Annotated in this window: 49 protein-coding genes, 2 tRNA genes and 1 pseudogene; 13 read left to right on the forward strand and 39 right to left on the reverse strand. The window is 62.4% G+C overall.

The genetic code is table 11. The features are described from left to right. Nucleotides 1–97: 97 nt before the first annotated feature. The gene (locus BKY27_RS15465; protein ID WP_199559114.1) at nucleotides 98–640 is read right to left on the reverse strand and encodes a hypothetical protein; all 543 of its coding nucleotides are present in this window, start codon (nucleotides 638–640) and stop codon (nucleotides 98–100) included. Nucleotides 641–678: 38 nt separating this feature from the next. After that, complete coding sequence (locus tag BKY27_RS15470; protein WP_071675394.1) at nucleotides 679–2895, reverse strand: DNA methyltransferase; 2217 nt, start codon at nucleotides 2893–2895, stop codon at nucleotides 679–681. 812 nt (nucleotides 2896–3707) lie between these two features. Here BKY27_RS15470 and BKY27_RS15475 point away from each other — a divergent pair. From BKY27_RS15475 to BKY27_RS15495, 5 genes and pseudogenes are all read left to right on the forward strand, one after another. Beyond that, nucleotides 3708–5312, forward strand: a complete 1605-nt coding sequence (locus tag BKY27_RS15475; RefSeq protein ID WP_158514988.1) for a type IV secretory system conjugative DNA transfer family protein — start codon at nucleotides 3708–3710, stop codon at nucleotides 5310–5312. Next, nucleotides 5305–5694, forward strand: coding sequence for a hypothetical protein (locus BKY27_RS15480; RefSeq protein ID WP_071675396.1), 390 nt, complete (start codon nucleotides 5305–5307; stop codon nucleotides 5692–5694). Before BKY27_RS15475 ends, BKY27_RS15480 begins: the two co-directional genes overlap by 8 nt. Before the next feature lie 23 nt (nucleotides 5695–5717). After that, a complete protein-coding gene (locus BKY27_RS15485; RefSeq protein ID WP_071675397.1) occupies nucleotides 5718–6377 on the forward strand; it encodes a hypothetical protein in 660 nt (219 codons plus the stop codon). 396 nt (nucleotides 6378–6773) lie between these two features. Further along, nucleotides 6774–7121 carry a hypothetical protein gene (locus BKY27_RS15490; RefSeq protein WP_071675398.1) on the forward strand — a complete coding sequence of 116 codons (348 nt, stop codon included), beginning with the start codon at nucleotides 6774–6776 and terminating at the stop codon, nucleotides 7119–7121. After that, nucleotides 7118–8158 (forward strand): annotated as a pseudogene (locus BKY27_RS15495) (recombinase family protein); the annotation flags it as partial. The gene BKY27_RS15490 and the pseudogene BKY27_RS15495, both read left to right, overlap by 4 nt. 490 nt (nucleotides 8159–8648) lie before the next feature. Here the strand turns inward: BKY27_RS15495 and BKY27_RS15500 are convergent. Next, nucleotides 8649–8725: transfer RNA gene (locus BKY27_RS15500), tRNA-Arg, on the reverse strand. Between the two features lie 100 nt (nucleotides 8726–8825). Between BKY27_RS15500 and BKY27_RS15505 the strand changes: the two genes are divergently transcribed. Next, a complete protein-coding gene (locus BKY27_RS15505) occupies nucleotides 8826–10343 on the forward strand; it encodes a fused MFS/spermidine synthase (RefSeq protein WP_071675399.1) in 1518 nt (505 codons plus the stop codon). Here BKY27_RS15505 and BKY27_RS15510 read toward each other — a convergent pair. From BKY27_RS15510 to pyrH, 30 genes are all read right to left on the reverse strand, one after another. Then, a complete protein-coding gene (locus BKY27_RS15510; protein WP_071675400.1) occupies nucleotides 10340–11356 on the reverse strand; it encodes a methyltransferase in 1017 nt (338 codons plus the stop codon). The genes BKY27_RS15505 and BKY27_RS15510 overlap by 4 nt on opposite strands. A gap of 109 nt (nucleotides 11357–11465) precedes the next feature. Beyond that, the gene (locus BKY27_RS15515; protein WP_071675401.1) at nucleotides 11466–12686 is read right to left on the reverse strand and encodes a cysteine desulfurase; all 1221 of its coding nucleotides are present in this window, start codon (nucleotides 12684–12686) and stop codon (nucleotides 11466–11468) included. 14 nt (nucleotides 12687–12700) lie between these two features. Next, the gene (locus tag BKY27_RS15520; protein WP_071675402.1) at nucleotides 12701–13285 is read right to left on the reverse strand and encodes a YIP1 family protein; all 585 of its coding nucleotides are present in this window, start codon (nucleotides 13283–13285) and stop codon (nucleotides 12701–12703) included. Continuing rightward, nucleotides 13282–13791, reverse strand: a complete 510-nt coding sequence (locus tag BKY27_RS15525; RefSeq protein ID WP_071675403.1) for a hypothetical protein — start codon at nucleotides 13789–13791, stop codon at nucleotides 13282–13284. Before BKY27_RS15525 ends, BKY27_RS15520 begins: the two co-directional genes overlap by 4 nt. Before the next feature lie 4 nt (nucleotides 13792–13795). Then, the gene (locus BKY27_RS15530) at nucleotides 13796–15091 is read right to left on the reverse strand and encodes a SufB/SufD family protein (protein ID WP_071675404.1); all 1296 of its coding nucleotides are present in this window, start codon (nucleotides 15089–15091) and stop codon (nucleotides 13796–13798) included. Next, on the reverse strand, nucleotides 15091–15846 hold the full coding sequence (gene sufC / locus BKY27_RS15535; protein WP_071675405.1) for a Fe-S cluster assembly ATPase SufC: 756 nt from the start codon (nucleotides 15844–15846) through the stop codon (nucleotides 15091–15093). The genes BKY27_RS15530 and sufC overlap by 1 nt, the downstream gene beginning before the upstream one ends. Nucleotides 15847–15924: 78 nt before the next feature. Continuing rightward, nucleotides 15925–16392 (reverse strand): hypothetical protein, encoded by a 468-nt coding sequence (locus BKY27_RS15540; RefSeq protein ID WP_071675406.1) that lies wholly within the window; start codon nucleotides 16390–16392, stop codon nucleotides 15925–15927. Nucleotides 16393–16594: 202 nt separating this feature from the next. Continuing rightward, on the reverse strand, nucleotides 16595–17491 hold the full coding sequence (locus BKY27_RS15545) for an FkbM family methyltransferase (RefSeq protein ID WP_071675407.1): 897 nt from the start codon (nucleotides 17489–17491) through the stop codon (nucleotides 16595–16597). A gap of 39 nt (nucleotides 17492–17530) precedes the next feature. After that, on the reverse strand, nucleotides 17531–19051 hold the full coding sequence (gene sufB / locus BKY27_RS15550) for a Fe-S cluster assembly protein SufB (RefSeq protein ID WP_071675408.1): 1521 nt from the start codon (nucleotides 19049–19051) through the stop codon (nucleotides 17531–17533). Between the two features lie 76 nt (nucleotides 19052–19127). Further along, nucleotides 19128–20174: a cysteine desulfurase family protein gene (locus BKY27_RS15555; RefSeq protein ID WP_071675409.1), complete on the reverse strand. Its 1047-nt coding sequence runs from the start codon at nucleotides 20172–20174 to the stop codon at nucleotides 19128–19130. Nucleotides 20175–20319: 145 nt separating this feature from the next. Continuing rightward, a complete protein-coding gene (locus BKY27_RS15560) occupies nucleotides 20320–21042 on the reverse strand; it encodes an alanyl-tRNA editing protein (RefSeq protein WP_071675410.1) in 723 nt (240 codons plus the stop codon). Beyond that, nucleotides 21039–23402, reverse strand: a complete 2364-nt coding sequence (locus BKY27_RS15565; RefSeq protein WP_071675411.1) for a DUF3772 domain-containing protein — start codon at nucleotides 23400–23402, stop codon at nucleotides 21039–21041. Before BKY27_RS15565 ends, BKY27_RS15560 begins: the two co-directional genes overlap by 4 nt. 6 nt (nucleotides 23403–23408) lie before the next feature. Continuing rightward, nucleotides 23409–24437, reverse strand: coding sequence for a cysteine synthase A (locus BKY27_RS15570; RefSeq protein WP_071675412.1), 1029 nt, complete (start codon nucleotides 24435–24437; stop codon nucleotides 23409–23411). A 91-nt stretch (nucleotides 24438–24528) separates the two neighbouring features. Further along, complete coding sequence (locus BKY27_RS15575; RefSeq protein ID WP_071675413.1) at nucleotides 24529–25650, reverse strand: gamma-glutamylcyclotransferase; 1122 nt, start codon at nucleotides 25648–25650, stop codon at nucleotides 24529–24531. A 9-nt stretch (nucleotides 25651–25659) separates the two neighbouring features. Next, entirely contained in the window at nucleotides 25660–26106 is a 447-nt protein-coding gene (locus BKY27_RS15580; protein WP_071675414.1) for a TrgA family protein, read from the reverse strand. Nucleotides 26107–26110: 4 nt separating this feature from the next. Next, on the reverse strand, nucleotides 26111–27325 hold the full coding sequence (locus tag BKY27_RS15585; RefSeq protein ID WP_071675415.1) for an SAM-dependent methyltransferase: 1215 nt from the start codon (nucleotides 27323–27325) through the stop codon (nucleotides 26111–26113). A gap of 62 nt (nucleotides 27326–27387) precedes the next feature. Next, on the reverse strand, nucleotides 27388–28767 hold the full coding sequence (locus tag BKY27_RS15590) for a cryptochrome/photolyase family protein (protein WP_071675416.1): 1380 nt from the start codon (nucleotides 28765–28767) through the stop codon (nucleotides 27388–27390). 52 nt (nucleotides 28768–28819) lie between these two features. Continuing rightward, a complete protein-coding gene (lpxB, locus tag BKY27_RS15595; RefSeq protein ID WP_071675417.1) occupies nucleotides 28820–29989 on the reverse strand; it encodes a lipid-A-disaccharide synthase in 1170 nt (389 codons plus the stop codon). Further along, on the reverse strand, nucleotides 29986–30768 hold the full coding sequence (locus tag BKY27_RS15600; protein ID WP_071675418.1) for an LpxI family protein: 783 nt from the start codon (nucleotides 30766–30768) through the stop codon (nucleotides 29986–29988). Before BKY27_RS15600 ends, lpxB begins: the two co-directional genes overlap by 4 nt. 6 nt (nucleotides 30769–30774) lie before the next feature. Beyond that, nucleotides 30775–31575: an acyl-ACP--UDP-N-acetylglucosamine O-acyltransferase gene (gene lpxA / locus BKY27_RS15605; protein WP_071675419.1), complete on the reverse strand. Its 801-nt coding sequence runs from the start codon at nucleotides 31573–31575 to the stop codon at nucleotides 30775–30777. Nucleotides 31576–31580: 5 nt separating this feature from the next. After that, complete coding sequence (gene fabZ, locus BKY27_RS15610) at nucleotides 31581–32051, reverse strand: 3-hydroxyacyl-ACP dehydratase FabZ (protein WP_071675420.1); 471 nt, start codon at nucleotides 32049–32051, stop codon at nucleotides 31581–31583. A 76-nt stretch (nucleotides 32052–32127) separates the two neighbouring features. Beyond that, nucleotides 32128–32724: an OmpH family outer membrane protein gene (locus BKY27_RS15615; protein ID WP_071675421.1), complete on the reverse strand. Its 597-nt coding sequence runs from the start codon at nucleotides 32722–32724 to the stop codon at nucleotides 32128–32130. 9 nt (nucleotides 32725–32733) lie between these two features. Further along, on the reverse strand, nucleotides 32734–35046 hold the full coding sequence (gene bamA, locus BKY27_RS15620) for an outer membrane protein assembly factor BamA (protein WP_084667999.1): 2313 nt from the start codon (nucleotides 35044–35046) through the stop codon (nucleotides 32734–32736). A 202-nt stretch (nucleotides 35047–35248) separates the two neighbouring features. Beyond that, complete coding sequence (locus tag BKY27_RS20535) at nucleotides 35249–35383, reverse strand: hypothetical protein (RefSeq protein WP_267888896.1); 135 nt, start codon at nucleotides 35381–35383, stop codon at nucleotides 35249–35251. 130 nt (nucleotides 35384–35513) lie between these two features. Next, nucleotides 35514–36845, reverse strand: a complete 1332-nt coding sequence (gene rseP / locus BKY27_RS15625; RefSeq protein WP_071675422.1) for an RIP metalloprotease RseP — start codon at nucleotides 36843–36845, stop codon at nucleotides 35514–35516. Next, nucleotides 36842–38026: a 1-deoxy-D-xylulose-5-phosphate reductoisomerase gene (dxr, locus tag BKY27_RS15630; protein ID WP_233491861.1), complete on the reverse strand. Its 1185-nt coding sequence runs from the start codon at nucleotides 38024–38026 to the stop codon at nucleotides 36842–36844. The genes rseP and dxr overlap by 4 nt, the downstream gene beginning before the upstream one ends. Next, nucleotides 38023–38841: a phosphatidate cytidylyltransferase gene (locus tag BKY27_RS15635; RefSeq protein WP_071675424.1), complete on the reverse strand. Its 819-nt coding sequence runs from the start codon at nucleotides 38839–38841 to the stop codon at nucleotides 38023–38025. The genes dxr and BKY27_RS15635 overlap by 4 nt, the downstream gene beginning before the upstream one ends. Further along, a complete protein-coding gene (locus BKY27_RS15640; RefSeq protein ID WP_071675425.1) occupies nucleotides 38838–39560 on the reverse strand; it encodes an isoprenyl transferase in 723 nt (240 codons plus the stop codon). Before BKY27_RS15640 ends, BKY27_RS15635 begins: the two co-directional genes overlap by 4 nt. A 30-nt stretch (nucleotides 39561–39590) precedes the next feature. After that, entirely contained in the window at nucleotides 39591–40157 is a 567-nt protein-coding gene (gene frr, locus BKY27_RS15645; protein ID WP_071675426.1) for a ribosome recycling factor, read from the reverse strand. Between the two features lie 51 nt (nucleotides 40158–40208). Next, nucleotides 40209–40937: a UMP kinase gene (gene pyrH / locus BKY27_RS15650; RefSeq protein ID WP_071675427.1), complete on the reverse strand. Its 729-nt coding sequence runs from the start codon at nucleotides 40935–40937 to the stop codon at nucleotides 40209–40211. A gap of 137 nt (nucleotides 40938–41074) precedes the next feature. Here pyrH and miaA point away from each other — a divergent pair, with 137 nt between their 5' ends. From miaA to BKY27_RS15685, 7 genes are all read left to right on the forward strand, one after another. Next, nucleotides 41075–41947 carry a tRNA (adenosine(37)-N6)-dimethylallyltransferase MiaA gene (gene miaA / locus BKY27_RS15655; protein ID WP_071675428.1) on the forward strand — a complete coding sequence of 291 codons (873 nt, stop codon included), beginning with the start codon at nucleotides 41075–41077 and terminating at the stop codon, nucleotides 41945–41947. A gap of 123 nt (nucleotides 41948–42070) precedes the next feature. Further along, nucleotides 42071–42877, forward strand: coding sequence for a helix-turn-helix domain-containing protein (locus tag BKY27_RS15660; protein ID WP_071675429.1), 807 nt, complete (start codon nucleotides 42071–42073; stop codon nucleotides 42875–42877). Nucleotides 42878–43119: 242 nt separating this feature from the next. Then, the gene (locus BKY27_RS15665) at nucleotides 43120–44760 is read left to right on the forward strand and encodes an ABC transporter substrate-binding protein (RefSeq protein ID WP_071675430.1); all 1641 of its coding nucleotides are present in this window, start codon (nucleotides 43120–43122) and stop codon (nucleotides 44758–44760) included. Between the two features lie 143 nt (nucleotides 44761–44903). After that, nucleotides 44904–45989 carry an ABC transporter permease gene (locus BKY27_RS15670; protein ID WP_071675431.1) on the forward strand — a complete coding sequence of 362 codons (1086 nt, stop codon included), beginning with the start codon at nucleotides 44904–44906 and terminating at the stop codon, nucleotides 45987–45989. A gap of 13 nt (nucleotides 45990–46002) precedes the next feature. Next, nucleotides 46003–47523, forward strand: coding sequence for an ABC transporter permease (locus BKY27_RS15675; protein WP_071675432.1), 1521 nt, complete (start codon nucleotides 46003–46005; stop codon nucleotides 47521–47523). A gap of 164 nt (nucleotides 47524–47687) precedes the next feature. Further along, complete coding sequence (locus BKY27_RS15680) at nucleotides 47688–49775, forward strand: dipeptide ABC transporter ATP-binding protein (protein WP_071675433.1); 2088 nt, start codon at nucleotides 47688–47690, stop codon at nucleotides 49773–49775. 88 nt (nucleotides 49776–49863) lie between these two features. Beyond that, a complete protein-coding gene (locus BKY27_RS15685; RefSeq protein WP_071675434.1) occupies nucleotides 49864–50286 on the forward strand; it encodes a DoxX family protein in 423 nt (140 codons plus the stop codon). 109 nt (nucleotides 50287–50395) lie between these two features. Here the strand turns inward: BKY27_RS15685 and BKY27_RS15690 are convergent, their stop codons facing one another. From BKY27_RS15690 to pdxH, 6 genes are all read right to left on the reverse strand, one after another. Continuing rightward, complete coding sequence (locus tag BKY27_RS15690) at nucleotides 50396–54073, reverse strand: vitamin B12-dependent ribonucleotide reductase (protein WP_071675435.1); 3678 nt, start codon at nucleotides 54071–54073, stop codon at nucleotides 50396–50398. 508 nt (nucleotides 54074–54581) lie between these two features. Further along, a complete protein-coding gene (locus BKY27_RS15695; RefSeq protein ID WP_071675436.1) occupies nucleotides 54582–55556 on the reverse strand; it encodes a glycosyltransferase in 975 nt (324 codons plus the stop codon). Between the two features lie 75 nt (nucleotides 55557–55631). Beyond that, nucleotides 55632–55708 (reverse strand) — tRNA-Pro (locus tag BKY27_RS15700). A gap of 57 nt (nucleotides 55709–55765) precedes the next feature. Further along, entirely contained in the window at nucleotides 55766–56230 is a 465-nt protein-coding gene (locus tag BKY27_RS15705; protein WP_146636266.1) for a DUF192 domain-containing protein, read from the reverse strand. A 1-nt stretch (nucleotide 56231) separates the two neighbouring features. Next, nucleotides 56232–56753, reverse strand: coding sequence for a cold-shock protein (locus BKY27_RS15710; RefSeq protein ID WP_071675438.1), 522 nt, complete (start codon nucleotides 56751–56753; stop codon nucleotides 56232–56234). A gap of 201 nt (nucleotides 56754–56954) precedes the next feature. Continuing rightward, a complete protein-coding gene (gene pdxH / locus BKY27_RS15715) occupies nucleotides 56955–57560 on the reverse strand; it encodes a pyridoxamine 5'-phosphate oxidase (RefSeq protein WP_071675439.1) in 606 nt (201 codons plus the stop codon). Nucleotides 57561–57671: the final 111 nt, after the last annotated feature.

Here is a 57671-nt window from a genome sequence, read left to right on the forward strand (position 1 = left end):
CGACCTTCGCCTTGAACTCGGGCGCGTGCTGCTTGCGTTTCGACATCTCTGATCTCCTTCTCGTCGAAGATCAGCAAACTGCAATTCGTAGCTTATGTCAGTGTCCGAAATTCGGGGGGTAGCTCACATCGTCGACCTTCATGTGTTCTGGCAAAATGAGCGTTCGGTGATGCGCGGCTCCTTCCGCAAGAGCGAAAGGTGTCGGAGCTACATACATTTTGCGGTCGCGCACGAGGATATCGCCGTAGCTGCCAAATCCCCGAAAGCTCTTGTTTTTATGCTCGTATGTGTTGTCGGCGTTTAGAAAACTACCATGACAAATAACAAGATCAAGCACAGGATAGCGATTTCCGTCTGGGTTCACTGGATAGCGGCCAAAAACATAGAAGACTTGCCGACCGTTGTGTTCTCCACACGGAAGTTGACTGTTGCAATCGTAGTCCGCGTCACGCCCTGGATATGCCAACCCCTTCAGTTCGTAGCCTTCGGTGTGGCGCACGAGTTTGAAGTCAGGATAGGTGTTTCGGCCAGGCTCATCGTAGTTTTCACCAAGATCATCTAGGCGAGATTTGAACCAGTTTTGGAAATGGAACTCTTTGTCGTTCCGCCCCTCACGCTCAATGAGAACATTTTCGCGCATAGCGGATACGCAGTGTTTGAAGATTGTACTGACTAGACTCACGACTTGACCTCGGTTTCTACACTTTTTTCAACAATATGAAGACTTTCAATGGTGGCTTCGATCTCAGGGCCACTGGCCTCCAGCAAGGACAGAGCACTTTCCAGTGAATGGGAGCGCGAGAGCTGGCGGATAAGTTGCGCCATGATGATGATCCGCACGTCATTACGGCTGAGCTTGCGACCCGACCTACGAAGTCGCGCAACCTGGTTCGCAGCCTTCGGAGTGATCGTTCCCCAAAGATCGCCGTTCCATTGGTGCTTTTCGAGTGTTGAGCGCTTGCGGCAAACCAGCACGATATCAAGATCAATGGGCTCTTTGGCCTGAAGCTTTGGCATGGCCACCGACATCTCGGCCTTGATCGGGAACGCCGCGCTGATGCCAAAGCCTGCCTCCATCAGCGCATGGAGAACGGAACTCCAGCCTTCCGAACGCGAATGATGGTATGTGAAGGCGAGCACACCTTGGTCAGAAAGCACGCGGTGACACTCTGCCCAAACTGCGCCAAGACGCTCAGTGAACGCATCAACGTTGGCGTTTTGCACTTCAGAAGGCGAGCGCGTCGTTTCGATGGCTCGCGTCCCATCTTCGCCAAGGATATGGCGCTGCCAGACGTGGAAGAAGTCGGCGAGCTGCGAATAGTGTACGTTATCGAAAAACGGCGGGTCGGTGATGATGGCATCGACCGCACCGTCCTCGATGTCGGTGACGCTAGAGTCCCCACAAGATAGGTAGACGCGCTTGCCGTTTTTGAATGACGGGAAGTCCTGGGCGAGGTCAAAGCCGAGAGGTTCCGATAGGCCATAAACCTTTTCGGTCTTGTTCTTCTGACCTGGTTCTCTCTGTAAGCGCAACTCGAAGGGATCGTCGGCGTAGTCGAGCGCGCGGCGAATTCGTCCTTCGAACATTGTCATGAATGATCCTGAACTCTTGGGCGTTCCCCAAACATTGGCTTCCAGAGGCACACGTTCAGGCTTCAGAATGTGATGCGCGAACATGTGTCGGACCGCGCCCGTGCCCTCCCCCTTGTACGAGGTGAACAAGTTATTGAATTCCAGCGCTCCCGAGAAAAGGCAGGTGAACAACTCGCGAAGAACTGGCTCCTGTATCTCGCGAATGCGATCCGCCAAGATTGACAAGGAGAGAAGCTGGCGCGCGTTGAACATCTCATGCCAGTGTCGGTAGTTGTATCCGAGCGCCTGATTGGTGTTGTAGCCTGGCTCGATACCGACAACAGGATACGCATTTGGGCGTGCGGCCAACAATTCTTCAGCACGCGCATAGGACTGGCGATCTTCGTCGGTTGCCGCCGCGTAGACTTTCTTGCCGTCCGCCGTAAGCACCAGCTTGGCATAAAGGCGGTGATCTGGGGGCGCATTCCGTTCGCGGATCGTCTTCGCGATTGGAAAGGTGTGATCGCAACTTGGGCAAGTCGCCTTTTGTCCACTCGCAGGGCCGATCTGCGGATTGAATTCCGAAGCGCAGCTTGTGCAAGTGGCATGTTCGGCATCATAGCGCACGGCATTCACTTCGCCGCAGGAAGGACAGACAGCTTGCGCCTCTGGGTGGCGCCGCGCGTAGGCATGTTTGGCAAACACTCTAGACGAGAAAAGGTCGACGCTTGTCTTGCATTCGGGGCAATCGACCTGCTTGACCCAGAAATAGTAAAGGACGTCTGCCTTCGTATCATCAGGCAAAACCGTCTTGTATTGAGCGCGGATTTGATCGGCCACGTCTCGTTCTATCTCGCGGAAAGTTCGCAAGACTGCTTCACGGTCATGAAAGGCAAGCGCGTTACGGACGAGGAAATGCGCGACGGGGTTGATATCCCTTCCAATGGCACGAGCGCCTAACTTTGCCGCCTCACCGATTGTCGTTCCGCTTCCCATGAATGGGTCAAAGACGGTCAGGTCTTTCACGCGAATAGGGCGATAGAAAGCGTTCAATACATCGGTGCCAGAGGGCGTCAACGCGCCAAGGGCAATGGCGCGGAACACCGTGCCAAGGCGTTGCGCCCACCATTTGTGAATGTGGTAGATGGGGCGGTTGATCTCTTTGCGCCAGCTCTCGACTTCGGCAACGTCGCTGATAGCCTCAAAGGGAAACTCGTCGTCTTCAAGCGAGCAAGGACCAGAGAATGGCGCAAGCGTAACGACGGCATCCTCATCGGCTCCGAAGTCGAAACGTTCTTGATGTTTTTGGCTGCTGCTCATCATGTTGCCTCGGCGGGTAGAATATCACCTGCAATCTGGTGTCGCACCCGTGAAAACGCAAAATCTTCCACTTTTCCACAGCGCGGGCACTCTATGCAGTAGAGAGTCAGTGATGGCAGGAAGCGCTCCGAATCGCAAGAAAGCGTTTACCCGACGAACTGGGCTCAGGGGCGGCGAAAGGTCCTCTGATCTTGGTTCACCTTCGACAAGATGGCGGCATCCAAACGGCGCACGGTTGGTCAGGGATGCAAGGGGCACGAAGGCTCCTGCTCGATGGGATGGTTCCAAGGACAGGGTAGCGCGAAAGCTCCCTTCCTGGTCTCGATGAAATCGTCTCCATGAAATGGTCATGGGGGTATCGGGGGGAGCAGGAACGCTCCCCTGATTGGTGATCGGACGGCCAGACGTTCGTGCATGGTTCGGTGCAGGTGGAGAGGCACTTCTCCAAGCCCTGCGAGTGGTTGATCGGCGATACGATCTTCTGGCTCTGGAACGGGTTCAATGCCCTGGAAGAGCCACGGCCTGGGGGATGCAACGGGGGCGCGCAGCGAGCCCCCTTGCCAAGATGGTGTTGTAGTACAACACACATCTTGCGGTGGCTCTTAACCAAGATTTTCTCGTCCTATCAGGTATTTGGGCGCGCATACCTAACAGGATTCCATCGAACACCGTGAAGCACGGATCATCACGAAACCGTGATCTCATTTGACAAATGGACCGAAGAGTCTTGTAGAGTCTAGATGAGACACGAACGCGCACACAATCCAATCGGGAAGTTTTTAGGCGGCGGATCAGTCATTGCGATTGCCGCCGCTTTGTCACGTGCCACAGGCGCGGCGAGTGATCCCGTCTCTGCCGCCTACTCGGGCTTCATGCTCCTGGCGGGCATCTGGCTCGTCGCGAGCGGCACCCTCGATCTCATCCGCAAGATTGCCCTGCGCATTGCGCGCAAGCGGGCCGAGAAGCCCACGGGCGTCTATGGCGAGGCCAAGCTGGCCACGCCGCAGGACTGCGCCGATGCTGGCCTGACAAAGCCGAACGGATTGTTCCTCGGGATGCTGCGCGGCATACCGATCTTCTTCAACGGCAAGGCGCACCTCATCACCGTTGCCCCCGCTCGGCAGGGCAAAGGCATCACGGTCGTCATCCCGAACCTGCTGCACTATGCGGGCTCGGTTTTCGTCACCGATCCGAAGGGTGAACTTGCTGCCGTAACGGCACGGCATCGGCGCGAGCGGTTTGGACAGAAGATCATCTATCTAAATCCGTGGGGGCTGCACGGCCTTCCGCGTCATCGCTACAACCCGCTCCAGCCGCTCATCGAGATGGAGGCTGATCCGCGCCGCCATCATGAGCTGGGCGATGCGGCACGGGCGCTTGCCCTGCAACTGATCCCCGAACCTGCGGGCGGGGATAAGAACCAGTATTTCAGGGACGCCTCGCGCAACCTGCTCGAAGGTCTGATCCTCTACCTAGTAACCCGAGGCAGGCCCGAGCGTTGCACGCTGCCCGAACTCTGGCGGCTCGTCAAAAACACCGAACTGCTGGAAATGACCTTCATTGCGATGGCGGATTCAGACGCCCTCGACGGCATTGTCATGGCCTATGGCAAGGAATTCCTGAACCAGCTCGAAGACGGCGCAAAGCAATTCACGGATTTCCGCACGGGCGTTTCGAACGCGCTCCAGATTTTCCGCCCTGGCGGATTGTTGGCCGAGGCCGCGTCGGGCTCGGATGTGACCCTGCAAGACCTCAAGACCGAAAGCACGACGGTCTATGTGATGATCCCCGCCGAACGGATCAGCGAATACGGCGTCTGGCTGGCCTTGGTGACAAAGCACGCCATCAACGCGGTCGCCACGGGGCAGCGCGGCGAGCAGGTTCTGTTCCTGCTCGACGAGTTTGCCAACATGGGGCGGATCGCGGGGCTTTCCGAAGCCCTGACGCTCCTGCCAGGTTATGGCGTCCGCGTTTGGTCCATCGTGCAAGACCTTTCGCATCTGGCGCAGGTCTATGGCCGCGACACAGCGAACATCATCCTGAGCCAGTCCGAGGTGAAGCAATTCTTCGCGGTGCAGGACATGGACCTCGCGCAGCGGCTGTCAAAGCAAATGGGCGAGCAATCCATCGTCACGCGCAGCTACAATCTCGGCCAGCCCGATGCGGACGAACTGAACGTCAGCGTCTCCGAGCGCGGCGTGTCGCTCATGCTGCCGCAGGACATCATGGGTCTGCCCGACGATCACCAGCTAGTTTTCGTGAAATCCGCCCCGCCCATTCTGGCCGAGAAGGTTCCGTATTGGGACGTGTCGCCTTGGGTGGATTGGGCCGATCAGAACCCCATGGAAGGCGATCACCCGCGTGGCGGCAAGCCGCGCCTGCGCCTTCGCTACACCATCAAGGGAGGCAAGCATGACTGAGGTGAAAGTCGTAGTCCTTGGCCGCAAGCCGCCGCGCCCGCGCCGCTTCAAGTGGCTGCGGACGACGCGGATCAAGCAGGCGCAGCCGAAGCCAGGCACCGCCTTCCGCCTTGTCAAAGTTGCTTGGTGGATCGTGAAGCCGCGCCGCGCAAGCTGGGCGCTCGCCTCAATCGTCGCCATAGTGGTCATGTTCGGCACGCCGCACATGCTCTTGACCTATCAGTGCCTCTGGCGCGGCACGCCTGGGCAGCGCTGCACCGCCTGCTCGTACATCGGGGTGCAGGGCATGCGTGGGTATGTCGGTCTCGACGGCAACTGCCCTCTCATCATGCTGCTGCCCGTCGATTGGGCGGCAGTGAAAAAGCAATTCCTGACGCAATGAACGATTTCCAAAGGAGCGAGACCATGAGCCTTGTCGAAGAGACAAAACTTAGGATCACGGGCAAGCCGCGCCTGACGCGGCTCGGGAACAGTGTGAGGCTGACTGCCACGCATCGCCTGCCCTCCAGCGGAGACGAGGCTGTGACAGCGTTCCGCATCATGGGCGCTGTTGGTGCTGTCGCCGTTCTGGTGGCACAATACCGCCCCGAACTCCCGCCCGATCCGAACGCCAATATCTTCCTCGAATTCGGCAACAGTGTCGTTGCGGGCCTCTCGAATGCAGTCGCCCGCCTGGGCGAAGTCATCGAGCAACGCACGCTCGACGTGCCGCTGGAAAGTCTTCGCGGGTGGGGTCTGGCGTTGGCCGTCTTCGGCGGCGAATGGCTGTTCCGCAATTCGGGGCTGTTCGATCTCTACATGTACCTGACCAATCGGGAAGAGGTGAAGATCACGATTGACGGCGAAACCCTGTCGGTTCGGCGCGGGACGTTTGGCCTGCCCAAGCGGTTTTCGCGGGATGGCATTCAAGATGTTCTGATCCTGCCCAACCACAAGACGGGCCATGATGTTGTGCTCCAGCATGACGGCGATCTGAAGCGCCTAGCGAGCATCTATGGCGATCTGACGAGGCCGACGCTTTTCAAGCTGAAACTCACAGAAGCGCTGAACAAAGCGACGCACTAGCGGGCGCGGGCAAAGAACAGCCCGCATCCGTTGGGACAGTACAAACTTCAAACCATCACAGAAGGACAAAGCAATGTCGAACCAACAACATCAACAAGGGCAAAGAGACGCCCAACAGGGCAAAGGCCCTCAGAACACTCACGGCATGAACCATCAGGCCGCCAACAGCTACAACGCGGGCTACCGACAGGGCGCTAGCGGAAATAACGGAAATGGAGGCAACAAGTGATGCCAAGCGGGCCGCTGTAGCGGCGGCCCGCACCGCAAGCTCAGTTCACAATGCACGAACAACCCACTGAAAAAATGCAAAAAGTCACCCAGAATTTTACGAACAACAACCAAAGGTTGTATACTTAAAGATAGGGCATCGTTCGCGCTGTCCAGAAAGGTAAGACCATGAAAGACGATATCAGAAACGGCAACGGCACTAGCCTCTCTGAGAATTTCGCCTCTTCGGCGCAGCGCACCCTGACAATCGACGTGGCCGCGTATCAGGAATTCCTTGATAACCCCGACATGTCGCCAGAGCAGAGAGAAGACTTTCTGCTCGCCATTTGGAGCGTTGTCGTGACGTTTGTAGAACTCGGGTTCGGCGTCCATCCGCTGCAAGAAATCAGTGGAAAAGAGGGCGAAACGGGCGATCAGCGTCCCAAAGCGGCCTTCGATCAGGTAAGATCAAAGGATCAGCGAATACACAGAAACGATAGAGATTCCGGCCCTTCGGGCAGTCTGGAGATAGAATGAGAAATTTTGAGAAACAGGACAAGGAGATAGCCAAAGCCGTCATCTACTGCCGTGTGTCGAGCAGCAAGCAAACGGTACAGGGCGACGGCCTGAACTCTCAGGAAACCCGTTGTCGCGACTTCGCGAAGTACAAGGGTTATGAGGTGGTCGAGGTCTTTCGTGATGACAGCTCAGGCGGCGTGACCACTCGCCCAGGCATGCAGTCCATGCTTGATTTCCTGCGCAGGCGTAGCAGCGATACGCACGCGGTCATCATTGACGACATCAGCCGCCTAGCGCGGGGGCTGATGGCGCATATCGAGCTTCGCATGAAAATCGACAAGGCGGGCGGCGTGCTCGTGAGCCCTTCCATTGAATTCGGCGAAGATTCGGACTCGCAACTGGTCGAAAACCTGCTGGCGTCGGTGTCACAGCACCAGCGCCAGAAAAATGGCGAGCAGACCACCAATAGAATGCGTGCGCGCACTCAGAACGGTTATTGGGTGTTCCAAGCGCCAATCGGCTATCGCTATGAGCGCGTCAGCGGTCACGGCAAGGTTCTTGTCCGAGACGAACCGAACGCCACAGCGTTGCAGGAAGCGCTTGAAGGCTATGCCTCGGGGCGCTTTGCAACGCAGGTTGAGGTGAAGCGCTTTCTGGAGCGGCAACCTTTCTTCCCGAAAGACCCGAAGAACGGGAAAATCCACAACCAGCGCATCTACGATCTGCTGACGCGCGTTGTCTATGCGGGCTACATCGAGGTTCCGAACTGGAACGTCAGTCTGCGCAAGGGGCAGCATGAGGGTCTGATAAACTTCGAGACCTATGAGCGCATTCAGAAACGCCTGAAATCCACGGCCAAGGCTCCAGCGCGCAAGGATATCAGCGCGGACTTCCCGTTGCGCGGATTCGTCCTGTGCGACGACTGCGGGAAGCCGCTGACGGCTTGCTGGTCGCAGGGCAAGAACGACAAGTACCCCTACTATCTGTGTCCCACCAAGGGCTGCGCGAGCTATCGAAAGTCGATCAAGCGCGAAAAGCTGGAGGGGGAGTTCGAGGACTTGCTGCGGCGTCTGGAGCCCTCTGAGGGGCTTTTCAAGCTTGTGAGGGCCATGTTCCGCGACGCATGGAACATGCAGCTCCAGAAGTCGCTAGAAGGCGCTAGCGTCCTGAAAGCGAACATTCGGCGCTTGGAAAAGCAGATCGACCAGATTCTGGATCGGATCGTCGATGCTTCGAACGATTCAGTGGTATCGGCTTATGAGAAAAAAATCGCAAAGCTAGAACGCGAGAAGGTGCTGACCGAAGAAAACCTGTCGAAAGCAGGCAAGCCTCGGCACACCTTTGAGGAGTCGTTCGAACACGCAATCCGATTTCTCTCAAGCCCTTGGAAAATATGGCGTAATGCCGATCTGACCATGAAGAAAACAGTGCTCAGACTGGCATTTTCGGAGCCTTTGCCCTATCGCCGAAATGAGGGACTTCGAACACCTAATTTATCCTTCCCATTCAAGGCTTTAGGTCAATTTTCAACTGGAAAATGTGAGATGGCGCACCCGATAGGATTCGAACCTATGGCCTCTGCCTTCGGAGGGCAGCGCTCTATCCAGCTGAGCTACGGGTGCCGCGTGGGGCGTCGTATAGGACATCGCGGCGGGCACCGCAATTGCAAATCATCGCTTGTTTCCACTTGCTTGTGGCTGATTGCTAGGGACAATTGTCGGCATGATCAGCAACACGCCCCCCGCGCCCCGACCGACGCCTCTCTGGCTGCTTCTGACCCTGCAAACGGCGGTCTCTGCCGCGTCGCTGGTGGTCGAAATCGTGGCGGGCCGAATGTTGGCGCCGCACGTGGGCATGTCGCTTTATACATGGACCTCGATCATCGCCGTGGTGCTGGCGGGGTTTTCCGCCGGGCATTGGTGGGGCGGACGGTTGGCAGAGCGGCCCCTTGGCTCGGCCCTTGCCCGCACGGGGGGCGCTTTGCTGGCGGCGGCGCTGACCACGGGCGGCGCGGTCAGCCTGCTGCGGCTGCTGGCCGGGCCGGTGCTGACGGCTGTCGATCATCCGGTCTGGGGGATCACCGCGATCAGCCTGGTGGTGTTCTTTTTGCCGTCCTTCTTTGCCGGGGTTCCGGCGCCGGTGCTGGCCCATGTCGCCGTGCAGGGGGCCAAGAAACCGGGCCGCGCGCTCGGGGCGATCTTTGCGGCGGGTGCGGTCGGGGCCATCGCGGGCACGCTGTTGGCCGGGTTTCTCTTCATCTCGTGGCTGGGGACAGCGGCGACGCTGGCGGTGGTGACGGCGACCTATGTCCTGGCCGGGGCGCTCTTGCTGTGGCTGTCAAGGGCGCGGGCCTTTCGCGTCGCGGGCGTTGCATCGCTGGCTGCGCTCGGCCTTGCGGGGCTGGCCCTGTCGGCGCCCAATCCCTGCACCGTCGAAAGCACCTATTTCTGCATCCGAACCGTTGACATGTCCGCCGATCCCGACAGCCCCGTCCACCTGATGGTGATCGACCATTTGGGGCATGGGATGAGCGCCCGCGACGTGCCGACTGTGATGTTCACCGAACATGCCGCGATGCTGGATGAGCTGGCCCGCCGCCGCGCGCCGCGTCCGGCGTTCACAAGCTTTTTCATTGGCGGCGGCAGCTACTCTATCCCCCGCGCGTTTCAGAACCACGGCACCGGTGCGATGACCGTGGCCGAGATCGACCCCGCCGTGACGGCGCTGGCCGAACGGGACTTCTGGTTTGACCCTGCCGGTATCACCATCCTGCACGAAGACGCGCGCCGCGCCCTGCTGACGCGGCCCGACACGCACTATGATGTGATTATCGGCGACGCGTTCACCGATGTGGTGGTGCCCGTTCATCTGGTGACGCGAGAATTCTTCGAACTGGCCCGCGACCGGCTGACCGAGGATGGCACCTTGCTGATGAATGTCATCGACTACGAGGACCGGTTGCAGGCGCTGTCCTCGGTGGTGGCGACGCTGCAAGAGGTCTTCCCGAGTGTCGAGGTCTGGACCCAAGCGGGCCCGCCAGAGCCGGGCAGCCGCATGGTCTTTGTGATCGCGGCGGGAAACCAGCCCTCGCCCTTCGACACGTTTAACGCGCCAATGCCCTACCGGATGACCTTCGGCGCGCTCGCGGACCGGTTCGTGCAGCAACTGGCCGATGCGCGCGGGCAGGTGCTGACCGACGATTACGCCCCCATAGACCGGTTGATCGGGCGGCCGGATTAACCGGGCTTTCGCGCCTTGGCCAGCATCGTCATTTCCGGAATCATTTCGTCCACGCTGACCGCCTCAAAGCCCGTGTCGGACAAACTGTCCTCCAGCCATGTTTCATCCAAGGACCGCGCGCGGGGGGTAAAGGCCGTGTGCTGCAATTGCCAGAGCGCGGCCAGTTTTGGCCCCGTCCGGTCGGCGCGCACCACGAAATCGTGGATCAGCAACAGACCGCCGGGTGTCAGCCGTTCCCACGCCGCCTCGATCAGCCCGGCATGGGTCGCGCCCGGCACGCCGGACATAAGGTAGGACATGAGAATGACGTCCTGCCCCATCGGCCACTTGGTTTCCAGCGCGTTGCCTTCGACATAGGTGATCCGATCCGTCAGGCCGGCCTTGGCCACGTAGTCACGCCCAAGGGCGGCAACGTTGGGGAAATCGACGATGGTGGCGCTGAGATTTGGGTTCGCGCCGCACAAGGTAATCGCAAAGGCCCCGGTGCCCCCGCCCACATCCAGCATCCGCCGCGCTGCCGTCAGGTCCAGCCGTTTCGCCAGTTGACGCGCCGGACCGAGCGAGCCGGAATGCTGGCTGTCGGAATAGAGCTTGGCTTCGTCCGGGTCCGAGAACCACTCGGCATAAGACGCGGTCGCCTCGTCCGGCAAGCTGCCGGTCAGGGCCTCGTCGATCTGGTCGAGCAGGCCATACATCTGGCGACCCACTTGCAGGCGCAGGTAGTCACCGAAGTCATAGGTCGCGCCGTGAACCAGGAACGCCTCGGCCGCGGGGGAATTGGCAAAGGCCCCCTCGCCTTCCGGCACCACAAGGCCAAGCCCGGTAAGAGCGGTCAACAGGGTGCGGGCGCGTTCGGTATCCAGATCGGTTTGGGCGGCCAGTGCCGCGCAATCGAGCGGCCCGTCACGCAACGCGGTAAACACGCCATGTTCCAACGCTGCAAACAAGGCCTTCGACCCCATGAAGCCAAAGGCAATCTCCGAAATCTGGTCCGCCGTGGTAAGCGCGCCCATGTCGTCCTCCTGAATTCGATGCAATTGCACCGATCTTATCAGGAGGCGCGCGCAAGGACCACATGCGACATTTGAATGTCGCTTTCAGGCATAGGTGACTGCCGAAAATTCAGGCGAAAAGATCGTGGCAGAGCTCCAAAGCATCGACCAGCGCATCGACCTCGGCCTCGGTGTTGTACATGCCGAAACTCGCCCGGCAGGTCGCGGTAACACCCAGATGTTCCATCAGCGGCTGTGCGCAATGGTGCCCGGCCCGCACCGCCACGCCCTTCTTGTCGAGCACGGTCGAGATGTCATGGGCATGGGCCGCACCCTCCAGCGTGAAGCTGAAGATCGCACCCTTGGTGGCCGAGGTGCCCTGCACGTTCAGCCAGTTCAGCCCGTCGAGCTTTTGCCGCGCATAGGCGCAAAGCTGCTTTTCGTGGGCCGCGATCTTTTCCATCCCGACGCCCATCATATAGTCCAGCGCAACGCCAAGGCCGATTTGCTGGACGATGCCGGGCGTGCCCGCCTCGAATTTCATCGGCGGGTCATTATAGGTTACCACATCGCGGGTCACATCACGGATCATGTCCCCGCCGCCCATGAAGGGACGCATCTCGGCCAGCCGCGGCTTGCGGATATGAATGGCGCCCGAGGCCGACGGACCATAGAGCTTGTGGCCCGTGATGGCGTAGAAATCCGCCCCGATCTCTTCGACATCGACCGGCATGTGGACAGCGGCCTGAGAGCCGTCGACCAGAACCGGCACGCCCTTTTCCTTCGCCCCGGCGACGATTGATTTGACGTCCACCACGGTGCCCAGAACATTGGACATATGGGTAACGGCCACCAGCCGCGTGCGCGGGGTGATCGCGTTCAGAACCGCCTGCGGGTCGAGGTCCCCATTGGCGTCCACATCGACCCAGACCAGTTTCACCCCCTGCCGTTCACGCAGGAAATGCCACGGAATGATATTGGCGTGATGCTCGGCGATAGAGAGCACGATCTCATCGCCTGCCCCCATCCGGGGCATGGCCCAGGAATAGGCGACAAGGTTGATGCCCTCGGTGGTGCCGGTGGTAAAGACGATCTCGTCCTCATCCCTGGCACCCAGGAACCGCGCGATGGTGCCGCGCGTGCCCTCGTATTTCTCGGTGGCGAGGGTCGAAAGGTAATGCAGGCCCCGGTGAACATTCGCATATTCCTCGGCATAGCCGCGCGTGATCGCGTCGATCACCACCTGCGGCTTCTGCGCCGAGGCGCCATTGTCGAGATAGACCAGCGGTTTGCCATTCACCTGCCGCGACAGGATCGGGAAATCGGCGCGGATTTTTTCAACGTCATACATCGGTTGCGGTCCTTTCACAGGATCCTCAGGCCCATGGCCGAAAACAGGATAGAAAGCAGTACGGCCAATGCCAGAAGCGACAGGATGATGCCGCCAAAGACAAGCCCAAGTGAGTCGAAGCCATGAAGCTCGGCCACGAAATGCACCGCCAGCCAGAAGAAGAGCGCCAGCCCCACCAGCATCAGCACATCCGCAACCGGTGGCATCAGCACCAAGGCAACGACCTGCGCGGCGTTTAGGCAAAGCAGGATGAACTGCGCCCAGACCACCAGCGTCAGCGACTGGTCGAAACTGCCGGTGCCGCCCACGGCCCGCCCGATCCGATAGGCCGCGAACACCACCACAAGGCCGACGATGGCCTCGAAAACTGTGAGCGTCGTCGCGGTCTGCACCGGGATGGCCACGCCGTCCGGCGCCGGAACGAAGGCATAGACGATGGTCTTGAACATGGCCGAGATGACCAGTTCCAGCAGGTAGAATTGCAACAGCACGCCGCGCGGCAGCTCCAGATCCATCATCGTCCGCGCGCCTTCGCGAGGCGTGGACACGGTGCGACGGGCCATCCGCAACAGCGTGGGCAGGTTCAACAGGAAGCTCATGGCGCGGCCCCCTCCGGGCGCTCGGCCTCGATCAGCGACAGGCTCCAGATCGCAACGAAGGCCACCGCGACGATGACGCTCATGGCCATTTGGGCCTGCGCATTGCCCGCCAGCCCGGCGAGCGCGCGCAAAAGGAACAACGGCGAGACCGCCAGAACCGACCAGAACAGCGCAAGGCGGGCGTTGATCCCCTGCCCGGCCCCACCAAGGGCGCGCGCCACAAGGTGACTGATCCCCGCCAAAGCAAAGAACAGCAGCGGCCAGACGAATATCCACGCAAAGAACGTAATCGCAAGGCGGGCATCCATCGGCGCCTCGCCCTCGGCCCCGGTGCCCTGCATCACGAGGTCGGGCACCTGGCTGAGATAGATGATCAGGCACCCCACCATAAGGTAAATGAACCCGCGCGCCTCGGGGCGCGGGTCACGCTCGGTCGCCGCCATCAGACGGCGCATCACCTCACGCGGGGCGCGGTAGCTGCGCAGGATTTCCCAGGAAACCGCCACGCGCCTACCCCCGGCGCCGGTCGAGCCAGCCCTGCAAGCGGGCAAGGATATCGGCGCGCAGGCCCTCGTCCTCGATCTCTTCAATCGCTTCGGCAAGGAAGGCCAGCACCATCAGGTCGGTGGCGATATCCTCGGGCACCCCGCGTGAGCGCAGGTAGAACAGTGCATCTTCGTCGATCGCCCCGGTGGTCGAGCCGTGAGAACATTGCACGTCGTCGGCGTAGATTTCCAACTCGGGTTTGGCCTGGAAGACCGAGTCGTCGTCGAGCAGCAGCGACTGGCTGATCTGGTAGCCATCGGTTTTTTGCGCGTCGGGCTTCACAAGGATCTTGCCTTGAAACACGCCCTCGGCCCCGTTTCGCATGACCTTCTTGAAGACCTGACGGCTTTCGCAATTCACCGCGTCATGGGTGACGAACACGGTGTCGTCATGGTGAAACGCGCCATAGGCCGCGTCGCCCACAGCCGCCCCCGCGATATGGACGGTGGAGTCGTCACCGACCAGCTCCACCACCTGTTCGTTGCGCGTCAGCACACCGTTCACGGTCAGGGTAAAGCTCTTGTAGGTCGCATTGGCGCCAAGCCGAGCGAACATATGGGTCGAGGCACGGCGTTCGTGGTCGCGGCCCTGTGCGCGAACATGGTGGAAACGCCCGGTATCGGCCACTTCGACCTCGGTCACCTTGGAAAAGCGCGCGGCGGCCGGGCCGTTTTCAAGGACGGTCACCTCCGCGCCCGGCTCCACCTTCACCAAGTGATGCAACATCGCGTCGGAAGCTTCTGATTTATGGAGATAAATCAAGCTGATCGGCTTGGGCGCCCTGCCGGTTGCATGGATCACGATGCCGTCGCTGGCAAAGGCGGTGTTCAGCGCCGCGTGGGGCCGCACCACCGGGGTTTGGCCGCGTTCTTCCAACACACCAAAGAGATCACGCGCCCAGTGGATATCGCGGTTGAGCGCATCGGACAGGCGTTCGATCTCGACACCCGCCATCGACAGATCATCCGACGCTTCGGCATCGAACACCCCATCCACGAAAACGATCTTGAGCCGGTCCACATCGGAGAAGGGCATCGCCTCGTCGGTTGCGAACACCGCCGCACGCGGGGCGTCGGGCTGGTTCAACGAGGTCGGATCGGTGAACTTCCAATACTCGTCGCGACGACCGGGCAGGCCCGAGGCCGCCAGGCGCGACCGGGCCTCGGCCCGCGCCTCTTCCGCCCAAGCCGCACCTTTGGGGGCGGACAGCGTGGAAAGCCGGGCCTCCAGCGGGTCTTGTTTTACTGCCGGGGCTGCCATTACACACCCTCCGCCATCAGGTCTGCGTAGCCATTCTTCTCGACCTCAAGCGCCAACTCGGGGCCGCCGGTCTTGATGATGCGACCACCGGCCATGATATGCACCACGTCAGGCTGGATGTGGTCCAGAAGCCGCTGGTAGTGAGTGATGACAAGGAACCCGCGATCAGGGCTGCGCAGCGCGTTGACGCCATCGGCCACCAGTTTCATCGCGTCCACGTCAAGGCCCGAGTCGGTCTCGTCCAGAATGCACATCTTGGGTTCCAGCATCGCCATTTGCAGGATCTCGTTGCGCTTTTTCTCGCCGCCCGAGAAGCCCACGTTGACCGGGCGTTTCAGCATTTCGGCGTCGATCTTGAGCGTTTTGGCCTTTTCACGGACCACCTTGAGGAACTCGGCCGCGCTCATTTCCTCTTCGCCGCGGGCCTTGCGCTGTGCGTTCACAGCGGTGCGCAGGAAGGTCATGTTGCCGACACCGGGAATTTCCACCGGGTATTGGAAGGCAAGGAAGACGCCCGCCGCGGCACGGTCTTCGGGGTCCATATCGAGCAGGTTTTCCCCGGCCAGCAGGGCTTCGCCCTCGGTCACGTCATAGCCACCCTTGCCGGACAGGACATAGGACAGGGTCGATTTTCCAGAGCCGTTCGGCCCCATGATCGCGTGCACTTTGCCCGCTTCGACTGTCAGGTCGACCCCTTTAAGGATCTGCTTGTCTTCTTCTTCCAGAGAGACGTGCAAGTTCTTGATTTCAAGCATGGAAAACCTCTTTCGCATGAGGGCAGACCCCGGCGGGCACGGATGCCCCCGAGTCTGCGGAGTTCTGATTTCGGCCGCTTAGAAAAGCGCCAGATGAGAGGGGTCGGTCAGACGGATGACCTGATGCACCCAATCTTCGGAAAAGATCATGGCGAAGAGCACCGGAAAGCGATGCACCGCCATGTGCATGGTAAAGGCCATCACGAACATGCCAAAGCTCTTGGCCGCCACATGCTCGGGCCGTCGAAAGTTGAAGATCTGGTGCAGCACGATTCCGGCCAGAAAGGCCAGCGCCATGTCCACCGCGATGTTCGAACCGTGCAGCATGGTAGACCCCGGCGTGACACCGGTCAGGTGATACCGGGCATAGCGTGCGGCCACGACGACCAACATCCCCACCGCAACCGCGCCCACCAGCGACAGCGCATAGCCAAGCCGACGTTCGCGGTGCACCGGACGCTTGGGCGTCGTCGCCTTGCGCGCTTCGATCCGCGCGATCCGCTCGGCGAAACTGGCCGCGCTCGTATGTCCGCTCGGAGCACTCATGCCCCCCGGATGCCGGAAAAATATGGCGTCTTTCGGGATGACTTTGGGGCATTATCCGATCCCCGCCGCCGTGCCCCTGGCTGAACCCATCGGCATGGTGTTGGTTGGCAAGGTCGTTGCCCCATGTCACACCCGGAACGGGGCCGCTGACCCGCCTGACGGGGGGGCATTCGGCATTTGGCGTGGTGGTCACGATCATCGCCTAGCCTTCCTCTGCCGCCGTGTCGCGGCGCTGATGGTGACGAAAGCGCGCGATATACTCATCCGGCAGGTCCGCCGGGGCCGCGCCACGCCCAATCAGGTGGTCCATGCAGTGCAGTGCCAGATCGGGGCTGTTGAAGACGCTGTCGGCGGCGAAGGCCAGATGCATCAACTGGTCGTCGCTGAACTCTGCCCCGACATCGGCGTCGCGGATATAGACTGCATCGCCGTCCAGCAACTGGCTGGTCAGCCGTGCGCGCACAACCTGCTCTTCATGCTCATGGGGCATCATCACCGATTTGGTGAACAGGAACTTGTGCAGCTTGAAGCCTTGTGCCCGAAGCTCCTGATCGAGGTCGCCGAACATCGGTTCGCCCTCGTAGATGCGATGAAACCGGACCTCGGCCACGATGGCGACTGCGCGGCTGAGCTTGGATAACCCGCCGCGCAGAACCTCCAACTCGCCTCCCTGAAGATCCATCTTCAGCAGGTCGAGATCGGGCAGGTCGGCCAGCGTGTCCAGCGTAACGGTGGTCAGTGGCATGGCCTCGATCTTGGGGTTGAGCCAACCCTCCTTGCCGATCGAGCGCAGCGCCGCCGCGTCCATCGGATAAAGCGAGGTAAAGCCCGCCGCCGGATGCACATAGAGCGTCCGTTGCCCCGGCAGCCCGACCGCCTTGCAGAAATAGGTTTCGTTCGGGCGACCTTCGGCCACCAGTTTCTCATACTGCTCGGGGTTGGGTTCGAACCCGTAGACATGGGCCACACCATCGTCGAGCAACCCCTGATAGGGCGGCACCGACAGCGGGCTTGCGCCCACATCGCATATCCGCATATGCCGCGACGGCTCCAACGCGCCCGTCAGCACGCTGCGACGTTTGTCGGCGAAATTACCCATTTACACGTCCTTCACCCACAAAGGCCCGAGGTGGCCGGTTTACCCGACCGACCCCTCCAGCGAGATCGCCACAAGCTGCTGCGCTTCCATGGCGAACTCCATCGGCAGGGCTTGCAGCACCTCCTTGCAAAAGCCGTTCACCACCAGCGCCACGGCCTGTTCCTCGTCCATGCCCCGCTGGCGGCAGTAGAACAGCTGGTCGTCATCGACCTTGGACGTGGTCGCCTCATGCTCAACGCGCGCCGAGTTGTTCTTGACCTCGATATACGGCACCGTATGCGCCCCGCACTGATCGCCGATCAGAAGGCTGTCACACTGGGTGTAGTTGCGCCCGTTCTTGGCCTTGGGGTGCATCGAGACAAGCCCGCGATAGGTGTTCTGCGCCTTGCCGGCGCTGATCCCCTTGGACACGATCCGCGACTTGGTGTTCTTGCCAAGGTGGACCATCTTCGTGCCGGTATCGGCCTGCTGCATGTTGTTGGCGATGGCGATGGAATAAAACTCGCCCTGGCTGTCATTGCCGCGCAGGATGCAGGACGGGTATTTCCAGGTGATGGCCGAGCCGGTCTCGACCTGCGTCCACATCACCTTGGACCGGTCGCCCCGGCAATCGGCGCGTTTGGTCACGAAATTGTAGATCCCGCCACGGCCCTCCTCGTCGCCCGGATACCAGTTCTGGACAGTAGAATACTTGATCTCGGCATCTTCCAGCGCGACCAGCTCCACCACAGCCGCGTGCAGTTGGTGGGTGTCGCGTTGCGGCGCGGTGCAACCTTCCAGATAGGACACGTAGCTGCCCTTGTCGGCGATGATCAGCGTCCGTTCGAACTGGCCGGTGTTTTCAGCGTTGATGCGGAAATAGGTCGACAGTTCCATTGGGCAGCGCACGCCCGGCGGCACGTAAACGAACGACCCATCCGAGAAGACCGCGCTGTTGAGCGTGGCAAAGAAGTTGTCGGTGATCGGCACGACCGAGCCGAGGTATTTCTTGACCAGCTCGGGGTGTTTCTGGATCGCCTCGGAAATCGAGCAGAAGATCACGCCCGCCTCTTCCAGTTCCTTCTGGAAGGTGGTGCCCACGGACACGGAGTCGAACACCGCGTCGACGGCGACCTTGCGGCCTTCGGCCGGGGCCTCGTCTGCGCCTTCGACGCCGGCAAGGATCATCTGCTCTTTCAGCGGAATGCCCAGCTTTTCATAGGTCGCCAGCAACTTGGGGTCGACCTCGTCCAGCGACTTGGGCTTTTCGGCCATCGACTTGGGTTTGGCGTAGTAATACTGGTCCTGATAGTCGATCGGCGGATAGTGAACCATGGCCCATTCCGGCTCGGCCATCAGCTTCCAGCGCTTGAACGCCTGCATCCGCCAGTCGGTCATCCATTCCGGCTCGCCGTTTTTTTCCGAGATCAGACGAACGATGCTCTCGTTCACGCCCTTGGGGGCGTAGTCCATCTCGATTTCAGTCTCCCAACCGTATTTGTACTTGCCGCCCATGGCCTGGACGGTTTCCACGGTCTCGCGGTCGACGCCTTCGCGAACTTCGGTTTCAACGGCTGACATGTCCACTTCCCTTGTCTCGCACCCATTGCCTTTGGGGCGCGTTTCCTCGTGCCGTCAATTGGCACGCCTGTTCGTCCTACTTGACGCGCGACAGGTGCTTGTCCCGGGCCGCGCACCAGGCCTTGCTGAAGCGCAAGACCTCGTCCTTAGTCGTGTCGGGCCCGATCGAGATGCGGATCGCGCTTCCCGCCTCCCGCTCGTCATGACCCATGGCGCGCAACACCGCGCTCGACGCCACCTTGCCGCTGGAACACGCCGACCCCGCCGAAACGGCAAACCCGGCAAGGTCCATCTGCATCACCTGCGTCTCGCCTTTCCAGCCCGGCGTAACCAGACAAGTGGTGTTCGGCAGGCGATCAGCGCCTTTCCCGACCAAAATAGTTACATTTCCGTCGAGGTCCAGAGAGTTTTCTAGAATATTTCTAAGTTGAGCGACCCTCTCCCACGCACCATTGGCCAGATCTTGTGCTGCCGCCTCTGCCGCAGCCCCAAATCCTGCAATTCCGATCAGGTTCTCGGTGCCAGAGCGGCGGCCCATTTCCTGCCCGCCCCCCTTGATCCGCGCCTCGACATCCAGTCCCCGGCGCAGCACCAGCGCGCCGATTCCCTTCGGGCCGCCGATCTTGTGGGCCGAGATCAGCCCCATATCGACACCCGACCAGTCGAAGGCCAGGGGCAGCTTGCCGAACCCTTGGGTCATGTCGCTGACCGCCAGCCCCTGTGGCAGCGGCTGGATCACCCCGGTTTCCGAATTGGCCACTTGCAGCACCGACCGGGCCGGATCGCCGACCGTCACCCTGCCCTGCGCGTCCACCGGCAGGTCCTGCGCGATCCACGATCGCACCGCGTCATGCTCCACCCCCGCCCCGTGCAGGCCGCGCCCGGCCAGCGCCAAGGCAGCGGCCTCGGTCGCGCCAGAGGTGAAAACAATGTCGCTGGCCTGCGCGCCGAAGGCCTCGGCGACCTGCTGGCGAGCGGTTTCAATCAGCCGCCTGGCCGCGCGCCCCTCGGCATGAACCGAGGACGCGTTGCCCACCAGGTCCATCGCGCGGATCATGGCGTCGCGGGCCGCGGGCCGCAGCGGGGCGGTGGCGTTCCAGTCCAGATAGGCGCGGCGTTTCATGATGTCTCTCCTTGAAGTCGGAACACAAGCCGCGCGGCCGCGCCGCGAGCCATCCCTTCTTCTTGGTCCAAATACTCCGGGGGGTCCGGGGGGCTGGCCCCCCGGCGGATCGCCGCCGCAGGCGGCGAAACCACCCCTCGCCATGCTATTCGGCGAGGATAACACTCACCCGACGGTTCTGGCGGCCCTTCTTCTCGATCTTGCCAAGAGTCACCTTGCCGATCTCGCCCGTGCTTTTGACATGGGTGCCACCGCAAGGTTGCAGGTCGACCTGCCCCTTGCCCTCGCCGATGCGCACCAGCCGCACCCGGCCAGAACCGCGCGGGGGCTGCACGGACATGGTTTTCACAAGGCCCGGATTGGCGTCCAGCTCTTCATCGGTGATCCATTCCTCGGTCACAGGCAGGTCGCGGTCGATCAATGCGTTCAGTTGCCCCTGCACGATCAACTTGTCGTCGGGCGCCTCGGGCATGTCGAAATCGAGCCGTCCCTTTTCGGCCCCGATGGCCCCGCCCGTCACCGGCAGCGGGATTACCACGGACAGCAGGTGCAGCGCCGTGTGCACGCGCATATGGGCAAACCGCCGGTCCCAGTCGAGCCGTTGCTCGACCGTCGCCCCCACGGGCGGCAGGCCCGCGGGTTCGGCGGGCACAAGGATGATCTCTCCAGTCTCACCCTTGACAGTGGTGGCCACCGTCAGGCGGCCGCCGTCCCAGTCGAGCGTGCCGCTATCGCCGGGCTGGCCGCCGCCTTGGGCGTAGAACAGCGATGCATCCAGCACCACGCCGCCTTCATCGGTCAGGCGCAGCACCGTTGCGGGTGCGCTCTTGCGATAGGCGTCTTCCATGAAAAGCTGCCTGGTGCTCATGCCATGTCCTCCTGCGGGCTGTGCCCGTCTGTCGTGTCAGTGGTCCCGCTGCCGCCCCGCAGGGATTCGGGATTGCGCAGCCAGACATCGCGTTGCGCGAAGGGAATCTCAATGCCCTCTTCGCTGAACCGCTTGGCGATTTCGTGGTTCATGTCGCTCTTGACGCTGAGCACCCAGTTCACGTCCCGCAGGATGGCGCGGATCTCGAAGTCGAGACTGTCGGCCCCGAAGCCTTGGAACAGGATGGTCGGCGGCGGGTTGAGCAGCACCATGGGATGCGCCTCGGCCACCTCGGTCAAGATCCGTTCAACCCGTTTGGTATCGGTGCCGTAGGCCACGCCCACGGGCACGATCACCCGACCGGTGTTGTTGTGATGGGTATAGTTGGTGACCACGCCCGAGATCAGGTCGGCGTTGGGCACGATCACGTCAGACCGGTCAAAGGTCTCGATCCGGGTCGAGCGGACCGAGATTTCGCGCACATAGCCGGCGGTGGTGCCGATCTGAACCCAGTCGCCTTCCTTTATGGGCCGCTCCACCAGCAAGATGATGCCCGAAACGAAATTCGACACGATGGCCTGAAGGCCAAAACCGATACCGACCGACAGGGCACCGGCAACGATGGCGATGGAGCTGAGGTCGATCCCCGCCACCGTGATGGCAATGAGCGCGGCAAGGAAGATGCCGACATACCCGGTGCCGGTCTCGACCGCATTGCGCCCGCCTGCATCCAGCTTGGTCTTGGGCAGAACCGAATTGCGCAGCGTGCTTTGCACCAGCCGCGTGGCGGTATAGCCAGCCCCGAAGACCAGAACGAAAAGAAGGAAGCTCTTGGGGCTGATCGTGACGCCGCCAATGTTGAACCCGTTGATGACCTGTTCCCAGATATCGGCCAACTGCGCCTCGCGCATGCCCCAGATCAGGGCGAAGAACGGCACCGATACAAGGGTCAGCAGGAAGCCGAGCAATGTCGGCAACAGGGCCTCGTCCAGCCCATCTTCCCGCCCGGTCAACATGGTATAGAGATTGCCCACAAGGCGTTGCAGGATGCCCAGAACCGCCAGCAGGGCCAACGACAGGACCGCCGGAAACAAAAAGCTCGACCCGGCCGTGAAATAACCCACGGCCGCCAGAACCGGCCCGGCAAAGCCAAGCACGATCACCGCCCGACCGATGATTGAAAATACCCGTACCCGCAATGGCGCCGCGCCGTCATCGGGCTTTTGTGCCTTGCCGTTCATCACCAGAATTTGCCCAATCCGCGCCAGGAAGAGCCCCGTCAGCACAACGATCGGGAACAGCACGACCAGACGTTCTGCCGGTTCGAACCCCTCGCTGTCGGCGATCCGGTTGAGCAGTTGGCTCACCCCCATCAACAGCCCCAGCCATGCCGCGGTACGCCGCCCGCGCCGAAGGACGTGATCCGGCAGTTTCAGGGGCCGCACCGCCGAGGCCCGCGCCGGAAAGACCTGACGCGCGATCCACTGCGCCGCCATGACTTCCAGCGCGATCAAGGGGATCTGATCCAGCACGATCCCGCTGCGCATCCCGACAAAGCTGCTGGCGTGCACCGCGGCCACCAACGCCAGACCTCCGAGCGCGGGCATCGCATGTTGCAGCAGCGACAGGAAAAACACCGACAAGCGCGCGGCGGCAGAGCTTTCCTCCCGGTCGACAAAGCCCTGCATCCACAGCCCGACCCATCGCCAGCCGCGCGCCAGCAAAACCATGCCCAACAGAACGTACAACACCGCGATCGGAACGTTCCGGCTGAACTCGGCCTGATAGATCGGCGAGGTCAGCAGGCGCAGACTTTCGCTTACGAACGCGTCGAGGTAGTCGAGAACGGCGGTGATGGCACCGGGCCAGTTTTCCGGGTTGATCGGCGCCGGGGCGAGCGTCATCAGCGCCCCGGCCTGCCGTTGAGACAGCAACGAGTCGATCTCTCCGATAAGTCCCTGAGCGCGCAATAGCTCGGCCTCGGCCCGGCGCGAGGGCGCTTCGGCATCGGCAAGTCGGGTCGTCAGGTCCGCCCGTTGCGAGGCGATTTCCGCAGGTTCCGACTGCCCATCCGCAGGCGCGGGACCAAGCGCCTCGATCTGGGCGCGCAAGGTTTCGACCCGTGCTGAATTGGTGCCGGTGGCGGCCCGGAACTGTTCTCGCCAGTTGACCAGTTGCGCGCGCAGTGTCTCATAGGCCGGGTCCGATGCCCCGCCGCTGTCGATCACGCTTTCGGCGCGGTCGGCAAGACTTGTCCACTGTGTGTAGTCCAGCGTCGCCGGAGCGGTGCTGTCCTGTGCCACGGCGGGAACCGCCATCGCCAGACAGAACAGGACAAGGGCAAGTAGGCGACGGATCATCGGGGTCTACTCGAAAACAGATGGCAGCGGGCGCGGCGCGGCGTCCAGCCATGCCGGGACAGGCAGCCCTTTTTCCCGCAGGAAGGCTGGGTTGAACATCTTGGATTGGTAGCGCGTGCCATAGTCGCAAAGAATGGTCACGATGGTGTGGCCCGGGCCCATTTCCTTGGCCATACGGACCGCGCCCGCGATGTTGATGGCGGACGAGCCGCCGACGCAAAGCCCCTCTTCGGCCAAAAGGTCATAGGCGTAGGGCAGCGCCTCGGCATCGGGGATCTTGTAGCACATGTCGGGGCGGAACCCCTTGAGGTTCGCGGTTTCCCGCCCCTGCCCGATGCCTTCGGTGATCGAGCCGCCTTCGGACGCGAATTCGCCGGTCGTGTAATAGCTGTAGATCGCCGAGCCATCGGGATCGGCAAGGCCGATCTTGACCCCCTTGGGCTGTAACGCCAGTCCAACGCCCGCAATGGTCCCGCCCGAGCCGACGGCGCAGATAAAGCCATCGACCTTGCCCTCGGTCTGGTCCCAGATCTCGGGTCCGGTGGTTTCCTCATGCGCAGTGCGGTTGGCCACGTTGTCGAACTGGTTGGCCCAGATGGCGCCCTTGGGTTCCGTCTTGGCCAGCTCCCCGGCCAGCCGTTCCGAATAGCGCACGTAGTTGTTGGGGTTCTTGTAGGGCGCAGCAGGCACCTGCACCAACTCGGCCCCGGCCAGACGGATCATGTCCTTCTTTTCCTGGCTCTGCGTCTCGGGAATGACGATTACGGTCTTGAACCCCATCGACGCGCCGACCAGCGACAGGCCGATGCCCGTGTTTCCCGCAGTGCCCTCGACGATTGTGCCCCCCGGTTTCAGATCGCCGCGCGCCACCGCATCGCGTATGATGTAAAGCGCTGCGCGGTCCTTGACCGACTGGCCGGGATTCATGAACTCGGCCTTGCCATAGATCTCGCACCCGGTGGCCTCGCTCACCTTGTTCAGGCGGATCAGGGGCGTGTTGCCGACAGAGGCTGCGAGGTCTTCTTTGATGGTCATGGCCGGATACTCCGCATTCGGGCGCCGTCTTGCCGGGCGCGCTGGTCTGGTTGGTCAGGGATAGGCGGGCGCGGCGGCAAACTCAAGCCGGTTACAGGCCCGCGCGCAGCCTATCGCGGTTCAGGGCAAGCCATTGCACGGACAAGATGAGTGGCGCATTCGCCAACTCGCCCGTTTCGAGCATGGCGTAGAGTTGATCGAAGGGCACCAACAGATTGCGGATGTCTTCGCCCTCGTGATCCAGTCCACCCAACAAGCGGCGATTATCGGCAAGGCTGGCCAGACCGATGTAAGACACGAGGTGCTGAGAAATACCGCCGGGGCTGGGGTAATACCCCGCGACCTTGTAGAGCGTGCTCAGGTCCACATGCGCTTCCTCCAGGGCCTCGCGGTAGGCGGTCGATTCATGGGTCTCGCCAGCGTCAACAATGCCCGCCACCGGTTCCAGCAGCCACGGTTGCGGATCACCATGGGCGAAGGGACCGATGCGCAATTGCTCGACCAGCATCACCAGGTCGCGCTTGGGATCGTAGGGCAGCACGGTGACCGCATCGGCCACGCGAAACACCGCGCGGGGGCCGGTTTCCGCCCAACTGCCGTCAAAGCGGCGAAACCGCGCTTCCAGTTCCTCGACCGCGAAGAACTTCTCATAGGGGCGCTCCAGCCGCGTCACCTCGACATCCGCGCGGGTCCGGGGCGAGGATATCGCGGTCGGGCGATGCCGCGTCTCCGCCGCGACCCGCGCCTGCGCACGGGCGCGGATGATGGGGAAGCGGCGGGCGACCTCTTGTGCGGTTTCCCGGCCATAGGCGCGCATCACTTCCGCCGCCGCGATCAGGGTCAGTGGCCCCCATGTCCCGGCCCAATCGTTCAGGGCCCATGGCGCACCGGGATGCCACGGCGAATTGCCCGGCAAATAGACCTGCGCAGGTTCGGGGCCGTCCGGCCCCTCGGGGTGAATATCGACAAGGTCATAGGCAAAGGCGCCCTCGTAGAAATCGAGCCGCGCCACATCCTCGGCGCTCAGATCCCGCGCCAGACACCCCTCGGCCACCTCGCCCCCGGCCGGGATCATCATCGGAAAGCTCTCGCCCTTGGCCCAGACAACCCGATGGCCCGGTAAACTGGCCGGGATCAGGTCGAGCGGACGCCCAAGGACGCATTCCAGCAAAGGCTGGAACCGCAAGGTTCCATAGAAAAACAGAGTCGTCATGAAATCAGGTCAGCTCCAAACCCGGTTGATCAGCGACGTCAGCGCGCCGCCGATGACACCGCCCACCATAAGGACGATGAGACAATTGGTGGCCGTCAGAACCGATATCCCGTATTCAAGAAAAAGGTTGAGCGCGGCAATCACCGCTTCGCCCGGCTGGTCGTATTGCAGCCGGGTCGAACGGTAGAACATTTCGTAAAGACCAAAGGCGAAGATCGCCCAAAAGGCAATCTGCACCGACGTGCGCAGCCCGGTTCCGCTGGCCAAGGCCACCCCCTGATGCGCGTTGCCGCCCATCACCGTCCAGCCCTGTATCAAACCGATCCCGGCCACCGCCGGCGCCAGCCAGAACCGCGACAGACCGGGCGGCAACGTCTGGATCGCATAGGCCTCGGCCGCCGCATAGCCCACGGCGGCAAAGAACAGCGCGGCGAAAAGCTTGGCGGCGGTTGGCATGGTCTCAGCCCCGTCTTGTCACGGAAATCTGCGTTACATCAGTATTTCCGCACTCGAAGCTTGCAGCGCAAGAGGTCAGGTAAAAATTCCACATCCGGCGAAAGCGATCGTCAAAGCCTTGCGCGGCCACGTCGTCCCATCGTTCGTTGAAGGTTTGGTGCCAGCGGCGCAGTGTCTGGCTGTAGCTGCGGCCGAATTCATGGCTGCCGGTCAAGGCCAGTCCAGCGCGCTCGACCTGCTCTCGCAGAACGCTTGGGCATGGCAACATCCCGCCCGGAAAGATGTATTTCTGTATAAAATCAACGCCCTTGCGATAGATTGTCCAGCGCGCGTCCTGCACGGTGATGATTTGCAACGCCGCCACCCGGCCCGGTTTCAGACGGTCGCGCAGGGTGTCAAAGAAGGTGGGCCAGTATTTTTCGCCAACGGCCTCGAACATCTCGATCGAGGCGACGCCGTCGAACTGGCCACGAATGTCACGGTAATCCTGTAGGCGGATATCTACGAGGTCCGACAGCCCCTGTCGTGCCATCCGCTCAACCGCGTAATCGTGCTGCTCTTTCGAGATGGTGACGCCTGTCACCCGGCATCCACGCTCTTTCGCGGCATATTCGGCAAAGCCGCCCCAGCCACAGCCGATTTCCAGAACGTGCTCGCCCGGCCCTGCGCCGATCTTGTCGGCCAATGCCGCGTATTTCATCCGCTGCGCGGTCTCCATCGGTTCCTGCCCGGTGTCAAAGAGGGCCGAGGAATAGGTCATGCTGTCGTCAAGCCAAAGCCCGTAGAACGCATTGCCAAGGTCATAGTGATGCGAAATGTTCTTCTTCGCCTGCCGTCGGGAATTGCCCTGCAACCAAAAGCGCATCCGCTCATAGGCGCGCACAACCGCCATCCCGAGGAAGCCGTCATAGACCTCGTCATTGTCGGAATGCACTGCATCCATCAGCGCCTGCAGGTCGGGGGTTGACCAACCGCCTTCCAGATAGGCATCGCAAAAGCCAAGGTCGCCCTCGCGGATCAGGCGGGCGAAAATGTCGGGGTCGTGAACCGCGATCAACCCGACAGGGCCGGGATTGGGCCCCTCAGCGCGAAACACCCGCCCGTCCCCGAGCTGAAACTCGATCCGCCCGTTTTTCAGCCCCTTGCTGATCTGTTCGAACACCTGCACGAAATAGCGCGGCAGACCGGTTTGCCCGGTCGTGTCGGTCAATGCTTGCATCCCCGTCCCCTTGGTTCTTTGTCCCATCTTGGGCGGCAAGCCCCGGTTTTGGCAAGACTTTCTCAGCGTTTCACCGTTTCATAGGCCGCGAGCGCCTGTTTGCGCCCTTCGCCAAGCTCGATCATGGGGCTGGGGCGGTCCTGCAAATCCCAACTCAGCGGGATCGCCTGCCTGAATGCCTCGGCCCCGGTGCTGTAGAGCCAATGGGTCCGGTAACGCGCCTTGGGGTCGAATTTCTCGGCCTGCGTTTCGGGGTTGAAAATACGAAAGAACGGCGCCGCATCCGGCCCCGACCCAGCCACCCATTGCCAACCCATGGCGTTCGAAGCCGGGTCCCAGTCGGTCAGGGTGTCGGCGAACCACTGCATTCCAACCTGCCAATGGACCAGCAGATGCTTGGTGAGATAAGAGGCCACCAGCATACGCGCGCGGTTGTGCATGCGGCCCGTAACGTAAAGCTCACGCATGGCCGCGTCGATCACCTCGACCCCGGTTTGCCCTTGTTTCCAACGCTCGGCCCGCGCGCCATCGCCTTGCCACGGGAAGGCGTCCCAGTCTTCACGCCAGTTTCGGGACATGATTTCGGGCGTGTGGTACATCAGATGGTAGGCGAATTCGCGCCAGACCACTTCCTTGAGGAAATGACCGGCCCCCTTGCCGCCCCCGGCCTCTTGCGCGGCACAGCCTGCGTGCCAGCATTGGCGGGGAGAAATTTCGCCGTAGGTCAGCGGTTCCGACAGGCCCGAGGTCGCGTCGAGGTCCAGACGGTCGCGGTCGTCCTTGTAGGCGGCGACCCGCGTGTCGAGGAACCAATCGAGCCGTTTGCGCGCGGCCTCTTCCCCAAGCAACTCATGCGCGGCCACGACCGACGCCCCGCGCCGCATCGGGGCGGCAAGGTGCCATTCCTCCAGGGCCTCGCTTCTGGGCCATGTGTCGGGAAAGATCAGCCTTGGCACGGGCAATGGGCGCGCCACGTTGCAATGCTCGACCGCGCGCCAGAACGGGGAATAGACCCTGTAGGGGCCGCCGGTCTTGGTTTCGACCGTCCACGGTTCAAAGATCAGGTGGCTGTTGAAGCTTTCGACCGCGATCCCGTCCGCCTTCAGGGCCGATTTGATCCGGGCGTCGCGCGCGCGCGCCTCTGGATCGTAAAGCCGGTTCCAAACGACGCGCTTTGCCCCTGTCTCGGCAAGCAGCGCGCGCAAAACCTCCAACGCGTCACCCGTCCGCAGGATCACCCGTCCGCCCCGCCTGGTCAGCGTTTCACTGAATGTTCCAACCGCCCGGCCCCATCGAAAGGCCGGGGCCGCGCCGAGGGAGCGGACACTGCCGTCGCGGATCACCACGGGAATGACCGGTGCCCCCGCGCAATCGCTGAGCGCCGGGTTGTCAGCCAGCCGAAAGTCCCGGCGCATCCAGTAGAGTGTTGGGCTCGTGCTCATGTCCCTGCCTTTCGCCTGCGTCCGGCGTCAGCTAGGCCGGGCGGCGGTGCCGTCAACCGCCGATGCGCGCCAAAACCGACCGGGCCGCGCGCAGGCCCGGCGCCTCGCCATCTTTGCCAAGACGATCCATCGTCACCGCCATGGCTTGAGCCTGCGCAGCGCGGGCGGCCCGATCGGTTAGCAGCCGCTCGACCTCTGGCGCGATTGTCTCGGGCGTGCAGGCGGGGCCAAGCCGTTCCGGCACAGCCCGCGTCTCGGACACCAGATTGACCAGCGTTACCGTGTCGATCCGCATCTTGCGCCGCATGATCGACCATGTAATCCGGTTCATGTCGTAGCTGATCACCATCGGCGTGCCGGTCGCAGCCAATTCCAATGACACGGTGCCCGAGGCCGCCAAGGCCACGTCCGCGGCCTTGAAGGCCGCGCGTTTTTCGACGGCGAACCCATCGGTGATCTCGGTCGGGTCCAGCACGACCGGGGCCACCGGCCAATCCGCGATCTGCGCGCGCAAAGCCTCGGCCACATGGGGCACCGTCGGCAGCACCGCGCGCAGGCCCGGCAGGCGGTCGGCCAGCCGCGACAGAACCTCGCCAAAGATCGGCGCAAGGCGCCCCACTTCGCTGCGCCGCGATCCGGGCAACAGCAGCAAGAGCGGCGCGTTCGGGGCAATCCCGTGCCGGGCGCGGAACGCCGCGGCCTCGTCCGTTGTTGCCACAGGCTCGCTCACCACCGGGTGGCCCACGAAATCGCAGGTCATGCCAGCGGCTTCCATATAGGGCGGCTCGAACGGCAACAGGGCCAGCACATGGTCGATATGGCGGGCCATCTTTTCCGCCCGTTGTGGCCGCCATGCCCAAACCGACGGCGCAACGTAGTGGATGGTCAGCACCTCGGGCGCCGCGGCCTTGACCTGCTTGGCGACGCGCAGGCAGAAATCAGGGCTGTCGATGGTGATCAACGCATCCGGGCGCATGGCAACCACCGCCTCTGCCACCCGCCGCTTCAGCGCAAAGAGATGGCGCAGCTTGGGCACCACCTCGGCCAGCCCCATGACTGACAGCTCTTCCATGGGGAACAGGCTCTCCAGGCCCTCGGCCTGCATCATCGGACCGCCGACGCCGTGAAACCGCGCATCGGGGCAGAGCACCTTGAGCCCAGCCATCAGCGCAGCGCCAAGCCGGTCGCCCGAGGGTTCCCCGGCAATGAGAAAGAAATTCACGAGGCCGCCCAGAGGGCCAGACCCGAGGCTTCGCAGGCCCCGATCACGCCCTCTTGATCCAGCACCAGAACCGACCCTGCGGCGATTTCGACCCCGGATAGGCCAGCCTCTGCGGCCTTCATCACCGTGGCGGGGCCGATCGCGGGCGTGTCCATGCGCAGGTCTTGCCCCGGCTTGGGCCGCTTGACCAGAACGCCACCCGAAGCCGGCAGGGACGCCCCGACGAACCGCAGCATGGCGTCGGTGCCTTGCAGGGTTTCGATCCCGATCACCTGCCCCTTTGCCGCAACCGCCGCCTGCCCGACATCGAGCGGCCCAAGCACGTCGAGCACCGCCCGCGCCCGCGCCGCATCCGCGCGTTGCGCATCGCCCGGAGTGCCGAACACGGCACCCTCGGTCATGGCGAGGTCGGGGCGCAGGTCGAGCGCGCCAACCACGCGGAACCCGGCCTCTTCGAAAATCGCCGCCACCGTGCGCAACAAGGCGTCGTCACCCTGCCCCATCGCCGCCGCAACGCGCGGCATCAGGGTCATGGTCTCGGGGTCCATCAGCGAGGGGTCGAAGGCCGGTCGGCCAATGGCCCCGGCAAAGGCCACGTCCTGCACCCCGGCATCGCGTAACGCGGCGAAGAGTGCACCGAACTGCTCGAACCTTGCCACGATTTCGGGCGCGTCTAGCGGATCGGACTCGACCCCCTGCATCCGCACCACATGGGCCGGTCCCGACTGCAACAGCAGTCCCGGCAGCGCCCCTGCGCCTGCGATGATCGCCCGTGCCATGGTCTTTTACCTCGGTGTCAGGAACGACCGGTCGCTGTCGCCCATGATGAAATCGACGATCGCGCGCACATGGGCTGAGTCCGGGTTGTCCTCGGACAGCCGCCGCGCGCGATCCATGAAGGTACCTTCGCCCTGCGCCAGATGCTGAAACGCCGCGCGCAGGGCGGTGATTTCGCCGCGATCCACGCCGCGCCGCTTGAGCCCGACAAGGTTAAGCCCGTCCAATTCGCCGCGCGGCCCCTGAACCAGGCCGTGGGGGATCACGTCATTCGTGACCATGCTGAGCGCGCCGATGATGGCCCCCTGCCCGATCCGGACGAATTGATGAATCCCGCACAGCCCGCCGATGATCACGTCATCCTCGATGATGCAATGGCCCGCAACAGCCGCCGAGTTGACGACAATCACGCGATCCCCGATCTGCGCGTCATGAGCGATATGGCACCCAGCCATGAACAGCCCGTCATCCCCGATGCGGGTGACGCCACCGCCGCCCTCGGTGCCGCAATTCATCGTCACTGTCTCGCGGATGCGGTTTCTCTTGCCGATCACCAAACACGACTTCTCGCCCCGGAACTTGAGATCCTGCGGGATTTCCCCGATCACCGAGAAGGGAAACACAACGGTTTCTTCCCCGATCTCGGTCCGGCCGGTCACAACGACATGGGACTTCAGTTCCACCCCTCGGTGCATCACGACCTCGGGGCCGACCACGGTAAACGGACCGACCCGGCAATCCGGGCCGATCACCGCCCCGTCCTCGATCAAGGCCGAGGCGTGAATCTCGGCGCTGGAATCAATGGCCATCGGGTTTACTCCTCGGCGGGCAGATCCATCATGGCGGTGAACTCGGCCTCGCAGGCCAGCTCGCCCTCCACTTCGGCGCGGCCCGAGAATTTCCAGACCTTGCCGCCGGGTTTGCCCCGGGTCACGGTCACGTGCAACTCCAGCACATCACCGGGGCCGACCTTGCGGCGGAACTTCGCCTTTTCGATATTCATGAAGTAGACGAGAAAGTCCTTGTCCGCGAGATCGGCGGACACGCCCACCATCACTGCCGCGGCCTGCGCCATCGCCTCGATGATCGTGACACCCGGCATGATCGGCACACCTGGGAAGTGGCCCTGAAAATGCGGCTCGTTCATGGTCACGTTCTTGATGCCGACCGCGCTTTTGAACGGCACGATATCGCGCACCTTGTCGACCAACAGGAACGGATAGCGGTGCGGGATAATCCGCTGGATCAGGTCGATATCGGCGGTGGTGGGGGTCTCAGCCGTCATGGGCAGCGGTCCTTCTTGCATCTTGTTGGGCGGGTGGTAGCAACTCGGCCCCGACCCGGCAAGCGGCGTCGCCGCCTTACTGCTCGGGCGCGGTATCCGCCCGCAACTGATCGAGGATCGGCTGCTCACCGCCATCGCCCAGCTCCCGATTGATCCGGGCCAACGCCCGATCGGTGATATCGGCACCTTCCGCAAGGTAGATCACCGCCCGCGAATCCAGAACCGCCGCCGCCCCCTGATCGCGCAACAGATCGCGCAGGATCGGCGTGGTCAGTTGAACGAAGCGCCGTTCGGCGGCATCGGCCAAGGCGTTCAACTCGCGCAGGCGTTCGTCCTGCGTGGTGCGGATGTCTTCCACCCGCGCATCGAAGGCATCTGCCAGCGGTTGGAATTCCTCGGCGCTCATCTCGCTGCGTTGCTGGGTCAGTTGCTGCTCTTCCTCCAGCAAGCGCGCCTCGATATCGCGGTTTTCCTGCGCCAGATCGGTTGACGCGGTTTCCAGTTCGGCCTGCACCCGCTGACCATAAAGCGACTCTGAAAACAGGCGGTCCTGATTCAGCACCACCACGGGCGGGCCGTCGATGGTGCCGAAGGACAAGGGCTGCGCACCCGCACCGCCGCCTGTCATGGCCAAGGCCAGACAAACGGCGGCGAGATACGGAAACATGCGCATGGGTTGGGATCAGAACCGGGCTTCGACAGTGAAATCGAACATCCGCGTCCGGTCATAGCTTTGCGATTGAAGAACATGGGTAAAGTTGAACCGCAGCGGCCCGATCTGGGTATCCCAGAACAGCGAGAAGCCGACCGACTGGCGCCAATGCAGCGAGTCGTCCACAGTGCCGCCGCTGCCGGCCACGTCATCCAGCCCCCAGACGGTGCCGATGTCATAGAACAGGCCACCGGTCATGCCATATTCCTCGGGCAGACCAAGCGGGAAGCCGGTTTCGAACCGGGCCGCCACGTAGTAATTGCCGCCAAGTGCATCGGTGGTGCCCGCCGTGGTATCCCGCGGCCCGACCCCGTTGCTTTCAAACCCGCGCAACTGCCGGGTCGAAAGGCTGAAACGATCAGCCTGGCGGCTGTTGCCTGACAACATGCTCAGCGCGCCGCCTTCCAGCGTCGCCCGCAAGGACACCTCTTCGCGCATGATCGAGGTTTCACCGATGATGCTGGCCGAAGAGCGGACATACTGGGTATCGCCACCGACCCCGGCAAAATCCTGACCGAAGGCGAACTCGACCCCGGCATTCGGGTTCAGGCCCGTGCCGATGGTGCTGTAGCGATAGACATAACCAACCGACGATGTGATCGCCGTGCCTGCTTCGCGCTGCAGGATCGCGGACGACGTTGCCGGCACGTCGAAGATTTCGTCCTGCGACAGGCTGTAGCGCAGCGTCAGGCGCCCATTCTCGCTGATCGGAAAGGTCAAGCGCGGGGAAATGCCGATATTGCGGGTGTTGTAGGTTGCGTTGTTCTGGTTCGAGGTCGCGTAATAGGCCGATAGCCCGAACTCGAGATCCCGCCCCAGCAGCGCCGGTTCAGCGAACCCGAACGAGAAGGTGCGCGTATCCTGAGACGTGTCGAGCGAGAAGTTCAGCGATTGCCCCCGACCAAGGAAATTCCGTTCGGAGAAGTTGATCGCAAGGCCCACGCCGGTATCGGTCGCATAGTTCACCCCGAAGCCGAGCGAGCCGGTCGGTTGTTCTTCGACATTCACGTCCACGACGACCTGATCGTTGGCACTGCCGGGGCGCGCCTCGACCTGCACGTCCGAGAAATACTGAAGGGCGCGGATGCGTTCGGCGCTCTGGCGAATTTCGCGCGGGTCCAGCGGATCGCCCTCCGCCGACCGGAACTGGCGGCGGATCACACGGTCGAGCGTGGTGGCGTTGCCTTCGATGTCGATGCGTTCCACGAACACCCGCTCGCCACGCGAGATGACAAACTCGATATCAAGGGTCAGATCTTCATCGTTGCGTGTCACGCGCGGTTCGATCCGGACAAACCGCTGACCCTGCGCAGAGGCAAGGTTTTCCATCCGGGTGATGGTGTTGTCTACCAGACGCGGCGAATAGGTAACGCCGGGCCGGATACGGATCGTATCCTGATATTCATCTGCGTCGATCGTGTTGATCTCGCTCACCGTGGTGATCTGGCCGAAGGAATAGCTCTGGCCTTCACGGATGTTGAAGGTGATGAAATAGGCATCGCGGCCACGGGCCAACTCGGGCGTCACGCTTTGGATGGCGAAATCAATATAGCCCCGGTCGCGGTAGAAGTCCGTCAGCAGTTGTTGGTCATAGGCAACGCGGTCAGCGACAAACGTGTCGCGGCTGATGATCTGACGGAAAATCCCCGCCTGCGTGCTTTCCAGCACCCGGCGCAGGCGGCGGTCGGAATAGGCGCGGTTGCCGACGAACGCGATGCTCTCTGTCTCGACCACGCGGCTCTCGGTCACTTCAAAGACCAGATCGACGCGGTTGGCGTCGCGGCGGATGATTTGCGGGGTCACGGTCGCGGCCAGGCGCCCTTGCTGCCGATAGGCATCGGTCAGCGCAGCGGCATCCTGTTCGGCCTGCGAGGGCGAATAGACGCGGCGCGGCTGCGAGGTGACCAGCGGCATCAGCGCATCGTCGTCCAGGCGGCGGTTGCCTTCGATATTGATGCGGTTGATCGTCGGATACTCGCGCACGACCGCAACCAGCCGGTTTCCGCGCGGTTGCAGGTCCACCTCTTCGAACAGGCCGGAATTTTGCAGCCGCTGATAGGCGTCGTTCAGGTCGGCGGCGGAAATCGGCGTGCCGGGTTCCAACGCCAGAAAGGCCAGAACGGTGGCCGGATCAACGCGTTCATTTCCCTCGACCGAGAAGGACGAGAAGCTGTAGGTCTGCGCGTTGGCGCTGGCAGGCACCAGAATCACAGAGGCCAAAAGCACCGCAAAAACGGCGGAAAACCTTCTGAAAGGCCTTATAAAACACGCAATAGCAGCCATAGTCTCCGCCCCGCCAAGTATCACATCCCTCGGAAGCTCTACCTTGGGGAACCGGCCTTGTCAAAACGCCAGACGATGCCGCGCTCGGGGAATTTCCAAGCGTGACAAAAGACAGACAATCCCACGACCCGAAGGTCGCAGGATTGCTGGTGCAGGGGCTGCCACCCCGCAGTCAGAAAATGTCAGGAGGATCCGGAGCGGATCAGTTGCCCACGACGCTGACCAGCCAACCGGCCAGCGTCAGCGCGCCGACGATGGTAAGAGGCACCAGAAAGCGGTCGATATTGAACTCGACGAACAGACTGACACCGCGATAGCTTTCATTGATCATCTTCATGGGTCTTGCCTTTGGTTTTCAGGGGGGTCTCACCCCGATGACCAAGGTTTCGCCCGGAAATGGGGCGCGAATTTGTCCTCACAGCGACGGTTTTGCGGAAACCTGCCCTTTTGGACAGGTTCCCCAAGCATCACGGGCAGAAGAGGTCGTTGGTCAGGGCAAACAGCATCAACCCCAGAATCAACGTTAGACCAACGGTCATGAACAGGCGCATGACCTTGTCCGACGGCGGCTTGCCTGCAACCGCCTCGTAGGCGTGAAACACAAGGTGACCGCCATCCAGCACCGGGATCGGGAAAAGGTTGAGCAACCCGACAGCAGTGGACAGAACCGCGATGAACCAGAAGAAGCTGTCAAAGCCCTGGCTGGCCGCCGCGCCCGAGGTTTCGGCGATGCCGATCGGACCTTGCAGGTTGCAACTGGAAATCGCGCCGGTGATCATGTGCCACAACCCAGACAGCGATGTCTGCACCACGTTCAGCACGGTGGTAACCCCACCCATCAGCGCCTCGCCGGGGCCAACGCGGATGATGTCTGGGCTGAAGAACAACCCGCCCGTCACACCGATCAGCCAGCGCGTCTCGAACCCGCCCTCGGGCGAAGGCAGATCCATGCGACGAGGCGATAGCGGGATGTCCAGCATCTCGCCGTCGCGCCAGACCGACAGCATCAGCTCATTGCCACCAGAGGCTTCGACAGCGGTGCGCAATTGCTCGAACGCATGGACAGGCATTCCGTCGATGGCGGTGATCACGTCGCCTTGGCGAAGCCCTGCATCCATCGCCGCGGACCGCGGCGTCACGCTTTCGACAACCGGAATCAGGGGGAAATTCGCCTGCATCTGACGCGCCGAACCGTCGCGCACGATATCATAGGTCAACGCCGGCGCCGGGGGCAGCGTCCGCCCGAGGTTGAACACATCCGACAGCGTTTCCACCGCCTCGCCCTCGATCGCAGTGATGCGGTCGCCCGGCTGCAAAAGCTGCATCTCGGCGGGCATCGGACGCACGGCGCCCACAACCGGCTCGTTCGAGGCCTGCCCGGTGAACAGCATCACGGCACCGAACACCAGAATCGACAGGATGAAGTTGAACACCGGCCCCGCCGCGACAGTTGCAGCCCGCGCCCACAGGGGCGCCCCGTGCATCGAGCGCCGCCGTTCCGCAGGGTCCATCGAGTCGACCGCGTCGCCATCCTTGCCCGAGGCCGCGTCGGCATCGCCCAGGAACTTCACGTAGCCGCCAAAGGGCAGCGCGGCCAATTGCCAGCGGGTGCCGTGCCGGTCCACCCGGCTCAACAATACCGGGCCGAATCCGAGAGAGAACACCTCGGCGTGAATGCCGGACCAACGCCCCACGATGTAGTGGCCGTATTCGTGGATAGCGACGATGATCGACAGTGCCACCACAAAGGCCAGTAGGGTAAAGGCGAAACCTCCAAAGGAGGGGATAAGCTCGGTCACGCGGTCTGCTCCTGTCGCTGTTTGGCCAATTCACTGGCTCTGGTTCTTGCCAGATGGTCGGTTTGCAGCACTGTCTCAAGACTGTCTATGGCATCGGTAAGGCGAATTTCGCGCGATAGGGCGTCGAGCGTGGCGTCAACCAGCCCGGCCATATCGGTAAAGCGGATTGTCCCGGCAAGGAATTCGTCAAGCGCGACCTCTTTCGCGGCATTGAACACGGCCCCGGCGCGGCCCCGTGTCGCCATCACGTCGCGCGCCAGCCGCAGCGCCGGAAACCGAACTTCATCAGGCGCGCGGAACTCCAGCGTGGCGATGCGGGCAAGGTCGATGCGCTCGACCGGCAGGTGGCGGCGCTCGGGCCAGTGCAGGGCATAGCCGATGGCGTGGCGCATGTCGGGCGCGCCCAGATGGGCGATCAGCGCACCGTCGCTGAACCCCACCAGCGCATGGACGATGCTTTGCGGGTGGATCACCGCCTCAATCTTGTCGGGCGCAATGCCAAAGAATTCGCGGGTCTCGATCAATTCCAGCGCCTTGTTGAACATCGAGGCGGAATCGATGGTGATCCGCTGCCCCATGTCCCAGTTCGGATGCGCGCAGGCATCGGTCACGGTCGCTTCGGCCAGTTTCTCCAGCGGCCAATCGCGCAGCGCACCGCCCGAAGCGGTGATGATCACGCGCTCGACCGCGCTCATGTCTTCGCCGACAAGCCCTTGGAAAACGGCGGAATGTTCGCTGTCCACCGGCAGAATGCACGCGCCGTGGGCCTGTGCCTCTGCCATCAGCAGAGGTCCGGCAGTGACAAGGCTTTCCTTGTTGGCCAGTGCCAGCGTGCGCCCGTGGCGCAACGCGTGAAAGCCCGGAGCCAGCCCCGCCGCGCCGACGATGGCCGACATTGTCCAGTCGGCGGGCCGGTCAGCGGCCTCGATCAGCGCCTGGTCCCCCGCCGCCACCGCAACGCCCGAACCGGCAAGCGCCGCGCGCAGGTCGTCCAGCCGGTCATCGAAACAGGTCACGGCAACCTCGGCCCCGAATTCGCGCGCATCGCGGGCCAGTTGATCGACATTGGCCCCGCCCGTCAGGGCCACCACGCGATAGGCCGCGCGGTCACGCCGGATCAGGTCGAGCGTGTTCTGCCCGATCGACCCCGTCGCCCCGAAAATGCTGACACTCCGCGTCACGCGAATACTCCGACACATGCCATTACGATGGTGCCAAGCGCAGCGGCCCCCGCCATCGCGTCGAACCGGTCCAGCACACCGCCATGACCGGGAATGAGGGCCGAGGAATCCTTGACCCCGACCCGCCGCTTGATCGCGCTTTCCGCGATATCGCCCATCTGGGCGGCCAAGGCCAGCAACGGCGCCACCAGCAGGACCATCAGCGGCTCCCACCCCAACAAAGCATAGGCCACAGCCGCCCCGGCGATCCAGCCCGCGACAGTGCCCGACCATGTCTTCTTGGGGCTGATGCGGGGCCAGAATTTCGGCCCGCCCAGCAATCGCCCCGCGAAATAGCCGGCGATGTCACTGGCGACAACGACGCCGACCAGAAACAGCACGAAAATCAGGCCATGCATGACACGCAGGTAGAACATTCCCGAAACGGCAAACAGAAACAGAGCCCCGTAGGCGACGAACACCCAGCGTTGATTTTCAGGCACGGACTGAACCCCGCCCCACAGCCCAAGGCCAATCAGCGGTACGATCCACGGTGTCAGGTAAATCCCGTCGTAAAAGCCTTCGCCCAGCATGAACGCGAGGATCTGCGCCACGCAGACACACAAAACCGCGCCGGCCGCAAGACCGCCCGCCATGCGCGGGGTCTGCCCGCCCAGCATTCGGTGCAATTCCCAAATCCCGAGGCCCGCCAGCACGATCAACCCGGCCATCAAGGCAAAGCCGCCGACGTAGAGCAGGCCAAAGCCCGCAACGGCAAGCAGCACGCCCCAGATCAGGCGCGGCCCCAGATCGCCCCATGTGCCGCCGCCACTCATGCCTTGACGGCACCGAACCGGCGATCACGCTGGCCGAAGCGGGACAAGACCTTGCGGAACTCTTCTTCGGTGAAATCAGGCCAGAGCGTGTCGATGAATTCATACTCGGCATAGGCCGATTGCCAGAGCAGGAAGTTGGAAATCCGCGCCTCTCCGCTGGTGCGGATCACCAGATCCGGGTCCGGCAAATAGCAGGTATCAAGGTAACGCGGCAGCGTTTCATCGTCGATGTCGGCGGGCCGCAACTTGCCCGTCGCCACATCCTGCGCCAACCGCTTGGTCGCACGGGCCACCTCGTCGCGGCTGCCATAGTTCAGCGCGATGGTCAGGTTGACGCCGGTATTTTCGGCGGTCAGCAGTTCGAGATTGTCCATCAGGTCTTGCAGCCGTGGCTCCAGCCGCACCCGGTCGCCGATGAAGCGAACCCGGACGTTCTTGAGGTGCAGTTCCTGCGCCTTGGCCGAGATGAAACGTTTGAACAGCCGCATCAGACCCGCCACTTCGGTTTGGGTCCGTTTCCAGTTCTCCGTCGAAAAGGCAAAGATCGTCAGGTATTTGACACCGAGCGGCGTGCAGGCCTCGACGATTTCCTCGACCCGGCGGGCACCGGCGTGGTGCCCGACCAGACGGGGCCGCCCCCGAAGCTTGGCCCATCTGCCATTCCCGTCCATGATGATCGCCACATGGCGCGGGGTGCTGGGTTGGTCCTTCGGGGCCATGAGCGCTCCCACTATCGAGCCACGCAGGTCTCAGACCTGCATGATCTCTTCCTGTTTCGTGGACAGCGAGTCATCGACCTTGCCGATATGGGTGTCGGTCAGGTCTTGCACCTCGGATTCCCACAGCTTCTGGTCGTCTTCCGACATGCCCGCCGCCTTGGCCTTCTTGATCTGGTCCATGCCGTCCCGGCGCACGTTGCGAATGGCGACGCGGGCGTGTTCGGCATAATGCGCGGCGACCTTGGTCAGTTCCTTGCGGCGTTCCTCGTTCAACTCGGGGATCGGCAGCATGATGATGGTGCCGTTAAGCTGCGGGTTGATGCCGAGGCCGCTTTCGCGGATTGCCTTTTCGACCTTGCCGACAAGGCCCTTGTCCCACACGTTGATGGTGACCATGCGCGGCTCAGGCACGTTCACGGTGCCCACCTGGTTGATCGGTGTCATCTGGCCATAGGCCTCGACCTGCACCGGTTCCAGCATGGAGGCCGATGCGCGGCCCGTGCGCAACGAGGCGAATTCCGTCCTCAGCGACGCCAGCGCGCCCTCCATCCGGCGTTGCAGATCGTCCAGATCAATCTCGATATCGTCCTCGGCCATGCCCGTTACACTCCGTCAGGTCTTGCTGGTTTGCATGTGTGTCTAGCGCGTTCATTGCACCTTTGTATAGGTGCCTTCCCCGGCCAGAATGCCTTTGAACCCACCCGGCTCGTCGAGGCTGAAGACGATGATCGGCATATCGTTCTCTCGCGCAAGGGCGATGGCCGACGCATCCATGACGCCAAGATGCTGTGCCAGCACGTCGTCATAAGAGACTGTGTCATAGCGCACCGCGTCGTCGTATTTCACCGGGTCCTTGTCGTAGACACCGTCGACCTTGGTGCCCTTGAAGATCGCTTCGCAGTTCATCTCGTTGGCACGCAAGGTGGCGGCGGTATCGGTGGTGAAGTAGGGGTTGCCGGTGCCGGCGGCGAAGATCACGACGCGCTTTTTCTCAAGGTGGCGCACGGCGCGGCGGCGAATGTAGGGCTCGCAGACCTGATCCATCGGGATGGCGCTGATCACGCGGGTGTGGATGCCCAGCTTTTCCAGCGCGCCCTGCATGGCGAGCGCATTCATCACCGTGGCCAGCATCCCCATGTAATCGGCCGTGGCCCGTTCCATCCCCTGCGCCGAGCCTTGCAGCCCACGGAAGATGTTGCCGCCGCCGATCACCATGCAGATCTCGACCCCCATGTCATGAACGGTCCTCACCTCTTGCGCGATCCGTTCCACGGTTGGTGGGTTCAGGCCGTAGCCCGCATCTCCCATCAGCGCCTCGCCGGAAATCTTGAGCATGACGCGGGAATAAGTCGGGGCGGGGGCGGTGTCGTCGGCCATTGGGAATCCTTGAGCTCTTGATATTGGCGGGGGCTTTTGCGGCCCGGCGCAACATGGCCTAAATAGCCCACAGGTTCAACGGCCAATCCCGCACCAGAGGGATCGGGTCCAACACATCTTGACCGGGCGGTAAGCCATTGTTCGACATAGACTCCCTATCTTCAGACCTGCCGATTCTGATCGTCGGCCCGACGGCATCGGGCAAAACCGCTTTGGCCATCGAGATCGCCACGCGCCACGGCGGCCGGATCGTCAACGCCGACGCGCTGCAAGTCTATGACGGCTGGCGGGTTCTGACCGCCCGCCCGTCGCCCGAAGAGGAGGCCGCCGCGCCCCATGCGCTGTTTGGCCATGTGCCCTTTGATGCCGACTATTCCACCGGCCATTGGCTGCGCGATGTGCGGCCGCTGCTGGCGGACGGCCCCCGCCCGATCGTCGTCGGTGGCACCGGACTCTATTTCGCCGCCCTGACGGAAGGGCTGGCCGAGATCCCGCCCACCCCGCCAGAGGTGCGCGCCGAAGCCGATGCGATGGACCCCGCCGAGATGTTGGCGATCCTGGACACAGAAGACACCGCGATTGCCGCGCGGATCGACCGGCAGAACCCGATGCGCATCCAGCGCGCGTGGGAGGTGCTGCGCGCCACAGGTCGGCCGCTATCGGCATGGCAGGCGGACACCCCGGCGCCCACCCTGCCCCTGTCGGCCTGCCAACCGCTCCTGCTTGACGCCGACCGTGACTGGCTGGCCGAGCGCATCGCCCGCCGCTTTGACCTGATGCTGGAGGGTGGCGCGCTTGACGAAGCGCGCGCCCTCGCACCCCATTGGTCCCGCGCCAAGGGCGCGACCAAGGCCATCGGCGGGCCGGACCTGATCGCCGTGGTGCAGGGCAGGATGGCCCTCGACGCTGCGCGCGAAGCCGCCATCATCGCCACGCGCCAATACGCCAAACGTCAGCGCACATGGTTCCGCGCCAGGATGAAAGCATGGCAGCCGATCCCCTTGCCCTGACCCGGTTTGCCCCTGACCAGACACCGGGTCAGGCACCGGGCGCGATACCCGGTGTGGATTCCCCCCGCGTGATGGCAAAGCCCTGTCTTCCCACGCCGCCCGCCAGCCACTATCGTCGCCCTCATGTCCGAGTCCTACACCGTCACATCGCTGGCCAAACTGCGCAGCATCGCCGCCTGGCGCCACGCGACATTGCATTCGCTGCCGCGGCCACAGCTTTTCTGGTTCACCCGTGGCCAAGGACGGTTTTCCATCGGGGCGGTCACCCGCGGTTACGGCCCCCATACAGCCATCTACGTGCCCTCTCGCACGCTGTTGTCCTACGAATTGTCGCCGCAGGCGCAGGGCATCCTGCTGACGCTTCCGCTGGACCCGACCCTCGACCTGCCGCTGGTGCCGTTTCACATCCGGGTCAGCCATGTCGAGGCACAATCGGTCTTCTCGGCCTATGTCGACATGATCGAGCGCGAACTGGCCGCGCGGGCCCCTGCACGCGACCAGGCCCTGCGCGCCCATGGGCTGCTGGTCTCGGTCTGGATCGCGCGACAACTCGCGCAGCAGGATGGCACGATCCTGCGCGACCGGACCCATGTTCTGGCCGAAAAATACGCCCGCCTCGTGGAAGCTGATTATGCCTCGGGCGCGGGGGTGGCGGATTATGCCGGCCGGCTGGGGGTCACGGCGACGCATCTGTCGCGTATCTGCCGCGACGCCTCGGGGCGTCCGGCGCTTGCCATCTTGCAGGAACGCATCCTGCACGAGGCCTGTCGCCTGCTGGTCGATACCGACATGTCCGCCCGCGACATCGCGGCGGCGCTCGGCTTCTCTTCCCCGGCCTATTTCACACGCGCCTTTTCGAAAATGGCCGGGCGCACCCCGTCTGAATTCCGAAAATTACCGCCGCTGCGGCAGAGTCTGACCAGCCAATAGCCGCCCGCCATCGTGTTGACGCCACGTTCACGACAAAGCCGAATCACAAGGCCATGTCGCTTTTGGGCAATCAACATGTCGCTATCTGACAAAAAAACCCTTCCCCGCACCATTGACGCAACGCCGGGTTTGGTGCCGTAATGCGACGGAACGGTGTGGGGATGTCACCGGTCGCCCCTTGGGACATTACCACCGCGCTCCCCACCCGCGAAAAACGATAAATGTGTCACAGGGAGACTAGAATGACGCAATCCACCAAAACCTTCCTCACCACGCATCCCGCAGCGGAGATGTATGCAGAGGAATACAAACAAGGCCAGCTGAGCCGCCGCGAGTTCATGACCCGTGCGACCGCTCTCGGCGTCGGTGCCGCTGCTGCCTATTCGATGATCGGTATCACCCCGGCACAGGCCGACAGCCACATGGCCACCCCCGCCATGGGTGGCACGCTGCGCATCCAGCAACGTATTCTCGCCGGCAAGGACCCGCGCTCCTATGACTGGTCGGAGCTGGGCAACATGACCCGCGGCATCACCGAGTATCTCGTCGAATACAACCGCGACGGTTCGTTCTCGGGCCAGCTGCTGGAAAGCTGGGAAGCCAACGCCGACGCCACGGAATACACCCTGCACCTGCGTCAGGGCGTCAAGTGGAACAACGGCGATGACTTCACCGCCGAGGACGTGGCCGCGAACTTTACCGGCTGGTGCGACTCGACCGTGGAAGGCAACTCGATGGCCACCCGCATGGGCGACCTCGTCGATCCCGACACCGGTCTGGCCCGCGAAGGGGCCATCGAGGTCGTCGACGATCACACCGTGCGCCTGAACCTGCCCACGGCCGACATCACCATCATCGCCGGCATCGCGGACTATCCGTCGGCTGTGCAACACCGCGACTATATCGGCCAGGATCCGGTTCAGCACGGTGTCGGTACCGGCGCCTATCGCATCGTGAATCACGAAGTGGGCGTGACCGCCACGCTGGAGCGCAACTCCGACCACGACTACTGGGGCAATGCCTATCTCGACCGTGTGGAATTCGTTGACCTCGGCACCGATCCGGCCGCTTGGGTCGCAGGCGCGGAAGCCGGCGAATTCGACATGACCTACGAGACCACCGGTGATTTCATCGACATCTTCACCGCCATCGGCTGGGAAACCTCGGAAACCACCACCGCGGCGACGCTGGTCATTCGTATGAACCAGAACAACCCGCCCTATGACGACGCCCGCGTGCGCCGGGCCGTCAACATGGCGGTGGACCGCTCGGTCGTTCTGGAACTGGGCTATGCCGGCCGCGGCACCGTGGCCGAGCACCACCATGTGTGCCCGATCCACCCGGAATACGCAGAACGTCCGCCGGTTGTCGAAGACAAGGCCGCCGCGCTCGCGCTGCTGGAAGAATCCGGCAACGCCGATCACGTGTTCGAAATCGTGTCGCTTGACGCGGGCTTCGAGCGGGACTCGACCGATGCACTGGCTGCGCAGCTTCGTGATGCCGGCTTCAACGTCGAACGCCGCGTGATCCCGGGCTCGACCTTCTGGAACGACTGGGTGAACTATCCGTTCTCGTCGACCACCTGGAACCACCGCGAACTGGGTGTCATGGTGCTGAACCTGGCCTACAAGTCGGGGGTTCCGTGGAACGAGACCGGCTATGCCAACCCCGAGTATGACGCGCTGCTGTCGCAGGCCAACGGCATCCAGGACGCCGATGAACGCCGGGTGGTGATGGAGCAGATCGAACAGATCATGCAAGACGACGCAGTGGTCAACCAGTCTTACTGGCGCTCGCTCTACCGCAACCACGTGTCCGGCCTCGTGAATGCGGGGATGCATCCCAAGTTCGAGATCAACATCCACCATCTCGGTTGGGCCTGATCTTGAAAAAGGGGGCGGCGCTGCAAAGGCGCCGCCCTTTTTGCCCCTAGCGACATGATCGGCCAAAGGCCGACTGTCCCCCCAACGGTTCATCAAAGAAACCGGCCAAACCGCCACAGGCGGCACCAGCGACAGGGATACACATGGGACTCTTCATATTACGACGCATCGGAGTGATGCTTTTGACCGCGTTCTGCCTCACGCTCGTGGTTTTCTTCCTCACCAACCTCGCTCCCAACCTCGAAAAGCTCGCCAAGACCCAAGGCAATGCGCGGATGACCGATGCGGAAGTCACGCAGTGGCTGGAAAACCGGGGCTACACGCGACCGCTTCTGGTGCGCTACGGCGAATGGCTGGGTGTTGTGCCGGGCTGGACCCGGACCGATGCTGCCGACACTGTCACCGGACGCTGCATTGATCCGGGAATGTCCGCCGAGGAGGCCCCCACGTTCTGTGGCGTCCTTCAGGGGGATCTGGGCTTTTCCACCGTATCCGACGACGACGTGTCGAACGTTCTGGGCGGGCGCTTGGCGCTGACCGGGTGGCTGATGCTGATTTCCTTCGCGGTCATGGTGCCCTCGGCGCTGGTCATCGGCGTGCTGGCCGGGATGAGAGAGGGCAGTCGTCTCGACCGGACCCTGTCGACCATCTCGATCACCTCGACGGCGACGCCGGAATATGTATCGGGGGTGATCTTCATCATCATCTTCGCGTCCTCAACGGCGGGGCTGTCGCCATGGCTGGCCGAAAACGGCTGGATCGAGGGGCGCACGCTGTTCCTCGGGTCGGCCCGCTCGGCGATGGAGGACATCACCATCTGGAACTTCACTCTGCCGGTCATGACCATTGCCCTCTACGGCATGGGGTATATCGCCCGGATGACCCGCGCCTCGATGGCCGAGGTCATGACGGCGCAGTATATTCGCACCGCGCGCCTCAAGGGGGTGAAATTCCGCAACATCGTTCTCAAGCATGCCCTTCGAAATGCGCTGATCGCGCCCTTTACCGTCATCATGCTGCAAATCCCGTGGCTGCTGACCGGGGTGGTGATCACCGAGACGCTCTTCAATTACAACGGCTTCGGCTGGACGCTGGTGCAGGCCGCCTCGAACAACGATATCGAGATGCTTCTGTCCTGTTCCGTCGTTGCCGTCATCGTGGTTCTGCTGACGCAGCTGATTTCGGATATCGGCTATGTCTACCTGAACCCGCGCATTCGTATTTCGTAAGGGAGGACAAGAGATGGAACCGCTTACCTGGTCCGGGTCTCTGGGCCCTTACCTCAACCCGATCCTGCTGATCGCCGTCGGCGTCTTCGCCCTTGGCTTCGTGCTCAACTTCGCGATGACCCTTGTCGGCCTGCGTCAGGCCGAGCCGATCGTGAACCCCGACCACACGATTTCCTATCGCATGGGACCGGTGGATATGGCCCTTGCGCTGATGCGCTACGCTGTCTTTGCGGTGCTGGCGGTCTGCGTGATCTATATCCTCGGGGGCATCCTGCAACCCAGCATGGAGGCCAAGGGCATCATCGGCGGCGTTGCGGCGCAATACATGCCGGTCTGGATCGCGCTTGTCGTCACCTATGTCGTGTCGATCCGCTTCAAGCGGCGGCTTGGCCTGTATGGCAAGCTCTTCGACAACCTCGTCGGCATGATCGGCTTCGGCCTGGTCATGTTCTGGGTCTACACCGCGATTTTCGCTCCGATGATTGCGACTTATGGCCCGCTCGACGTGGCGGCGTCGCTGCGTAACGCTCCGCCGGGATCTCTGGTGCCCGGCGCCAGCGCTGACGGGGCCTTCCCCTACTATCTGCTCGGCGGTGATGCCGGTGCGCGGGACGTGTTCAGCCGGATGGTAATGGGCGCGCGCGAGGTGCTGACCATTGCCCCCTTCGCCACGCTCTTTGCCTTCATGGTAGGGATTACCCTTGGCCTGCCCGCGGGCTATATCGGGGGCCGGTTCGACACGCTGATCACCTTCCTCGCCAACCTCGTTCTGGCGTTCCCGGTGATCTTGCTGTTCTACCTGCTGGTGACACCCGAGATCGTCGAAGCCGGGGTGCCGGTCTATATGGCCTCGGTCCTGTTCATCCTGCCCATCATCTTCCTGTGGGTGCTGCTCTATTCCCGCTATCGGGCGCAGCCGCATATCATCAAATGGGTGGCGATCCCGATCACGGTCTTCCTGTTGCTGATCTATCTGGGCACGGTCTTCCGCTTTGATCCGATCGTGTGGTTCGCCACGTCCTTCATCGGCTATCTCAACCAAGGCAACCCGGTGTCGGAATGGATGACCTCGACCCGCGAGGCCTATGAGCCGCTGATCGGCATCCCGATCGACGGGAACCTGCTGATCGTCTTCGTGTCGGTGGTCTTCGTGAACAGTCCCACGGTGTTCCGTATCGTTCGGGGCCTCGTGCTCGACATCAAGACGCGGGACTATGTGGCAGCAGCCCAGACCCGTGGCGAAGGGCCGTGGTACATCATGCTGTGGGAAATCCTTCCCAACGCTCGCGGGCCGTTGATCGTCGATTTCTGCCTGCGGATCGGCTACACCACCATCCTTCTGGGGACCTTGGGCTTCTTCGGCCTCGGGGTGAACCCGGAAAGCCCGAACTGGGGCTCGACAATCAACGAGGGGCGGCGTCTGCTGACGGTCTATCCGCACCCGCCGTTGCCCCCCGCGCTGGCTCTGATGACGCTGGTGCTCGGCCTCAACCTGCTGGCCGACGGCCTGCGAGAGGAAAGCCTGAAAGACTGATGATCGGGCCGCGCCCTGCCCTGTGGCCGGGCGCGGCCCCTCGAACCGGAACAAGGATAATGCGGAAGGACACATACGGCGGCATGTCGGACAAGACCGGGCACCAGACGTGCCACTTGCCCCCCGCATGCGCCGTCCTATCCGCCCCCAACGGGAGAAAGTGAATGGCTGACCGCGAGGCATATGACGGCCCCATCCTCGAAATCGAGAACCTCTCGATTTCCTTCTTCACCCGCCTGCGCGAAATCCCCGCGGTGATGGACTTTTCCACCACCGTGATGCCCGGCGAGGCCATGGGCCTTGTGGGGGAATCGGGCTGCGGGAAATCCACGGTGGCGCTTGGCGTCATGCAAGACCTTGGCGTGAACGGACGCATCGTTGGCGGCTCGATCAAGTTCAAGGGCCGCAACCTGAACGAGATGAGCCGAGAGGAACTGGCCAAGATCCGTGGCAAGGAAATCGCCATGATCTACCAGGAACCCATGGCCTCGCTGAACCCGGCGATGCGGATCGGCAAACAGTTGATGGAAGTGCCGATGATCCACGAAGGCGTATCAGAGAAGGAGGCCTACCAACGCGCGCTGGAAGTGGTCACCGACGTACGCCTGCCCGACCCGGAGCGGATGCTGAGCGCCTTTCCGCACCAGCTTTCGGGGGGGCAGCAACAGCGGATCGTGATCGCCCTGGCGTTGATGGCGAACCCCTCGCTCCTGATCCTGGACGAGCCGACGACAGCGCTTGACGTGACCGTCGAGGCCGCCGTTGTGGAACTGGTCAAGGATCTGGGCAAGAAATACGGCACTTCCATGCTGTTCATCTCGCATAACCTCGGCCTGATCCTTGAAACCTGCGACCGGTTGTGCGTGATGTATTCCGGCGAGGCGGTAGAAACCGGGTCCATCGAGGACGTGTTCGACAAGATGCGCCATCCTTATACGCAGGCGCTGTTCCGCTCGATCCCGCTGCCGGGGGCTGACAAGAACAGCCGCCCGCTGGTCGCCATTCCCGGCAATTTCCCCCTGCCCCACGAACGTCCGCGCGGGTGTAACTTCGGCCCGCGGTGCGACTATTTCGAAGGCGGGCGCTGCGATGCCGCCGACATTCGGATGGATGCCATCGAGGGCGACGATCGCCACGATTCGCGCTGCCTGAAGTTCCGAGAAATCGACTGGAATGCGCCAATCGCTGCAGCCATTGAAACCAAGAAGGCCGAGATTGGAGAGGTGGTCATCAAGGTCGACAACCTCAAGAAATACTACGAAGTCGCGGCAAGCGCCCTGTTCAGTCACGGCGAAACCAAGGTGGTGAAAGCCAACGAGTCGCTCAGCTTCGAGGCGCGCGAATCCGAGACATTGGCCATCGTGGGCGAATCCGGCTGCGGCAAGTCCACGCTGGCCAAGGTGCTGATGGGTCTGGAAACCGCAACCGACGGCCATGTGGTGCTGGACAACAAGGGCATTGAATCGGTGCCCATCCAGGAACGCGACACCAGCACCGTGTCCTCGATCCAGATGGTTTTCCAGAACCCGTTCGATACGCTCAACCCTTCGATGGCCGTGGGGCGACAGATCATCCGGGCGCTGGAAGTCTTCAAGATCGGCAAGAACGAGGCCGCGCGACGCCAGCGGATGCTTGAACTGCTCGACCTTGTGAAGCTGCCGCGTGCCTTTGCCGACCGAATGCCCCGGCAATTGTCGGGCGGCCAGAAACAGCGGGTCGGGATCGCGCGGGCCTTTGCAGGCGGTGCGCGGATCGTTGTGGCGGACGAACCTGTCTCGGCGCTCGATGTCAGCGTGCAGGCCGCCGTGACGGACCTGTTGATGGAAATCCAGCGCAACGAGAAGACGACGCTGCTGTTCATCAGCCACGACCTGTCCATCGTTCGCTATCTCTCGGACCGGGTGATGGTGATGTATCTGGGCCACGTGGTGGAAATCGGCTCGACCGATCAGGTCTTCAGCCCGCCCTACCACCCCTATACCGAGGCGCTTCTGTCGGCGGTTCCGATCGCCGATACCTCGGTGGAGAAGGAACATATCGTTCTGGAGGGTGACATTCCCTCGGCGATGAACCCGCCCCCGGGCTGCCCATTCCAGACGCGGTGCCGCTGGAAGAAGGATGTGCCAGGCGGCCTGTGCGACACCGAGGTGCCGCCGATGAAGACGCTGGACAGTGGGCACCAGATCAAGTGTCACCTTGCCGACGATATTCTCGCCCGCATGACCCCGGTCATCAAGGTCGCGGCAGAGTAGGCGCAGCCGCCATCACAATGCCGGGAAGGCCCCCCAATCGGGGGGCTTTTCCTTTGCGAGAGCGGCGCGGCTCTGACAGCGTGGCGGCATGAGCGATCTTCTCAACCTCATCGGACGCGCCCTGATCGCGCTCTTGTTTCTTGGCGGCGCGGTGCAGAAACTGACCGACCCCGCCCCGGTGCAGGCGATGGTCGCATCTATTGGCCTGCCGGTCTGGTTGGTTTGGCCAGTGGCGCTGTTCAACGCGTTGGCTGTTGTGGGCCTGCTCCTTGGCCCGCGCGTGCAGCTTTGGGCCGTGGCGTTGGCGGGCTATTGCCTGTTCACCAGCTATTTTCACTGGCAAATGCGGGCCGACCCGTGGCAAGTGACGATCATGGTCAAGAACTGGTCCATCGCAGGCGGTCTGCTGATCTTGGCCGCGCAGGGGCCGGGGCGGTTCGCTATTGGCGGCCGCGAAAAAAGGGGGCCCTTGGGCCCCCTCTTGAGTTTCGCTGTTCAGGCTCAAAATTGAACTGCCCGATTTTGCTTTATGCCTGTGGCCTGAACCGCGTCAGGGGCGAGCGCACCCGCCCCGTGTTTCAGACCCGCGCGCCGGGGCATGGCGCACGGGCCCGATCTTGTCAGCTACACCCGGATGTCCCGCCGCAGGTGTTGCACTTCATGCAGGTGCCGTTGCGCACCAGCGTGTAGTTGCCGCATTCTCCGCAGGCCTCGCCCTCGTAGCCCTGCATCCGCGCCTTGGTGCGGGCATCCATGCTGACGGTGCCCGATGCCATGGCAGTTGTCGTCGTCGAGGTCGTTTTTACGGTTTCCAGCGTCGCCACCGCCTCGCCGGTTTGGGCATGGCGCGCAGTGATCGCCTGTCCCCCGCCTTGCAGCACCACCAGATCCTGCGGCACCCGCTTGCGAAGGTAGCCGGTCGAGCTGATCTGCTTGAGCACCTCGATGGGCGATGAGGCGCGGCTTTCCGGCACTTCCTCGAAGTTGCGCACCCCCTCTTCCTGTCCGCGGCCCAGATCGTCGAAGCTTGCCCCTTCGGGCTTCACATGGGCCAGATCGGTGCGGTCGAGGTAGGACACCGCCAGTTCGCGGAAGATGTAGTCGAGGATCGAGGTGGCGTTCTTGATGCTGTCATTGCCCTGCACCATCCCCGCCGGTTCGAACTTGGTGAAGGTGAAGGCATCGACGAATTCCTCCAGCGGCACACCGTATTGCAGGCCCACGGACACGGCGATGGCGAAATTGTTCATCATCGCGCGGAAGCCGGCACCTTCCTTGTGCATGTCGATGAAGATCTCGCCAAGCGACCCGTCCTGGTATTCGCCAGTCCGCAGATACACCTTGTGGCCCCCCACGACCGCCTTTTGGGTATAGCCCTTGCGGCGCTCCGGCATCTTTTCGCGGTGGCTGCGGATGATTTCCTTGACCACCACCTTTTCGATGATCTTCTCGGCCAGAACCGTGGCCTTTTCCTGCGGCGTGCCGGATTCCAGCGCTTCTGCCGCTTCGTCGTCATCCTCGACAAGCGCGGCGGCCAGCGGCTGCGACAGCTTGGACCCGTCGCGGTAAAGCGCATTGGCCTTGACCCCGAGGGACCACGACAGTTCATACGCCTTCTGGCAATCCTCGATGGTCGCATCGTTGGGCATGTTGATCGTCTTGGAGATCGCCCCCGAAATGAAGCTCTGCGCGGCGGCCATCATGGTGATGTGGCTGTTCACGGAGAGGAAGCGCTTGCCCTTCTTGCCGCAGGGATTGGCGCAATCGAAGATGTGGTAGTGCTCCTCTTTCAGATGAGGGGCGTTCTCCAAGGTCATGGTCCCGCAGACATGGTCGTTGGCGGCCTCGATATCGGCTTTCGAAAAGCCGAAATGGCGCAGCATGTCGAAGGTGGGGTCGTTCAACTTGGCCGCGGGAATGCCGAGCACCTTGGTGCAGAACTCTTCCCCGAGGGTCCATTGATTGAAGACGAAGCGGATGTCGAAGGCCGACGGCAGTGCCGCTTCGACCTTTTCGATTTCCCGGTCGCCAAAGCCGTGGCCGCGCAGCGCGGTATGATTGATGCCGGGCGCGTTGCCGAGCGTGCCGTGACCGACCGCGTGCGAGGTGATTTCCTCGATCTCGGCGGACCCGTAGCCGAGCTTTTCCAGCGCCGCGGGTACCGACTGGTTGATGATCTTGAAATAGCCGCCACCGGCCAGTTTCTTGAATTTGACCAACGCGAAATCGGGTTCGATCCCAGTCGTGTCGCAGTCCATCACCAGACCGATGGTGCCCGTCGGTGCAATCACCGACACCTGTGCGTTGCGGTAGCCGTACTTTTCACCCAGCTCCAACGCCTCGTCCCAGCATTGCTCGGCCAGTGCAATGAGGGTCTGGTCGGGGCAGTTGCCATGATCGAGCGGCACCGGTTTCACGGCCAGACCCTCATACCCCTCCGACGCGCCTTGGGCTGCGCGGCGGTGGTTGCGGATCACGCGCAGCATGTGCTCGCGGTTCTTTTCGTATTTGGCGAAGGCACCAAGTTCACCGGCGATTTCGGCCGACGTGGCATAGGACACGCCGGTCAGGATCGCGGTCAGCGCGCCACAAAGCGCCCGGCCTTCGTCCGAGTCGTAACCGTGGCCCATGTTCATCAGGAGGCCACCGATATTGGCGTATCCCAGCCCGAGCGTGCGGAAATCGTAGGACAGTTGCGCGATTTCCTTGGACGGGAATTGCGCCATCATCACCGAGATTTCCAGCGTCAGCGTCCACAGGCGGGTGGCGTGCATGTAGCTTTCCGCGTCGAACTTGCCATCGGTGTAGAAGGTCAGCAGGTTCATCGAGGCAAGGTTGCAGGCCGTGTCATCGAGGAACATGTATTCCGAGCACGGGTTCGATCCCCGGATCGCGCCATCTTCGGGGCAGGTGTGCCACGCGTTGACGGTGTCGTGGAACTGGATACCCGGATCGGCGCAGGCCCATGCGGCATGACCGATGGTATCCCACAGCTCGCGCGCCTTGACGGTCTTGGCAACCTTGCCGTCGGTGCGATTGATCAGTTCCCAATCGGCATCCTTTTCGACGGCGTAGAGGAATGCGTCGGTCACGCGGATCGAGTTGTTCGAGTTCTGGCCAGACACCGAGTTATAGGCTTCGCTGTCCCAATCGGTGTTGTAGGTCGGGAACTCGATCGCGGTGTGGCCCTGCTTCGCGTAGTCCAGCACCCGCTTGATGTAAGTCTCGGGGATCGCGTATTTTTTGGCGCTGCGAATGGCGGATTTCAGACCGGCATTCTTGGCGGGATCGACCGCATCCTCCAGCATACCGTCCCACGCCGCGATGGCGGCGAAGATGTTGTTCAACTCGCGCTCATGCATCTTCGAGCCGGCCACGATCGAGGCGACCTTCTGCTCTTCAACCACCTTCCAGTTGATGAACTCCTCGATATCGGGGTGATCGGCATCGACGATCACCATCTTGGCCGCGCGGCGCGTGGTGCCGCCTGACTTGATCGCGCCCGCGGCCCGGTCGCCGATCTTGAGGAAGCCCATCAGGCCCGATGACTTGCCGCCCCCCGACAGCTTCTCGCCCTCGGCACGCAGGGAGGAGAAATTGGTGCCGGTGCCCGAGCCGTATTTGAACAGCCGCGCCTCGCGAACCCAAAGGTCCATGATGCCGCCCTCGTTCACCAGATCGTCTTCGACCGACTGGATGAAACAGGCGTGCGGCTGCGGATGCTCGTAGGACGAGGTGGATTTGGTCAGTTTGCCGGTCTTGTGATCGACGTAATGGTGCCCCTGTGCCGGGCCGTCGATGCCATAGGCCCAATGCAGGCCGGTGTTGAACCATTGCGGGCTGTTGGGCGCCGCCATCTGGCGGGCCAGCATCAACTGCATCTCGTCGAAATAGGCGCGGGCGTCGGAGTCGTCGGAGAAGTATCCGCCCTTCCAGCCCCAGTAGGCCCACGCCCCTGCCAGACGGCGGAACACCTGCTTGGCCGAGGTTTCGCCGCCGAAGCGTTCGTCCTCGGGCAGATCCTTCAACGCGGTTTCATCGGGCACATGGCGCCACAAGAAGGCAGGGACGCCCTTTTCCTTCACTGGCTTCAGAATCGCGGCCACACCGGCCTTGCGAAAGTATTTCTGCGCCAACACGTCAGACGCGACCTGGCTCCAGCCCACGGGCACTTCCGCGTTGTCGAGCTTGAAAACGGTCGTGCCGTCGGGGTTGCGAATTTCCGACGACGTCAGGGTGAATTCCAGCCCTGCATAGGTTTCCTGGTCTGCCTTGGTGAACCGGCGTTCGATCTTCATGCCTCACGTCCCTATTGATGTGCGACGTGCCAGCGTGTCCCCGCTCTTGTCGCGATGTGTCCCTTCAATACCGGACAAACACGCCCCCTTGACCGGACCCGCCCAGAGGTCGCGGACTGGCCGATGACTCGACCGGTACAAGAGAATGAAATCCGTCTGCCCTGCGCCGAGCCCACTACATTTAGTGGCCATATCCCGGAGCATCTACAAGGTGACGTATCCAGGCCTAGGAGGTCAACGGCTTTTTTTTACCGGAATGTCACAAAAAAGCCTTGCATCCATGACGCCCACGTTTCGGCGGGTCGCCGTGTTGATTCATCCCCAGCCAGTGGAAAACCAAAATCTCCAAAGGCTGCGGGAGGATAGCAGTGTCACTTGATCGAACACGCCAATAGCCTGTGTATATCCAAGGCCTAGCTGCACCAACGATTGATCCACTAGATATTGTGGGGGCGATGCATTCCGGCGGCCCGGCGGCCCTCAGATGATGCGAATCTGACGCGTGGAGTCAAAGCCGCCCAAGCGCCGCCGCCACCCAGATCGCCGCTTGGCTTGCCTTGCCCTGCCGATGCAGGCCGAGCGCTTGAAAGCTGCGCAGCCGGGACACCACATTTTGTGTGCGCATCGCCGCAAACCGGTCGAGGGCGGCGCGATTTTCGGGCGTCAGCCGATGGTCCGAGGCCCGCAAGGCCCGTGTGTTCTGATCCACCCATCCCGCCAGATCGCCCGCCACCACCTGCCGCATCCGCAAGGCCGAGGCCCGCCAGCCGCGATTGGCGCCGAACAGGTTTTCCCCGTGTTGGCGATAAAGCAGCGTCGGGCGTTCCTCCCGGATCACCCGGCCTCCGACGCCCGCGATCAATTGATAAAGCCACCAGTCATGGGTCACCGGGCCGCCCGCCGTCAGCGCCTCTTGCGCGGCGGAGCGCGCCAGCCGGGCTGCCGCCGGGTTAAGCAACATGGTATTTCCGCCCGCGATGCTCTGCACAAGGGCATTGGAAAAAGAGGGCGGGCGCAGGAATTGCGGCGAATGGCGCGGCGCGCTCAGATCCTCGTTCACGACCCAGGTTGCCGAGCCGAAAAGCGCCGGTTCCTCGACCGGCCCCCGCGACAACGCCGACTGCCCCAATTGCAACCGGTCCGGCAGCCAGACGTCGTCCTGATCTGACAGGGCCACCCATTCCACCGACTCGGGCAGATTGGCCAGCAAAGTCAGGAAATTCACCGCAACCCCCTGCCCCGGCCCCGCCACCACCGACACGGCGCGATCTTCGGTGGCCTGCGTTTCGGCAAAGGCCGTCAGAATGTCGCGGCTGCCATCCGTCGAGCCGTCGTCGCCCACCACCAGATCCCATCCGGTCAGGGTCTGGCGGGTGAAACTGGCCAACTGATCGGGAAGAAACCGTGCGCCATTATATAGCCCCATAAGGATCGTCACGCGCCCGGGGCGTGTCTTGGCAATCTGAGAGGCATCAGCAGGCATGGCATCGCTTCGGCAACGGCGTATTGCGCCTACCTGCCCCGCCAGCCCGCGAGAGGCAAGCAGTCAGTGCCAAAATGGTCGGGGCGGCGAGATTCGAACTCACGACCTTCTGTACCCAAAACAGACGCGCTACCAGGCTGCGCTACGCCCCGACTGGCGCTTCTCCTATCGCGGGAACGCGACCTTGAAAAGCCCGTTTCGCACCTTGCCTAGTCGCAAGGCCATGCCGCGATATCAGGGGCGATCACTGGGTGGCGCATTTGCGAGCCGACATCAATGCCGATCTGCTCGGCCATGCCGCCGTTGATTTCCAACACATACTGGATGTCGTTGCCGCCGGGGATCGGTGTTTCATCAAGCGGCACCGCGTTATCGTGCACCCGCCGCACCACCCCGGTCTCGTCCATGAACACCATGTCGAGCGGGATCAACGTATTGCGCATCCAGAAGGCGACCCGCTGCGGTGTCTCGTAAACGAACAGCATTCCCGCGGCGGGCGACATCTGTTCCCGGTTCATCAGGCCCGTGGCCCGTTCCTGCGGATCATCCGCGATCTCGACGCGAAACCGGGCCGTGCCCCAATCGCCGCGCAATTCAAGGCGCGAGTCCGAGCAGGCCGCATTGGCGGCCCCCGCGAACACAGTTGCCACCAAAGCCAGATGCAAGACGCGCATCCTAGTCCTCCTGAACATAATCCCACGCACGCACTTCGGCGGCCATCTGGCCGCGCGGCCCTTCCACGACCCGCAGGCACACTGCCTCGCCGGGTTGCAGATCGGCAAGCCCGAACCGGCGCAGCACCTCCATGTGCACGAACACATCCTCAGAATGCCCGAACACATTGGCAAAGCCAAAACCTTTTGCCTTGTCGAACCATTTGACGCGGGCCGCCAGATACGGCGTGCCTTCGGGAATCTCGATGTCCATTCCGTCGGGCTGCTCGTCATCCTCGATCTCGGGCGGTTCGATCGACAGAACCTCTTGCGCCTGAACGCCCCGCTCGGTCTGCTGAATCGTCACCTGAATACGTGACCTGTCCGCGACCGATCCCTGCCCGAAATTGCGCAGCACATTGGCATGCAGCAGAATGTCTGGCCCGCCCGCATCCGCAATAATGAAGCCAAACCCTTTGACATTGTCAAACCACTTCACGGTGCCTGTCACCACCGTGTCCCCTAGTCGGGCATCTTCTGTCATATTGTCCCCAAATTTCTGCCTTCGGCAGATCTTGTATTCGCCCCTGCGCAAACTTGACCGTTAGTTTTCGGCTGCGCAAGAACATTTAGTTATTATAAAACAAGGACTAGACAGGTATGTCTGGTTTTTTGGAAGAGCCGGATTAAGGAAAGTTAAGCCTAGAATAGGCCATTTGGACAGGTCACTCGCACCGCTCGGGTATCACGGATTCAGGCGGATCACGTCCCACGCCCCGGCAGGGTCCGACCGCGACCAGCGGAACCGATCGTGCAGCCGGAAGGCGCCATCGGCCCAGAACTCGATCTCCAGCGGTGTGATCCGATATCCGCCCCAGAATGGCGGGCGCGGCGGCGTCGTCCCCTTCTGCGCGGTGATCTTGGCGACCTCTGCCATCAGCGCGCTGCGCGACGACAGCGGGCGCGATTGGTCCGAGGCCCAGGCCCCAAGACGGCTTTTGAGCGAGCGTGAGGCGTAGTATTCGTCGGCCTTCTGCCCCTCTTCGCGGCTGACAATGCCCCGCACCCGGATCTGGCGCCTCAGGCTTTTCCAGTGCATCACGAAAGCGGCCTTGCCGGCCTGTTCGATCTCGGTCGCCTTGGCCGATCCATAGTTGGTGTAGAACACGAAGGCCCCGGCCTCGATCTCTTTCAACAGCACCATGCGGCTGTTGGGCAGCCCGTCGGCATCCACCGTGGCCAGCGCGATGGCGTTGGGATCGTTCACTTCGCTCTGTTCCGCCTCGGCCAGCCAGGCCCGGGCCAGGGCAAACGGGTCGTCGCCCGCGAAAATGCCACTTCTGTCGCTCATAGCGTCCTCCAGTCGGTGTTGCGGCACGCTAGCCTCAGCCCCCGGCCCCGTCCAGCGCCCGCGCGCGCCTGCGCGCTTGATGCAGGCGCATCAATGGCCTAAAGGGTCAGC

It is taken from the genome of Nioella nitratireducens, assembly GCF_001879715.1.
Lineage (GTDB): Bacteria > Pseudomonadota > Alphaproteobacteria > Rhodobacterales > Rhodobacteraceae > Nioella > Nioella nitratireducens.

Coding starts and splice junctions, on each gene's coding strand:
- BKY27_RS15635 (WP_071675424.1), bottom strand. CDS start 38,841: ATGAGTGGCGGCGGCACATGGGGCGATCTGGGGCCGCGCCTGATCTGG.
- BKY27_RS15685 (WP_071675434.1), top strand. CDS start 49,864: ATGAGCGATCTTCTCAACCTCATCGGACGCGCCCTGATCGCGCTCTTG.
- BKY27_RS15670 (WP_071675431.1), top strand. CDS start 44,904: ATGGGACTCTTCATATTACGACGCATCGGAGTGATGCTTTTGACCGCG.
- BKY27_RS20535 (WP_267888896.1), bottom strand. CDS start 35,383: ATGAAGATGATCAATGAAAGCTATCGCGGTGTCAGTCTGTTCGTCGAG.
- BKY27_RS15560 (WP_071675410.1), bottom strand. CDS start 21,042: ATGAGCACCAGGCAGCTTTTCATGGAAGACGCCTATCGCAAGAGCGCA.
- BKY27_RS15705 (WP_146636266.1), bottom strand. CDS start 56,230: ATGCGCGTCTTGCATCTGGCTTTGGTGGCAACTGTGTTCGCGGGGGCC.
- BKY27_RS15545 (WP_071675407.1), bottom strand. CDS start 17,491: ATGGGTAATTTCGCCGACAAACGTCGCAGCGTGCTGACGGGCGCGTTG.
- BKY27_RS15590 (WP_071675416.1), bottom strand. CDS start 28,767: ATGAGCACGAGCCCAACACTCTACTGGATGCGCCGGGACTTTCGGCTG.
- BKY27_RS15490 (WP_071675398.1), top strand. CDS start 6,774: ATGAAAGACGATATCAGAAACGGCAACGGCACTAGCCTCTCTGAGAAT.
- BKY27_RS15615 (WP_071675421.1), bottom strand. CDS start 32,724: ATGCGCATGTTTCCGTATCTCGCCGCCGTTTGTCTGGCCTTGGCCATG.
- BKY27_RS15575 (WP_071675413.1), bottom strand. CDS start 25,650: ATGACGACTCTGTTTTTCTATGGAACCTTGCGGTTCCAGCCTTTGCTG.
- BKY27_RS15520 (WP_071675402.1), bottom strand. CDS start 13,285: ATGAGCTTCCTGTTGAACCTGCCCACGCTGTTGCGGATGGCCCGTCGC.
- BKY27_RS15710 (WP_071675438.1), bottom strand. CDS start 56,753: ATGACAGAAGATGCCCGACTAGGGGACACGGTGGTGACAGGCACCGTG.
- sufB (WP_071675408.1), bottom strand. CDS start 19,051: ATGTCAGCCGTTGAAACCGAAGTTCGCGAAGGCGTCGACCGCGAGACC.
- BKY27_RS15640 (WP_071675425.1), bottom strand. CDS start 39,560: ATGGCCCCGAAGGACCAACCCAGCACCCCGCGCCATGTGGCGATCATC.
- bamA (WP_084667999.1), bottom strand. CDS start 35,046: ATGGCTGCTATTGCGTGTTTTATAAGGCCTTTCAGAAGGTTTTCCGCC.
- fabZ (WP_071675420.1), bottom strand. CDS start 32,051: ATGACGGCTGAGACCCCCACCACCGCCGATATCGACCTGATCCAGCGG.
- BKY27_RS15565 (WP_071675411.1), bottom strand. CDS start 23,402: ATGATCCGTCGCCTACTTGCCCTTGTCCTGTTCTGTCTGGCGATGGCG.
- pdxH (WP_071675439.1), bottom strand. CDS start 57,560: ATGAGCGACAGAAGTGGCATTTTCGCGGGCGACGACCCGTTTGCCCTG.
- BKY27_RS15585 (WP_071675415.1), bottom strand. CDS start 27,325: ATGCAAGCATTGACCGACACGACCGGGCAAACCGGTCTGCCGCGCTAT.
- BKY27_RS15480 (WP_071675396.1), top strand. CDS start 5,305: ATGACTGAGGTGAAAGTCGTAGTCCTTGGCCGCAAGCCGCCGCGCCCG.
- BKY27_RS15485 (WP_071675397.1), top strand. CDS start 5,718: ATGAGCCTTGTCGAAGAGACAAAACTTAGGATCACGGGCAAGCCGCGC.
- BKY27_RS15470 (WP_071675394.1), bottom strand. CDS start 2,895: ATGATGAGCAGCAGCCAAAAACATCAAGAACGTTTCGACTTCGGAGCC.
- BKY27_RS15505 (WP_071675399.1), top strand. CDS start 8,826: ATGATCAGCAACACGCCCCCCGCGCCCCGACCGACGCCTCTCTGGCTG.
- frr (WP_071675426.1), bottom strand. CDS start 40,157: ATGGCCGAGGACGATATCGAGATTGATCTGGACGATCTGCAACGCCGG.
- BKY27_RS15690 (WP_071675435.1), bottom strand. CDS start 54,073: ATGAAGATCGAACGCCGGTTCACCAAGGCAGACCAGGAAACCTATGCA.
- BKY27_RS15680 (WP_071675433.1), top strand. CDS start 47,688: ATGGCTGACCGCGAGGCATATGACGGCCCCATCCTCGAAATCGAGAAC.
- BKY27_RS15570 (WP_071675412.1), bottom strand. CDS start 24,437: ATGACCATCAAAGAAGACCTCGCAGCCTCTGTCGGCAACACGCCCCTG.
- lpxA (WP_071675419.1), bottom strand. CDS start 31,575: ATGGCCATTGATTCCAGCGCCGAGATTCACGCCTCGGCCTTGATCGAG.
- BKY27_RS15600 (WP_071675418.1), bottom strand. CDS start 30,768: ATGGCACGGGCGATCATCGCAGGCGCAGGGGCGCTGCCGGGACTGCTG.
- BKY27_RS15580 (WP_071675414.1), bottom strand. CDS start 26,106: ATGCCAACCGCCGCCAAGCTTTTCGCCGCGCTGTTCTTTGCCGCCGTG.
- BKY27_RS15695 (WP_071675436.1), bottom strand. CDS start 55,556: ATGCCTGCTGATGCCTCTCAGATTGCCAAGACACGCCCCGGGCGCGTG.
- BKY27_RS15675 (WP_071675432.1), top strand. CDS start 46,003: ATGGAACCGCTTACCTGGTCCGGGTCTCTGGGCCCTTACCTCAACCCG.
- BKY27_RS15665 (WP_071675430.1), top strand. CDS start 43,120: ATGACGCAATCCACCAAAACCTTCCTCACCACGCATCCCGCAGCGGAG.
- BKY27_RS15510 (WP_071675400.1), bottom strand. CDS start 11,356: ATGGGCGCGCTTACCACGGCGGACCAGATTTCGGAGATTGCCTTTGGC.
- BKY27_RS15660 (WP_071675429.1), top strand. CDS start 42,071: ATGTCCGAGTCCTACACCGTCACATCGCTGGCCAAACTGCGCAGCATC.
- BKY27_RS15515 (WP_071675401.1), bottom strand. CDS start 12,686: ATGTATGACGTTGAAAAAATCCGCGCCGATTTCCCGATCCTGTCGCGG.
- BKY27_RS15555 (WP_071675409.1), bottom strand. CDS start 20,174: ATGAAACGCCGCGCCTATCTGGACTGGAACGCCACCGCCCCGCTGCGG.
- BKY27_RS15540 (WP_071675406.1), bottom strand. CDS start 16,392: ATGAGTGCTCCGAGCGGACATACGAGCGCGGCCAGTTTCGCCGAGCGG.
- BKY27_RS15530 (WP_071675404.1), bottom strand. CDS start 15,091: ATGGCAGCCCCGGCAGTAAAACAAGACCCGCTGGAGGCCCGGCTTTCC.
- BKY27_RS15465 (WP_199559114.1), bottom strand. CDS start 640: ATGCGCGAAAATGTTCTCATTGAGCGTGAGGGGCGGAACGACAAAGAG.
- sufC (WP_071675405.1), bottom strand. CDS start 15,846: ATGCTTGAAATCAAGAACTTGCACGTCTCTCTGGAAGAAGAAGACAAG.
- pyrH (WP_071675427.1), bottom strand. CDS start 40,937: ATGGCCGACGACACCGCCCCCGCCCCGACTTATTCCCGCGTCATGCTC.